At 45.6% G+C, this 57430-nt stretch carries 59 protein-coding genes and 1 pseudogene (1 of these 60 cut by a window edge); 55 read left to right on the top strand and 5 right to left on the bottom strand.

All coding sequences use genetic code 11. From position 1 onward, the window contains the following. The 9 genes from ACEYCN_RS03305 to ACEYCN_RS03345 all read left to right on the top strand — a co-directional run. Nucleotides 1–428, top strand: a 428-nt coding sequence (locus tag ACEYCN_RS03305) for an ASCH domain-containing protein (RefSeq protein WP_373712880.1), incomplete at its 5' end; no start/stop codon positions are given. A gap of 38 nt (nucleotides 429–466) precedes the next feature. Next, nucleotides 467–871: a hypothetical protein gene (locus ACEYCN_RS03310; protein ID WP_373712881.1), complete on the top strand. Its 405-nt coding sequence runs from the start codon at nucleotides 467–469 to the stop codon at nucleotides 869–871. Nucleotides 872–891: 20 nt separating this feature from the next. After that, a complete protein-coding gene (locus ACEYCN_RS03315; protein ID WP_373712882.1) occupies nucleotides 892–2154 on the top strand; it encodes a DUF308 domain-containing protein in 1263 nt (420 codons plus the stop codon). 91 nt (nucleotides 2155–2245) lie between these two features. After that, nucleotides 2246–3208: a Gfo/Idh/MocA family protein gene (locus ACEYCN_RS03320; RefSeq protein WP_373712883.1), complete on the top strand. Its 963-nt coding sequence runs from the start codon at nucleotides 2246–2248 to the stop codon at nucleotides 3206–3208. A 153-nt stretch (nucleotides 3209–3361) separates the two neighbouring features. Beyond that, complete coding sequence (gene glmU, locus ACEYCN_RS03325) at nucleotides 3362–4741, top strand: bifunctional UDP-N-acetylglucosamine diphosphorylase/glucosamine-1-phosphate N-acetyltransferase GlmU (protein WP_373712884.1); 1380 nt, start codon at nucleotides 3362–3364, stop codon at nucleotides 4739–4741. 121 nt (nucleotides 4742–4862) lie between these two features. After that, nucleotides 4863–5315, top strand: coding sequence for a LytTR family DNA-binding domain-containing protein (locus tag ACEYCN_RS03330; RefSeq protein WP_373712885.1), 453 nt, complete (start codon nucleotides 4863–4865; stop codon nucleotides 5313–5315). Beyond that, nucleotides 5305–5760 (top strand): hypothetical protein, encoded by a 456-nt coding sequence (locus ACEYCN_RS03335; protein ID WP_373712886.1) that lies wholly within the window; start codon nucleotides 5305–5307, stop codon nucleotides 5758–5760. The genes ACEYCN_RS03330 and ACEYCN_RS03335 overlap by 11 nt, the downstream gene beginning before the upstream one ends. Further along, nucleotides 5753–6586 carry an ABC transporter ATP-binding protein gene (locus tag ACEYCN_RS03340; protein WP_373712887.1) on the top strand — a complete coding sequence of 278 codons (834 nt, stop codon included), beginning with the start codon at nucleotides 5753–5755 and terminating at the stop codon, nucleotides 6584–6586. Before ACEYCN_RS03335 ends, ACEYCN_RS03340 begins: the two co-directional genes overlap by 8 nt. Continuing rightward, the gene (locus tag ACEYCN_RS03345; protein ID WP_373712888.1) at nucleotides 6583–7371 is read left to right on the top strand and encodes an ABC transporter permease subunit; all 789 of its coding nucleotides are present in this window, start codon (nucleotides 6583–6585) and stop codon (nucleotides 7369–7371) included. The genes ACEYCN_RS03340 and ACEYCN_RS03345 overlap by 4 nt, the downstream gene beginning before the upstream one ends. 42 nt (nucleotides 7372–7413) lie before the next feature. Here the strand turns inward: ACEYCN_RS03345 and ACEYCN_RS03350 are convergent, their stop codons facing one another. Then, nucleotides 7414–8250: a helix-turn-helix domain-containing protein gene (locus ACEYCN_RS03350; RefSeq protein WP_373712889.1), complete on the bottom strand. Its 837-nt coding sequence runs from the start codon at nucleotides 8248–8250 to the stop codon at nucleotides 7414–7416. A gap of 248 nt (nucleotides 8251–8498) precedes the next feature. Here ACEYCN_RS03350 and ACEYCN_RS03355 point away from each other — a divergent pair, with 248 nt between their 5' ends. The 4 genes from ACEYCN_RS03355 to ACEYCN_RS03370 are packed head-to-tail and all read left to right on the top strand — an operon-like array spanning nucleotide 8499 to nucleotide 13783. Beyond that, on the top strand, nucleotides 8499–9773 hold the full coding sequence (locus ACEYCN_RS03355) for a sugar ABC transporter substrate-binding protein (protein ID WP_373712890.1): 1275 nt from the start codon (nucleotides 8499–8501) through the stop codon (nucleotides 9771–9773). 58 nt (nucleotides 9774–9831) lie between these two features. After that, nucleotides 9832–10725 carry a carbohydrate ABC transporter permease gene (locus tag ACEYCN_RS03360; protein ID WP_373712891.1) on the top strand — a complete coding sequence of 298 codons (894 nt, stop codon included), beginning with the start codon at nucleotides 9832–9834 and terminating at the stop codon, nucleotides 10723–10725. A gap of 10 nt (nucleotides 10726–10735) precedes the next feature. After that, nucleotides 10736–11566, top strand: a complete 831-nt coding sequence (locus ACEYCN_RS03365; RefSeq protein ID WP_373712892.1) for a carbohydrate ABC transporter permease — start codon at nucleotides 10736–10738, stop codon at nucleotides 11564–11566. 9 nt (nucleotides 11567–11575) lie between these two features. Continuing rightward, complete coding sequence (locus ACEYCN_RS03370; protein WP_373712893.1) at nucleotides 11576–13783, top strand: alpha-galactosidase; 2208 nt, start codon at nucleotides 11576–11578, stop codon at nucleotides 13781–13783. A 51-nt stretch (nucleotides 13784–13834) separates the two neighbouring features. Here ACEYCN_RS03370 and ACEYCN_RS03375 read toward each other — a convergent pair whose 3' ends face one another. Next, nucleotides 13835–14212, bottom strand: coding sequence for a DUF3021 family protein (locus tag ACEYCN_RS03375; protein ID WP_373712894.1), 378 nt, complete (start codon nucleotides 14210–14212; stop codon nucleotides 13835–13837). Nucleotides 14213–14503: 291 nt separating this feature from the next. Here ACEYCN_RS03375 and ACEYCN_RS03380 point away from each other — a divergent pair, with 291 nt between their 5' ends. The 23 genes and pseudogenes from ACEYCN_RS03380 (at nucleotide 14504) to ileS (ending at nucleotide 37079) form a co-directional block, all read left to right on the top strand. Further along, the gene (locus ACEYCN_RS03380) at nucleotides 14504–15052 is read left to right on the top strand and encodes an NUDIX domain-containing protein (protein ID WP_373712895.1); all 549 of its coding nucleotides are present in this window, start codon (nucleotides 14504–14506) and stop codon (nucleotides 15050–15052) included. Nucleotides 15053–15061: 9 nt separating this feature from the next. Then, on the top strand, nucleotides 15062–15400 hold the full coding sequence (gene macP, locus ACEYCN_RS03385; RefSeq protein WP_373712896.1) for a cell wall synthase accessory phosphoprotein MacP: 339 nt from the start codon (nucleotides 15062–15064) through the stop codon (nucleotides 15398–15400). 8 nt (nucleotides 15401–15408) lie between these two features. Continuing rightward, nucleotides 15409–16098, top strand: a complete 690-nt coding sequence (locus ACEYCN_RS03390) for a 5'-methylthioadenosine/adenosylhomocysteine nucleosidase (RefSeq protein WP_373712897.1) — start codon at nucleotides 15409–15411, stop codon at nucleotides 16096–16098. A gap of 112 nt (nucleotides 16099–16210) precedes the next feature. Further along, nucleotides 16211–17491, top strand: a complete 1281-nt coding sequence (locus tag ACEYCN_RS03395; protein ID WP_373712898.1) for an O-acetylhomoserine aminocarboxypropyltransferase/cysteine synthase family protein — start codon at nucleotides 16211–16213, stop codon at nucleotides 17489–17491. 79 nt (nucleotides 17492–17570) lie between these two features. After that, nucleotides 17571–17792 carry a YqgQ family protein gene (locus ACEYCN_RS03400; protein WP_373712899.1) on the top strand — a complete coding sequence of 74 codons (222 nt, stop codon included), beginning with the start codon at nucleotides 17571–17573 and terminating at the stop codon, nucleotides 17790–17792. After that, on the top strand, nucleotides 17789–18172 hold the full coding sequence (locus ACEYCN_RS03405) for a rhodanese-like domain-containing protein (RefSeq protein WP_373712900.1): 384 nt from the start codon (nucleotides 17789–17791) through the stop codon (nucleotides 18170–18172). The genes ACEYCN_RS03400 and ACEYCN_RS03405 overlap by 4 nt, the downstream gene beginning before the upstream one ends. A gap of 97 nt (nucleotides 18173–18269) precedes the next feature. Then, nucleotides 18270–19508, top strand: a complete 1239-nt coding sequence (locus tag ACEYCN_RS03410; RefSeq protein ID WP_373712901.1) for a carbohydrate-binding domain-containing protein — start codon at nucleotides 18270–18272, stop codon at nucleotides 19506–19508. Between the two features lie 144 nt (nucleotides 19509–19652). Continuing rightward, complete coding sequence (gene asnA, locus ACEYCN_RS03415; protein ID WP_373712902.1) at nucleotides 19653–20645, top strand: aspartate--ammonia ligase; 993 nt, start codon at nucleotides 19653–19655, stop codon at nucleotides 20643–20645. Nucleotides 20646–20828: 183 nt separating this feature from the next. Next, nucleotides 20829–22670, top strand: coding sequence for a translational GTPase TypA (gene typA, locus ACEYCN_RS03420; RefSeq protein ID WP_373712903.1), 1842 nt, complete (start codon nucleotides 20829–20831; stop codon nucleotides 22668–22670). A gap of 21 nt (nucleotides 22671–22691) precedes the next feature. Then, nucleotides 22692–22949 carry a DUF3165 family protein gene (locus tag ACEYCN_RS03425; RefSeq protein ID WP_373712904.1) on the top strand — a complete coding sequence of 86 codons (258 nt, stop codon included), beginning with the start codon at nucleotides 22692–22694 and terminating at the stop codon, nucleotides 22947–22949. Between the two features lie 443 nt (nucleotides 22950–23392). Beyond that, the gene (locus ACEYCN_RS03430; RefSeq protein ID WP_373712905.1) at nucleotides 23393–24076 is read left to right on the top strand and encodes a hydrolase; all 684 of its coding nucleotides are present in this window, start codon (nucleotides 23393–23395) and stop codon (nucleotides 24074–24076) included. Nucleotides 24077–24231: 155 nt separating this feature from the next. Further along, nucleotides 24232–25590: a UDP-N-acetylmuramoyl-L-alanine--D-glutamate ligase gene (murD, locus tag ACEYCN_RS03435; protein ID WP_373712906.1), complete on the top strand. Its 1359-nt coding sequence runs from the start codon at nucleotides 24232–24234 to the stop codon at nucleotides 25588–25590. Next, nucleotides 25587–26663, top strand: a complete 1077-nt coding sequence (locus tag ACEYCN_RS03440; protein ID WP_373712907.1) for a UDP-N-acetylglucosamine--N-acetylmuramyl-(pentapeptide) pyrophosphoryl-undecaprenol N-acetylglucosamine transferase — start codon at nucleotides 25587–25589, stop codon at nucleotides 26661–26663. Before murD ends, ACEYCN_RS03440 begins: the two co-directional genes overlap by 4 nt. Continuing rightward, entirely contained in the window at nucleotides 26656–27789 is a 1134-nt protein-coding gene (locus tag ACEYCN_RS03445) for a cell division protein FtsQ/DivIB (protein WP_373712908.1), read from the top strand. Before ACEYCN_RS03440 ends, ACEYCN_RS03445 begins: the two co-directional genes overlap by 8 nt. A gap of 158 nt (nucleotides 27790–27947) precedes the next feature. Further along, nucleotides 27948–29324, top strand: coding sequence for a cell division protein FtsA (ftsA, locus tag ACEYCN_RS03450; protein ID WP_373712909.1), 1377 nt, complete (start codon nucleotides 27948–27950; stop codon nucleotides 29322–29324). Nucleotides 29325–29347: 23 nt separating this feature from the next. Next, a pseudogene (gene ftsZ / locus ACEYCN_RS03455) lies at nucleotides 29348–30305 on the top strand (cell division protein FtsZ); the annotation flags it as partial. A gap of 264 nt (nucleotides 30306–30569) precedes the next feature. Continuing rightward, nucleotides 30570–31241 (top strand): YggS family pyridoxal phosphate-dependent enzyme, encoded by a 672-nt coding sequence (locus ACEYCN_RS03460; RefSeq protein ID WP_373712910.1) that lies wholly within the window; start codon nucleotides 30570–30572, stop codon nucleotides 31239–31241. A 10-nt stretch (nucleotides 31242–31251) separates the two neighbouring features. After that, nucleotides 31252–31812, top strand: coding sequence for a cell division protein SepF (locus ACEYCN_RS03465; RefSeq protein WP_373712911.1), 561 nt, complete (start codon nucleotides 31252–31254; stop codon nucleotides 31810–31812). A gap of 5 nt (nucleotides 31813–31817) precedes the next feature. Then, the gene (locus ACEYCN_RS03470) at nucleotides 31818–32078 is read left to right on the top strand and encodes a YggT family protein (RefSeq protein ID WP_373712912.1); all 261 of its coding nucleotides are present in this window, start codon (nucleotides 31818–31820) and stop codon (nucleotides 32076–32078) included. A gap of 12 nt (nucleotides 32079–32090) precedes the next feature. Then, nucleotides 32091–32882: an RNA-binding protein gene (locus tag ACEYCN_RS03475; protein ID WP_373712913.1), complete on the top strand. Its 792-nt coding sequence runs from the start codon at nucleotides 32091–32093 to the stop codon at nucleotides 32880–32882. A gap of 8 nt (nucleotides 32883–32890) precedes the next feature. Then, complete coding sequence (locus ACEYCN_RS03480; protein ID WP_373712914.1) at nucleotides 32891–33592, top strand: DivIVA domain-containing protein; 702 nt, start codon at nucleotides 32891–32893, stop codon at nucleotides 33590–33592. Nucleotides 33593–33824: 232 nt separating this feature from the next. After that, nucleotides 33825–34268 carry a GNAT family N-acetyltransferase gene (locus ACEYCN_RS03485; RefSeq protein WP_373712915.1) on the top strand — a complete coding sequence of 148 codons (444 nt, stop codon included), beginning with the start codon at nucleotides 33825–33827 and terminating at the stop codon, nucleotides 34266–34268. Between the two features lie 12 nt (nucleotides 34269–34280). Continuing rightward, nucleotides 34281–37079, top strand: a complete 2799-nt coding sequence (gene ileS, locus ACEYCN_RS03490) for an isoleucine--tRNA ligase (RefSeq protein ID WP_373712916.1) — start codon at nucleotides 34281–34283, stop codon at nucleotides 37077–37079. Between the two features lie 105 nt (nucleotides 37080–37184). On the opposite strand, the gene ACEYCN_RS03495 is transcribed toward ileS, so the two are convergent. From ACEYCN_RS03495 to ACEYCN_RS03505, 3 genes are all read right to left on the bottom strand, one after another. Beyond that, nucleotides 37185–37487: a DUF1827 family protein gene (locus tag ACEYCN_RS03495; protein ID WP_373712917.1), complete on the bottom strand. Its 303-nt coding sequence runs from the start codon at nucleotides 37485–37487 to the stop codon at nucleotides 37185–37187. Between the two features lie 59 nt (nucleotides 37488–37546). Then, a complete protein-coding gene (locus ACEYCN_RS03500; RefSeq protein ID WP_373712918.1) occupies nucleotides 37547–37996 on the bottom strand; it encodes an NUDIX domain-containing protein in 450 nt (149 codons plus the stop codon). 100 nt (nucleotides 37997–38096) lie between these two features. Next, nucleotides 38097–40337: an AAA family ATPase gene (locus tag ACEYCN_RS03505; RefSeq protein ID WP_373712919.1), complete on the bottom strand. Its 2241-nt coding sequence runs from the start codon at nucleotides 40335–40337 to the stop codon at nucleotides 38097–38099. A gap of 215 nt (nucleotides 40338–40552) precedes the next feature. On the opposite strand from ACEYCN_RS03505, the gene ACEYCN_RS03510 reads away from it, so the two are divergent. The 19 genes from ACEYCN_RS03510 to ACEYCN_RS03600 all read left to right on the top strand — a co-directional run. Further along, nucleotides 40553–40783 (top strand): DUF1797 family protein, encoded by a 231-nt coding sequence (locus tag ACEYCN_RS03510; protein ID WP_373712920.1) that lies wholly within the window; start codon nucleotides 40553–40555, stop codon nucleotides 40781–40783. 115 nt (nucleotides 40784–40898) lie between these two features. Continuing rightward, nucleotides 40899–41588 (top strand): amino acid ABC transporter permease, encoded by a 690-nt coding sequence (locus tag ACEYCN_RS03515; RefSeq protein ID WP_373712921.1) that lies wholly within the window; start codon nucleotides 40899–40901, stop codon nucleotides 41586–41588. After that, nucleotides 41581–42315 (top strand): amino acid ABC transporter ATP-binding protein, encoded by a 735-nt coding sequence (locus tag ACEYCN_RS03520; protein WP_373712922.1) that lies wholly within the window; start codon nucleotides 41581–41583, stop codon nucleotides 42313–42315. Before ACEYCN_RS03515 ends, ACEYCN_RS03520 begins: the two co-directional genes overlap by 8 nt. Before the next feature lie 131 nt (nucleotides 42316–42446). Further along, the gene (locus ACEYCN_RS03525; protein ID WP_373712923.1) at nucleotides 42447–42923 is read left to right on the top strand and encodes a ferrous iron transport protein A; all 477 of its coding nucleotides are present in this window, start codon (nucleotides 42447–42449) and stop codon (nucleotides 42921–42923) included. A gap of 5 nt (nucleotides 42924–42928) precedes the next feature. Next, nucleotides 42929–45082 (top strand): ferrous iron transport protein B, encoded by a 2154-nt coding sequence (gene feoB / locus ACEYCN_RS03530; RefSeq protein WP_373712924.1) that lies wholly within the window; start codon nucleotides 42929–42931, stop codon nucleotides 45080–45082. Continuing rightward, entirely contained in the window at nucleotides 45082–45225 is a 144-nt protein-coding gene (locus ACEYCN_RS03535) for a FeoB-associated Cys-rich membrane protein (RefSeq protein ID WP_373712949.1), read from the top strand. Before feoB ends, ACEYCN_RS03535 begins: the two co-directional genes overlap by 1 nt. Nucleotides 45226–45323: 98 nt before the next feature. After that, nucleotides 45324–46184 (top strand): NAD(P)H-hydrate dehydratase, encoded by an 861-nt coding sequence (locus ACEYCN_RS03540; RefSeq protein WP_373712925.1) that lies wholly within the window; start codon nucleotides 45324–45326, stop codon nucleotides 46182–46184. Nucleotides 46185–46328: 144 nt separating this feature from the next. After that, a complete protein-coding gene (locus tag ACEYCN_RS03545) occupies nucleotides 46329–47177 on the top strand; it encodes a bifunctional methylenetetrahydrofolate dehydrogenase/methenyltetrahydrofolate cyclohydrolase (RefSeq protein ID WP_373712926.1) in 849 nt (282 codons plus the stop codon). Nucleotides 47178–47190: 13 nt separating this feature from the next. Next, nucleotides 47191–47964 carry an HAD hydrolase family protein gene (locus tag ACEYCN_RS03550; RefSeq protein WP_373712927.1) on the top strand — a complete coding sequence of 258 codons (774 nt, stop codon included), beginning with the start codon at nucleotides 47191–47193 and terminating at the stop codon, nucleotides 47962–47964. A gap of 194 nt (nucleotides 47965–48158) precedes the next feature. Then, a complete protein-coding gene (locus ACEYCN_RS03555) occupies nucleotides 48159–49046 on the top strand; it encodes a VOC family protein (protein ID WP_373712928.1) in 888 nt (295 codons plus the stop codon). A 172-nt stretch (nucleotides 49047–49218) separates the two neighbouring features. After that, nucleotides 49219–50616, top strand: coding sequence for a serine hydrolase domain-containing protein (locus ACEYCN_RS03560; protein WP_373712929.1), 1398 nt, complete (start codon nucleotides 49219–49221; stop codon nucleotides 50614–50616). 195 nt (nucleotides 50617–50811) lie between these two features. Then, nucleotides 50812–52155 carry an exodeoxyribonuclease VII large subunit gene (gene xseA / locus ACEYCN_RS03565; RefSeq protein WP_373712930.1) on the top strand — a complete coding sequence of 448 codons (1344 nt, stop codon included), beginning with the start codon at nucleotides 50812–50814 and terminating at the stop codon, nucleotides 52153–52155. Beyond that, a complete protein-coding gene (locus ACEYCN_RS03570) occupies nucleotides 52130–52348 on the top strand; it encodes an exodeoxyribonuclease VII small subunit (RefSeq protein WP_373712931.1) in 219 nt (72 codons plus the stop codon). The genes xseA and ACEYCN_RS03570 overlap by 26 nt, the downstream gene beginning before the upstream one ends. Beyond that, a complete protein-coding gene (locus ACEYCN_RS03575) occupies nucleotides 52348–53214 on the top strand; it encodes a polyprenyl synthetase family protein (RefSeq protein WP_373712932.1) in 867 nt (288 codons plus the stop codon). The genes ACEYCN_RS03570 and ACEYCN_RS03575 overlap by 1 nt, the downstream gene beginning before the upstream one ends. Next, nucleotides 53207–54028, top strand: coding sequence for a TlyA family RNA methyltransferase (locus tag ACEYCN_RS03580; protein ID WP_373712933.1), 822 nt, complete (start codon nucleotides 53207–53209; stop codon nucleotides 54026–54028). Before ACEYCN_RS03575 ends, ACEYCN_RS03580 begins: the two co-directional genes overlap by 8 nt. After that, entirely contained in the window at nucleotides 54021–54443 is a 423-nt protein-coding gene (locus tag ACEYCN_RS03585; RefSeq protein ID WP_373712934.1) for an arginine repressor, read from the top strand. Before ACEYCN_RS03580 ends, ACEYCN_RS03585 begins: the two co-directional genes overlap by 8 nt. A gap of 3 nt (nucleotides 54444–54446) precedes the next feature. Continuing rightward, nucleotides 54447–56105, top strand: coding sequence for a DNA repair protein RecN (gene recN / locus ACEYCN_RS03590; RefSeq protein WP_373712935.1), 1659 nt, complete (start codon nucleotides 54447–54449; stop codon nucleotides 56103–56105). Between the two features lie 33 nt (nucleotides 56106–56138). Further along, complete coding sequence (locus ACEYCN_RS03595) at nucleotides 56139–56789, top strand: HD domain-containing protein (protein ID WP_373712936.1); 651 nt, start codon at nucleotides 56139–56141, stop codon at nucleotides 56787–56789. An 87-nt stretch (nucleotides 56790–56876) separates the two neighbouring features. After that, nucleotides 56877–57430, top strand: partial view of a DegV family protein gene (locus ACEYCN_RS03600; RefSeq protein ID WP_373712937.1) — the 5' portion only. Its footprint extends 277 nt past the window's final position; the window shows 554 of its 831 coding nt (coding positions 1–554); its start codon is at nucleotides 56877–56879; the stop codon falls past the right edge of the window.

Below are 57430 nucleotides of genomic sequence, written 5' to 3' on the forward strand. Positions count from 1 at the left end.
AATACAAGGCAATCAACCCTGAAATTGGAGATGAGATTGATGCCTGGGCCTTTGGGGTGGCACCAGATTTGCTGGCAGAATTAGTGGTCCAGGGGGTCAAGACAGCAACGGCCTCGGCATATGATGAATATGTCTATTACGAGGAAGAACTGCCCAAGGTTGGTGATCTAGATGTGGTCCTGGATGGTCAGGGACAGGCGGTTGCCATTATTGAAACGACAAAAGTGACGGTGATTCCTTTCAGGGATGTGTCAGCGGACCACGCCTATAAGGAAGGGGAGGGAGACCGTTCTCTGACCTATTGGCGCCAGGTCCACGAGGAATTTTTCACCAAGTGGCTGGCTCAAATTGGTCTCACCTTTAGTCCTGAATCCAAGGTAGTACTGGAGGAGTTCCAAGTAGTTTACAAATCGGTAAAAGATTCCTAAAGTCAGAAAAAAATTTTAAAAAAAGTGAGGGAAATGAGATGCAGACGAAATCTAGCATATTACACTGGCTGATAATGGCCGCTTTGGGCATAGTTGGGGGACTGATTATTTGGCCTTTTGACCCTTTGAGGGTAGGAACTGGACTGAGTTTTTTAGTTAGTCTGCCCATTTTTGCTTACGTATATGGTGTTATTTGTCGCAACCAGGAGGACAGACAGAAGGCTCTCAAGCAGTATTCGGAATTTCTCCTAGTGGGAAATCTGATTGTCTTGGCGCTTCATGCTAGTGTTGGACTTCCTCTTCCTTCAAGGAGTGCAGGTTTCTGGATTGATCCGATTTGGACCTATGCTGCGAGTGAAATACTGGTTTGCTTATCCATCTATGTGGCAACTAGTCTTTTGTACGGAATGCTTTATTATTTTTTGAAGAAAGAAGAAAGATAGGACCATTAAGGGGGGAAAGCATGAATCTAAAAGTAAGGCAAAGTCAAGGTTATTTATGGGGTTCCATCTTGATTTTGGCGGGTTTTCTCTTTTTCTTTTTGGAAAGTCAGTTTGCCCTGATCGTTTTTGCGACACTGGCCGCCATTGCCCTTCTCAATCTCCTCTATCAGATTTGGATAAAATGGAAGAGGAAGGGGGGCAAATCTGCCTCCTGGCTCAATCTGTTCTTACATGGGCTCTTGGCCCTTTTTCTGGTAAATAACGCCATGTTGCCAACTCATCTATTGGCCCTCTTTATGACACTTGAATTTTTTGCCATGGGCTTGATTTTGCTATTGGATTTTGGGGTCAAATGGTTCAATCAATTGAGGCCATCACTGCTCATCCTTTTGGATGGTGTTGTTCATTTCGTAATTGGTTTGATTGCCCTTTTTAATTTGGATGCTACTCTGGATTTGATTTATCGCCTCTTTGGTCTGTCTCTGCTCTTGCGGGGCCTCTCCAGTCTCTGGGATGCTTGGCGGATAGACAAGGTTGAGATTGCCAATAAGGGACGCAGAAAGCGGCTAGGTCTGCCTATTTTCCTATCTGCCCTCATTCCTATTGGAACATTACGGGCAATCAATCGCCTGCTCAGTCCGGATAAGAGCCGGGCCATCCAGTTGGGAAACCCTTTGGAAAAAACAGGAAAATCAGATCTGGAAGTCTGGATTCATACGGCGAGACGGGGATTTGAAATGATGGGACATGTTGATATTTCCTACAAGGGTGTGACCTATGCTTATGGCCTATATAATCCGGAATCTAGTCGCCTCTTTGGTACAGTGGGAGATGGGGTCCTTATCCGACTTTCCAGTCAGGATTACTTGGATGCTCTGGCCCAAGATGATTGGCGGGCTGTGGTTGGCTATGGGATGGTCTTGACGGATCAACAGCAAGAGGCCATTGAAAGTCGTTTGTCCGAGATTATGAGCTATACCAAGCCTTTAGTTTTGCAGACTGAGAAGCAGCAGCAGAGTTATCTGGGCCAGCTCAATAATCACTATGGTGTAGAGAGTTTCACCTTTAGCAACTCTCAGTTCAAAACCTACTTTGTCATGACCACCAACTGTGTGCTCTTGGCTGATACCATTTTGGAAGTTATCGGTACGGATAACATTGCCAATCACGGTATCTTAACTCCGGGAGTTTATCAGGATTATTTTGAAAAAGAATACCTGAATCCCCAGTCAGCAGTTATCTCAAAATTTATCTTAGGCAAGCAGGAGGTAACGGAACAATAGATTGAGGGCCTTTGGCCCTTTTTCTTATGAAATTATTCTTTTTGGGTTAGATTTTGCTATAATGGACTCAGAGAAATCAGGAGGAATCCAAATGAAATTAGCCTTACTTGGAACGGGTATGATTGTGTCGGAAGTCTTGCCGGTCTTGCGAGATATGAATGGGATTGAGCTGGTGGCCATCCTATCCACACCGCGCTCGATTGAGAAAGCCAAGAGCCTGGCAGCAGAATATGGCCTGCCCCAGGCGACCAGCCACTATGAGGATATTCTGGCCAATCCTCAGGTGGACACTGTCTATGTTGGGACACCCAACCATACCCACTATGACTACGCCAAGCAGGCCCTTTTGGCTGGCAAACATGTAATTTGTGAAAAGCCCTTTACCTTGCTGGCAGAAGAGTTGGAAGACTTGGTCCGCATCGCAGAGGAGAAAAAGCTTTTCCTCCTGGAAGCCATCACCAACCAGTATTTGGGGAATTTCCACTTCATCAAAGAAAACCTGGACAAACTAGGGGATGTCAAGATTGTGTCCTGCAATTACTCCCAATACAGCTCACGTTATGATGCCTTCAAGCGTGGGGAAATTGCGCCAGCTTTTAACCCAGAGATGGGGGGAGGTGCCCTACGGGACCTCAATATCTACAATATCCATCTGGTGGTCGGCCTTTTTGGTCAGCCTCAGTCGGTGCAATACCTGGCCAATATGGAGCGGGGAATTGATACCTCGGGGATGCTGGTGATGGACTACGGGGCTTTCAAGTGCGTCTGTATCGGGGCTAAGGACTGTGCGGCGGAAATCAAGTCTACGATTCAAGGCGACAAGGGGTCTATGTCTGTTTTTGGCTCAACTGGTGCCATGCCAGCCATCAACCTCCAACTCAATGGTCAAGAGGGGCAAGATTTGGATTTGAATGGTCCTCATCACCGCATGCACGATGAATTTGTAGCATTTGAGGAGATGATAGCTGGTCAAGATTTTGCCAGAGCTCAAGCGGCCCTTGACCATAGCCGGACTGTCATGCAGGTCCTGGATCAGGCTGTGAAGTCAATGTAGTTGATAGACTATTGGCCTTTGACCGATGGAAGTCAGGAGTCTTTGTTTTCAAATGTTAAAAATGTATGACATTTGACTCATTTTAATCTTCAAACCAAAAATATGGTATAATGGAGTGGTATTATTTCACTCCATTTAAAAGGAAAAAGAATTATGTCAAATTATGCGATTATTTTAGCAGCGGGTAAAGGTACCCGTATGAAGTCAGATCTGCCGAAGGTCCTTCACAAGGTGGCGGGCATTTCCATGCTGGAACATGTCTTTCGTGCAGTTTCTGACATTGAGCCTGTCAAGATTGAAACCATTGTTGGCCACAAGGCAGAGATGGTGGAGAAAGTCTTGACTGGGAAATCCGACTTTGCCCTCCAGTCTGAGCAGCTGGGAACGGGGCATGCCGTTATGATGGCGGAGCCTGCCCTAGTTGGTTTGGATGGACACACTTTGGTGATTGCCGGGGACACACCTTTAATCACTGGAGAAAGTCTCAAAAATTTGGTCAATTTCCATGTTAGTCACAAAAACGTGGCAACTATTTTAACAGCCCAGGCTGACAATCCCTTTGGCTATGGCCGCATTATCCGCAATGCGGATGGTGAAGTTATCAAGATTGTGGAGCAAAAAGATGCCAATGATTTTGAAAAACAGGTCAAGGAAATCAATACAGGGACCTATCTCTTTGAAAACAAGCGACTTTTTGAAGCTCTGAAAGAGATTAACACGGACAATGCCCAAGGAGAATATTACCTAACAGATGTGATTTCTATCTTCCGTCAGGCAGGTGAGAAGGTTGGGGCCTATATTCTGCGTGATTTTGACGAAAGTCTGGGTGTCAATGATCGGATTGCCCTGGCCACAGCAGAAGCTGTTATGCGCAAGCGGATCAATGAAAAGCACATGGTCAATGGAGTAACCTTCACCAATCCAGAAGCTACCTATATCGATGTGGATGTCGAAATCGGGGCTGAAGCTGTCATTGAGGCCAATGTGGTCCTCAAGGGCCAGACTAGCGTCGGAGAGCGGACAGTGTTGACCAATGGGACCCGTGTGGTCAATAGTCAGATTGCGGCAGATGTGGTCATTTCCAACTCTGACATTGAAGATTCTACTATCGAATCAGGCGTAACGGTTGGGCCTTATGCCCATGTCCGTCCAGATTCTACTCTGAAAGCAGGAGTTCACATTGGAAACTTTGTTGAAGTCAAGTCCTCTACCATTGGAGAGGGGACTAAGGCTGGCCATCTGACCTATTTGGGCAATGCTCAGGTCGGCAAGGAAGTCAACTTTGGTGCTGGGACCATACTGGCCAATTATGACGGGAAGAACAAGTTCACCACCACCATCGGCGACAAGGCCTTTATCGGCAGCAATTCCACTATTATCGCTCCACTGACAATCGGTGATCGGGCTCTGACAGCAGCTGGTTCAGTCATCACCAAGGAAGTGGCGGCAGATGCCATCGCCATCGGTCGCGGTCGTCAGGAAAACAAGGAAGGCTATGCCAAGCATTGCCCTCACCATCCAGAGAAAAAATAAACTAGATTGAGAGTAGGCTTGCCTGCTCTTTTTCTGCATGTCAGCTCCATTTCGTGCATCTTATCTTCTATCAAGTATTTTTGGCTCATTATTCTGCTATAATAAGGCAAGGAGAAGAGCTGTGAAGTTACGTTTAGAAGAAATTTCCAAAGGGCAGGAAGAGGTCATTGTTCGCTATCGGCAGATGAATGCGACAGTTCAAGCCATTTGCGAGCTGGTCCAAGAAGACCCAAAAAAATTGCTGGTGGAGACAGATTTGGGCAGTCGGTATATCTTGGTAGATGACCTCCTCTATTTTGAAAGCATTGACGGTAAAACCTTTGCCTATACAGAGAATTCTGTCTATCAGGTCCACCATAGTCTCAAAGATTTGGTTCAGGCTTATCAGGATAGGGGATTTTTTCGAGCAGCCAAGGCCCTGGTTCTCAACCTTTATCGGATTGCCCAATTTAAAAGCCAATCCTTTGGACGGATCGAGGCGACCTTGGACAATGGGGAAAAAGTGATTATTTCGCGCAAATACGCTACCAAGCTCAGGCAATTACTGGAGGAAGGAGTGGCCGATGAGGACTAAGTGGGAAGAAGTTTTAAGCCAAGAAATTGCCATTAAATATAAATCAGGTATCTATAGTCTCTGCCATCTTTTATACTGTGCCCTCTACCTGATCAGTCAGCAGCGGGACCAGATTGGTTTGCTCCAGCTGGCAGAGATTGTGCTCCTGGCCTGGTTCATCAATCATCTTCAAGTTTATTTTTTGGATAATTTCGATGAAGCGGATCAGATTTCAGGTAAATGGTGGCTCTCTGCCATCCTCTGCTCTATCCTTTACATGCTTGCAGCAGGCTATTTGAGTTGGTTTGGGGGAGATAAATTAGCCACCATCGGTTTTGGCTTCTTCCAACTATTTTGCTACATAGGCGTTTATATCAATAATAAAATCAAGCGCCAGATCGATAGCAAACAGCTTAACAAACAGCTGCAAGACTTCAAACAAAGAAGGGGGAATCACCATGGGTGAAACAGTGGTAAACATCCAAGGACTGGAAAAATATTATGGGAAGCATTTGGCAGTCAGCAACCTGACCCTGTCTGTTCAGAAAGGGGAGATTTTTGGTTTTTTGGGAGCCAATGGGGCTGGCAAATCAACGGTCATTCGTTGTCTTTTGGGTCTTATCAAGAAAAGCAGGGGAGAAATGACTCTCTTTGCGGGGAAATATGATAGCCTGACTGAAAAACTAGCTCACATCGGCTACCTGCCCTCTGAATCGCAATTTTACCCAGATATGACCGTCAAGGAAATCATTGCTTTAGCAGCAAGGGCCAGGAAAAAAGATTGCAGGGCAGAAGCCGAGCGGATTTGTCAAATCTTAGAAGTTCCAGTCGAAAAGAAAATCAAGGATTTATCCCTGGGCAATCGCAAGAAGGTCAGCATTGTCTGCGCCCTCCAGCACCAGCCAGAACTCTTGATTTTGGATGAGCCGACATCTGGCTTAGACCCTCTCATGCAGGAGCGCTTTTTCAAGCTGATTAAAGAGGCTTGTGCAGCTGGGGCCACCTGCTTCTTGTCTTCCCACAATCTAGCAGAAGTCAAAAACTACTGTGACCGGGCAGCCATCATCAGAGAAGGTCAGCTCTTAACCATCGATACGATTGAAAATTTGACCCGCAGCCAAACCAAGCGGGTCACCATCTGGAAGGACGGTCAGGAAGAACACTTTAACTTTGAAGGGACCAGTTTGGAGCTGTTGGCCCATTTACAGGACTTGCAGCCTTCTGATTTCTTGGTAGAAGAGCCCTCGCTAGAAGAACTCTTCTTACACTATTATGAGGAGGTGGAAGCATGATACTTCTGTTGCACGAAATAAAAGAAAATCGTAAAAGCTTGCTCATCTGGTCTTTAACCGTAGGTTTGATTTGTTATGGCTGTATCTTACTGTATAAGAGTGTATCAGGACAGCTGGCAGAAGTAGCTGACCTCTATGCCAATATGGGAGAGATGACCAAGGCTCTGGGCATGGACAAGGTTAGTTTAGCGACTCTAGATGGCTATTATGCCACCCAAATCGCCCTCATGTTTGGCTTGGGGGCAGGCATGTTTGCGGCCATGTTGGGGGTTAACAGCCTGTCCAAGGAAGAAGAAGGGCATACCAGTGAATTTCTCTATACCTTGCCTTATCAACGCAAGACCATCTTCTTGTGGAAATTTCTCAGTGTCCTGGTCCTCATCCTATCATTCAATGCGATTGCTGTTGGACTTAGTTTGTTAGGAATCTGGCAGTTGGATATGACCTTTTCCTACCAGGCCATGTTCCATTATCACTTGCTTGCCCTCCTTATGCAGCTTGAATTAGCCAGCCTAGGCTTTCTGATCTCTGCTATCAGTTCTAAGAAACAGACAGGACTGGCTATGGGCTTGGTGTTATTGACTTACAGCCTGGATATGATGGTGCGTATTGTACCGGACTTGGACAAACTCAAGTACCTGACCCCTTATTACTATGCTAGTGGAGCGGATGTCTTTAGTCAGGTGGACTTGGATATACTTTTGCTCATCAAAGCGGGAGTTGTGATTCTTGCCTCACTTCTCTTCTCGGTGATGATCCTGGAGAAAAAAGATTTGAAGGCTTGATGGAATAAACAAAAAAGTATGGAGTTTTGGCTCCATACTTTTTTATCGGTGTTCTCGTCGCCATTTGGTGGGGGATTGTTGGTAGTGGCGTTTGAAGGCTGTTGAAAAATTAAACTGATTGGAATAACCGACAGACTCTGCGATTTCTTGCAGGGTTTTATTGGTATTTTTCAATAACTCACAGGCTTCGCTGAGGCGGTACTGGATGATGAATTGCTGGGGGGAGATATTAACTTGCTCCTTGAAGAGACGGCTGAAGTAGTGGCGGTTGAGATTGCACTGCTGGGCCAAGTCATCGACTGAAATAGGTTTTTCAAAATTTCGCTCAATGAAGTTCAGCGCTTCGCGGATATAAAACTCTTTTATTTCATCGTGTTTACTGGTGCGATGGTTCAGTGATTCATCAATTAAGGCGGAGATGAAAAGGTAGAGATGACCGATGATTTCAGCACTCTTTGACTGATAATTTTCGAGGATTGCCATCAATTCTTTGTAGACTGGGCTCAGTGCAGCAGGACTTTTTTGGGAAAAGATAGGTTGTTGGCGGGATAGACCAGCCTGTCTTAAAAAATGTTCGGTCTTTAAACCATCAAACTCAACCCAGATATAGGTCCAAGGGTCTTTCTCATCTGCCTCATAGCTGCAGATCATATTGGGAGAGATAAGGAAGCCTTGACCGGCAGTCAGCCGATGGACACGCTGTCCCTGTGTGTCATAAAAATGTCCTGAACCAGAAACGATATAGTGAAAGAGATAGTGCTGTTTGGATGTTGGTCCGAAAGAATGAAGAGGAAGACATTCTTCCATTCCAAATTGAATGGGATAAAAATCCATATAGGACCGGTTATTAAAAACATGAAACTCCATCTTATTTGCCATAAAATACAGGGATCTCCTTTGAATCTTCAGATAGTCAGTTATAATAAATGAATACGCTATCATTATACTATATTTATATGAATTTGTGACATTATATATGCAAAAAACCAAAAAAATCTCAAAATCATATAGAAAAGGTCAAATATTCCTATGTTTTTGAAAGCGTTTTTTTGGTATTCTAATAACAGAAATCATCAGAGTATCTCAAGTTGGTAGACTTGGGAAAATCAGAAAAAGGAGTTATATAGATGAAAAAAGTACGTTTCTATGCGGGAATTTTAGCGACAGCTGCCCTGCTAGCTGCTTGTTCCGGTTCAAATAGTAGCGGTTCTTCTTCAAGCTCAAAGGCTTCAGGAAAAACAGAAATTTCCTATGCCATCTGGGATTCTGGCCAGGAGCCGGGCATTCGACAGATTGCAGACAAGTTTGAAGAAAAAAATCCAGATATTAAAATCAACATCCAAGTGGTGGATTGGGATAACTATTGGACCATGTTAGAAGCTGGGGCGACAGGTGGTTCGTTGCCGGATACTTTCTGGATGCACTCCAATGAAATTTACCGTTATGGCTCCAATGAAATGCTGTTGCCTTTGGATGATTATTTGGCAAAGAGCAAAGAAGCTAAGCTGGAGAATTTCCCAGATGGTCTCAATGAAATCTACAATATCAAAGGTAAACAGTACGCCGTGCCAAAAGATTTTGATACCATCGGTCTCTGGTACAACAAGAAGATGTTTGATGAGGCAGGAATTCCTTATCCGGATGATACTTGGGATTGGAACAAACTAAAAGAAGTTGCGAAAAAATTAACCAAATCTGACGGCAGCCAGTATGGTTTTGGGGCAGGTCTCAGCAACCAAGAGGGCTACTACAACTTTATCTACCAAAATGGCGGCACTGTGATTACAGATGACATGAAGTCAGGCTATGACGATCCAAAAACCATCGAAGCCCTTGATTATTACTTCAGCTTCGTCAAAGAAAAACTCTCTCCGGCCCTGACAGTAGATAAGGAGCGGGCAGAAGCCTTCCAAAATGGTCAAGTTGCCATGAGCGTCTTTGGTTCTTGGAACCTGTCCGGATTTTCAGCCAATGATTATATTCGTGAAAATGCAGATGTAGCAGTTCTGCCAAAAGGACCAGATGGAACACGCGCAACGATTTTCAACGGTCTGGGAAATGCCATTGCCGCCAACACTAAGAATCCAGATGCTGCTTGGAAATGGGTAGAATACCTCAGCTCTAAAGAAGCCCAAGAAATGCAAGCCAGCTTAGGTGTTGCGATTTCCGCTTACAAGGGAACGGCAGATACTTGGGTGAATTCCAATAAGGATTTTGCGATTAAGAATTATGTAGACATGTTGGATTACGCTCAAATCCGTCCTTATTCTCAAACAACTTTGAAATGGGAAGACAAGGCCTATGAGCTCTTGAAACCAGCTTATTTGGGAGAAGAAGCTACAAAAGATGCAGCTCAAAAAACTGCTGACATGATGAATAAAGAGTTAGCTTCTGAGAAATAAAAGAAGGGTCTGGGGGAGAGTCAAACTTCTCCAGACCTTATTGTTTAAGGAGTCTGTTATGTTTAAAAAGAAAGGGAGTTTAAACGAAGCCCTTTGGGGCTGGGCCATGGTGGCACCGACCATCATCGGTTTGATAGTGCTCAATATTATCCCCATTTTTCAAACCCTCAAAATGAGTTTTCATAAGAGTGGGGATTTTGGGCGCAATGATATCTTCGTTGGTTTTGAAAATTATCAGCGGATGCTAGGAGATGCTCAGGTGTGGCAAGCCACTTGGAATACCTTTAAGTATACCCTATTAGTGGTACCAGCAACGGTTACTCTCGCCATTTTTCTAGCTGTTTTGCTCAATTCAAAAATCAGAGGAAAGCATCTGTATCGGACTATCTTCTTTCTGCCTATGGTGGCAGCTCCTGCTGCGGTGACCATGGTCTGGAAATGGCTCTATAATACTGATTTTGGACTGATCAACTTTGTTTTGGGAAAGATGGGAATTGGGCGGATCAACTGGATTGAAGACCCCAAAATTGCTATGTATTCTATTGCCCTGATTGGCATTTGGAGTACAGTTGGCTATAGTATGATTTTGATTCTAGCTGGTCTCCAAGAAATTCCTAAAGATTATTATGAGGCAGCTAAAATTGATGGAGCTAGTCCTGCAAAGCAATTCTTTCAGATTACCCTGCCCTTGGTGTCGCCGACCCTCTTCTTTGTGGTGGTGACCAGCATCATCCAGTCCATGCAGGTCTTTGATGTTATCTACATGATGGAAGACATTCGCAGTCCTGCCTACGATAAGACTGTCTCACTGGTTTATCTTTTCTATAACAATTCCTTTAAATACACAGACAAGGGCTACGGTTCGACCATTGTTATCCTGCTCTTGGTGATTATCCTCTTGATTACAGCTTTGCAGATGAAAGCCCAGAAGAAATGGGTATATTACCATTAAGGAGGTTATTATGAAAGAAAAAAGTACGAAACAATCCATCGGGGTCCATCTCTTTCTCATCGTTGTTGCACTGGGGATGATTATTCCTTTTGTCTGGATGGTTTTGACCTCCTTCAAGTCGGTCACAGAGTCCACGCAGATGAATCCCTTTCATTTTTTTCCAAGCCAATGGCACATCAGTAATTACACAGAAGCTATTCGCATCAATAATTTTCCTATTTTGTATTTCAATACCATCATGATGATGCTTTGGCGGATTTTTAGTTCAGTCATGTTTTCAGCGATGGCGGCCTATGCCTTTGCCCGCTTGGAATTTCCAGGCAGAAATGTTCTCTTTGGCCTCGTTCTCTTTCAGATGATGGTGCCGCCTCAGCTCTTTGTTATTCCGCAGTATTTGATGATTGATCAGCTGGGGATGCGCAATTCTATTTTTGCTCTGGTATTCCCAGGAATTGTCAGTGCTTTTGGGACCTTCTTGCTCCGACAGTTCTTTGTGGGGCTGCCTCGGGAGTTGGAAGAATCCGCCAAGCTGGATGGTTGCAATATCGGCCAGACCTTCTTTAAAATCATGCTGCCTTTGGCCAAGTCTGGACTGATAGCTCTGGCCATCTTTACTGCCCTCTTTGCCTTTAAGGACCTGCTCTGGCCTTTGATTATCAACTCTAATGCTGATAAAGCTACCCTATCTAGCGCCCTTTCTAAAATTCAAGGGGCTTATGCGGTCAATTATCCACAGCTAATGGCCGCTAGTGTTCTAGCTATTTGGCCCATGGTCGCACTGTACATCATCTTCCAGAAGCAATTTATCCAAGGGATTGCTACTTCTGGCGGAAAATTATAGGAGGAAATGATGCCAATCAACTACAAAGAAAAAACACAAGAATTTCACCTTTACAACGAAAGTCTCAGCTATATTTTTCATGTCTTGCCTAATGGGCATTTGGGCAATCTCTATTATGGAAAACGTTTGAACGAAAAGGTCTCTTATCTTCGTCTAAGAGAATATGGCTATCGGCCGCTGACTTCATTTGTTTATGAAGACGAGCCATCCTTTTCTCTCCAACATACGCGGCAGGAATACGCCTGCTATGGAACGACAGATTTTTCCTTGCCAGCTTTTGAAATCGAGCAAGCAGATGGGAGCTGTCTATCTCACTTTGTTTACCAAAGTCATAGGATTTTGGACGGCAAGCCAAGTATTGAAGGGTTGCCTCAGCTCTATGTCAATGAGGAAGATGAGGCTCAAACACTGGAAATCCTATTGGTGGACACCATTTCCCAGACAGAATTGATTCTGTCCTACACGATTTTTCAGAATCATCCAGTAGTCAGTCGCCATGCTCGTTTTGAGCAGAAAGGAGAGCAGGCCATCAAACTTCAACGGGCTCTTTCCATGACCTTGGATTTACCAGATAAGGATTATGACTGGATGCACCTAGATGGGGCTTGGGGAAGGGAGCGGCATCTGCAGGTCAGTCCGCTCCATCAGGGAAGCCAGTCCATTTATAGCCTAAAAGGATCTAGTAGCGCTGAACACAATCCCTTCATGGCCTTGAAACGGCCGACAGCAGATGAACACCAGGGGGAGGTTCTAGGATTTTCCTTGATTTACAGCGGGAATTTTCTGGGACAGGTCGATGTCAGCTCCTTTGGGCAGACCAGAGTCAGCCTGGGTATTCATCCAGACCGCTTCACTTGGCTCCTGGAAAAAGGGGAATCCTTCCAAACTCCAGAAGTGGTTCTAGTGTACAGCGATCAGGGCTTGAATGGGATGAGTCAGGCCTTCCATGATGTCTATCGAGAGCATCTGATGCGAGGCTTCTGGGGACAAAGGGAGCGCCCTGTTTTGCTTAATAACTGGGAGGCCATGTCCTTTGATTTTGATGAAGAGCAGATTTTGACTCTTGCCCGCAAGGCTGCCTCTGTCGGAGTAGAACTCTTTGTCATGGATGACGGCTGGTTTGGGGACCGCAACCATGAGCGGGCTGGTTTGGGAGATTGGTCTGTCAATCTGGACAAGCTTCCAAGTGGTCTGACAGGCATTATTGACCAGGTGCATGGTCTGGGCATGAAATTTGGTCTTTGGATTGAGCCAGAAATGGTCAATAAGGACAGCCAACTCTACCGAGCCCACCCTGACTGGATTCTCCATCATCCCAAGCACAGTCAATCCCATGGCCGTTACCAATACACGCTTGATTTTTCAAGAGAAGAAGTCTACCAAAACATTTATGACCAACTCTACAAACTCCTGTCCGAGCATGAGATTGACTACATTAAATGGGATATGAACCGCTATATGACTGAGGTTTATAGTCTGGGCCATCCGGTCGAGCGGCAGGGAGAAATTTTCCACCGTTACATGCTCAACCTCTATCGGCTTTATGAAAATCTGACTAGTAGCTTCCCTCATGTTCTCTTTGAATCCTGTTCAAGTGGTGGTGGTCGTTTTGACCCAGGTCTGCTCTACTATGCTCCTCAAACCTGGACCAGTGACAATACAGATGCCATCGAGCGCCTGAAAATTCAGTACGGAACCTCTATGGTTTATCCTTTGGTCAGCATGGGCTGCCATGTGTCAGAAAGTCCCAACCAGCAGGTCGGTCGGCCAACTCCCCTTTCCACCCGTGGCAATGTCGCCTTCTTTGGCAGTTTTGGTTATGAGTTGGATTTGTCTGATTGTAATGCAGATGAGCTAGAAGAGATAAAAGAGCAGATTGCCTTTTACAAGCAACACCGCTCAACCTTCCAATTCGGGACCTTTACCCGCCTCCTCAGTCCTTTTGAGGGGGAAGATGTTGCCTGGCAGGTAGCGTCAAAAGATGGCAGTCAGGTTATCGTCGGTTTTTACCGTCGCCTTGTGACCGCCAATCTTGGTCTAGCTCGCTTGCGCTTAAAAGGACTGGACGAACTGGCCCTTTATGAACTGGATGGAAAAACCTACTATGGCAGTGACTTGATGTATGCAGGACTTCCGATTCACAACGAGGTTCATGTTCAAAAAGACAAGGACTTTTCATCAAGGCTCTACATTCTCAAAAGAATTGAGGAGTCATAAACCTATAAAAAAACTTGGTTTCCTTTAAAAACCAAGTTTTTTGAATGTCCTTTATCCTTCCTTGCCCCTAAAGAAGACATAGCCGATAGTCCAGGCGATGGCACCTGACAGGACGAAGATTCCAGCTGCTAGTGCCAGATTGGCTAGATTAAAAGCGAACCAACCGCTGATAAAGAGAGTCGGAAAGACGACTAAGGCCATAAAGAAAGTGTGGACCAGGGTCCGTTTTCGTAAGGGCCAAGAGTTGATATCATAGATGTTCCAGGTTCCGGCAATGCCAGCGGCGATAAAGCCGACACAGAAGGTCTGCCAGGCTTGACTGGGCTGACCATTGAACTTCCAAATCGAGAGAGCACAGAGGCCAAAGGTCAACAAAACTCCAAAAACACGAAGCAGGGTCACTTTAATATAGGGTCTAAATTCAGCCATAGGGATTATCCACCTTCCTTTTTCAGTTATAGGAATATAGTCATTTGAATTATCTTTGATACATCGTCACTTTCGACTTGCCGTACTCTAGTACAGCCTGCGCCTCAGTTCCTTGTCTGAAAGCTAATTCATTCGACTATAGTATAGTTCTTTTTCTGGAAATAGACAATAGCCATAAAGAAGTGTTTTGGCTCTAAATGGGCCCTTTCAGTGGTCATACTCGCTTTTCTGGCCCGAATATAGTAAAATTTAGGGTAATAGAATCAAGAAGTACCAGCGGAGGTTGAACTTGTGAATTTTGAAGAAAAAACCATCAAGCGTCAAGAAATTTTTAAGGGTCATATTTTTACAGTGGCTGTAGATGATGTAGAATTGCCAAATGGCTTAGGCCAGGCCAAACGTGAGTTGATTTTTCACAAGGGAGCTGTCTGTATCTTGGCTATCACGCCAGAGGGTAAAATCATCTTGGTCAAGCAATACCGTAAGGCCATTGAGCGTGTCAGCATTGAAATACCAGCTGGCAAGTTGGAAGTGGGAGAGTCAGGGAGCGAGGAAGAAGCAGCCCTGCGGGAATTGGAAGAGGAGACGGGCTATACCAGCCCCAAACTAACCCTTTTACATGATTTTTACTCTGCCATCGGTTTTTGCAATGAGCGGCTTCGTCTCTACCTGGCAGACGAGCTGATTAAAGTGGAAAATCCCCGTCCTCAAGATGAGGATGAGGTCATCCAACTCATGGAAGTAACCTTGGAGGAGGCTATTTCCTTGATTGCCAGTGGGGATATCTGCGATGCCAAAACCATCATGGCCATTCAGCATTTACAGATTATCAGAAAGTAGGAAAACCAGATGGGCAAGCCCTTGTTAACAGACGAAGTTCTTGAAAGAGCCCGCCACCGCAAGGATCGGGAAAAAGAATTTGGTTACTATTCGCCAAAATCAGACAACTACGAAGAAGAATTCTACGATGACTATGACGAATATGACCAATACGAAGACGACTGGGATGAAGAATATCAAGGCTATCAAGAAGGACAGACTGTTCGGATTCCAGTTGAACAGTCCATTATCAAAAGTCGCCGGATTGAGACTGTCAAGCGAGAAAAATTCCGCTCTAAGGTCAATAAAGTCCTCTTTTGGGTGGTTCTCTTAGTCATCCTCTTTTTGCTAGCAGTCTTTTATTTATAGGAGAAATCATGAAGTTTGGAATTATTGCCGCCATGGAAGAAGAACTAAAAACCTTGCTTATGGCCTTACAAGATAAAGAAGAAGTGACTGTTTTAGGAAAAACCTACTACGCAGGTCACATCGGGCAACATGAGGTTGTTTTGGTCCAATCGGGGATTGGCAAGGTCATGTCCGCCATGTCCGTGGCTATTTTAGCAGAGACTTTTACAGTAGATTCTATCATCAACACCGGTTCGGCTGGTGCGGTAGCTCATGGTTTGGCGATTGGGGATGTGGTGATTGCAGACAGGCTGGTCTACCATGATGTGGATGTGACAGCCTTTGGCTATGCCTATGGACAGATGGCTGGGCAAGAGCTTTACTTTTTGGCTGACCCAGACCTGATGGCTAAACTGCAAGCTGTTCTGGCCCAAGAGGGACAGGAAAGCCATCTGGGTCTAATCGCGACAGGGGATAGTTTTATCGCAGACCCAGACAGGGTAGCGGCCATCAAGCACCATTTTCCAGAGGTCTTGGCGGTTGAGATGGAAGGGGCGGCCATTGCTCAAGCGGCCCAGGCAGCTGGCAAGCCATTTATGGTCATCCGGGCTATGAGTGATACAGCTCAAGGTGATGCCAACATCACCTTTGATGAATTTATTCTGGAGGCTGGCAAACGTTCAGCCCAGACCCTCCTTGCTCTTTTAGAAAGCTACTAGAAAGATATAGTTTGCTGCTATATCTTTTTCTTTTTTATAAGTATTGGTCAAAAAATCCAAAAAAGAGTAAAATAGATATGTTAGATACAAGTTGAAAGCCAAGGAGGTTCTTATGACACATCAATACAACTTTGAAACCCTGCAATTGCATGCTGGGCAAACACCGGATGCCGAAACCAAATCCCGAGCAGTTCCCATCTACCAAACCACATCCTTCGTTTTTGAGGATGTCCAGGAAGCGGAGGACCTCTTTGCTTTGAGAAAACCGGGTAATATCTACACCCGAATTGGAAATCCAACTGTTGCCGTCTTTGAGGAGCGTATGGCAGCCCTGGAGAAGGGTGTCGGTGCTTTGGCTACCGCTTCTGGTATGGCAGCTATTACCTATACCATCCTTGGTTTAGCCCATGCGGGGGATCATGTGGTCGCAGCGACCACCCTCTACGGAGGAACCTTCAATCTTTTGAAAGAAACCTTGCCTCGCTATGGTGTCACCACAACGTTTGTTGACATCGAAAATTTAGATGAGGTGGAAGCTGCCATTCAGGACAATACCAAGTTAGTCTTGATTGAAACATTGGGCAATCCCCTCATCAACATTCCTGATATTGAAAAAGTGGCGGAGCTGACCCATGCCCACCAAATCCCTCTGGTGGCGGACAATACCTTTGGTACCCCATATCTGATCAATGTCTTCGAACATGGGGTGGATATCTCTGTTCATTCTGCCACCAAGTTTATCGGCGGACATGGCACCACCATCGGTGGAGTAATCGTGGATAGTGGGAAATTTGACTGGGCTGCCTCTGGTAAATTTCCGCAATTTGTAGAAGAAGACCCTTCCTATCACAATATTTCCTATACCAGAGATATTGGAGCTGCAGCCTTTATCGTAGCCCTGCGTGTCCAACTCTTGCGGGATACCGGTGCAGCCATCTCACCTTTCAATGCCTTCTTGCTGCTGCAAGGTCTAGAGACCCTGTCACTGCGAGTAGATCGTCACATTGAGAACACCAAGAAAATTGTCGACTTCCTCGAAAGTCATCCTAAGGTGGAAAAGGTCAACTATCCTAGTTTGCCATCTAGCCCTTACTATGATTTGGCTCAGAAATATTTCCCTAAGGGGGCAGGTTCCATCTTTACCTTCCATGTCAAAGGAGATGCCTCGGATGCAGGTAAGTTTATCGACCAGCTGGAAATTTTCTCCAATCTGGCAAATGTAGCAGATGCAAAATCTCTGGTAGTTCATCCTTACACCACCACTCACTCCCAGCTATCAGATGTAGATTTGGCAGCTTGTGGCGTGACCCCTAACCAGGTTCGACTCTCTATCGGTCTGGAAAATGCAGATGATCTGATAGAGGACTTGCGTTTGGCTCTGGAAACTATTTAATGATATGTCAGCTCCATAGGGCTGACTTTTTGTCTGGACAAGTCTTGAAAAAACACGAAAATTCTGCTAAACTCTTTCTATGAAGACGCTCTATGATGTACAGCAACTGCTCAAACAGTATGGGATTTTTGTCTATATGGGCAATCGACTTTATGAAATCGAGGTTATGAAGCTAGAGTTGAGCCAGTTACATCAGATGGGTCTCATAGACCAGGAAGCCTTTATTGAAGCAGCTATGGTCTTGAGACGAGAGCATCGCTTAGAGTCAGATTATCAGAAGAAAATAGGAGATGAGAAATGAACACTTTATATATCTTGCTAGCAACAGTAGCGGTATTGGCAGCTTGGTTTGGTTTTAATTACTGGCGTTTGAAGCGGGCAGCGACCATTTTGGACAATGCAGAATTTGCAGAAAAGATTTTCACTGGTCAGTTGATTGACCTGCGCGACCCAAACGAATATCGCAGAAAGCACATCATGGGAGCACGCAATATTCCCTATGAGCAGTTCAAACAGAGTTTGGGTGCCATTCGCAAGGATAAGGCAGTTCTTCTCTATGAAAATGACCGTGGCCAGCGCGTGACATCGACAGCCCTTTTTTTGAAAAAACAGGGCTACAATGAAATCTACATCCTCAGCTATGGACTCAATGCCTGGGATGGTAAAGTCAAAAGCAACTAATGGTTTGGGGTAGAACCCCAACCTTTTTCATTAAGACTGGTCTTCTCTTTGTAAACTGTGATAGTCCAGGACATAGAAAACATCAAGGTGGAATAAAATGAATAAACGCTTGTATCTCTTGGCCGGATCGGTCTTGCTATTAACAACCCTTTCGGTAGGAACCGTAGCCTACTTACAAGGTGATTTTAAGGCCCTGACAGGACAGACCAGTACTCCAACTACCGAAACAGTTCGTATTGAACTCTCGGAAAATGGGGCCAAAGTTTCTTCTGATGCGGTCAACGTTTCAGAAGGTACTGTCACTATCACAAAAGCTGGCCAATATGAAATCACTGGTCAAGCTCCAACTGTAACTGTTCAAGTAGCAGATTCGGTATCAAACGATGTGACCTTGCGCCTCAATAATGCTAGCCTTGCTTCCTTGGACCTCCAATCAAGTGGCGCCAATATTGTGGAACTGGCGAAGGAATCAACCAATAGTCTGACAGGGGGAGAAGTCGGCATATCAGCGACCAATATCACTCTCACAGGTGAGGGAAGTTTGGCTATTTCGGAAGTAAACAGTTATGGGATTTTAGCGACAGATGATCTGGTCATCGACTCTGGCAATCTCAGCATTGATTCAGCTGGTTCGGGTCTTTATGCCTTTCATGAGACGAAGGCTAGTCAAGGCAATCTGACCATCAACGGAGGGAACCTGACTATCACGTCATCACAGCAGGAAGGGGCGGCGCTTTTTGCCGGAAACGAACTGACAATCAACAATGGAACAGTGACTGTTGACACAGCTTATGAAGCCTACGTTGGTAAAAAAATAGCTATTAATGGTGGTACAGCCAATCTTGCGACAGTAGCCAATGGTTTAGCTGCCAGAGATTCTTTTGCCCAAGAGGGTCAAAATTCAGAAGCTAGTATTGAAATCAAGGGTGGTACCAATACCATCACTGCTGGGACGAGTCCACTTTTGGCTAACGGCAATATCAATCTTGCTGGTGGTGTCAATACTTTCATGACTAGTATTCCTGAACAGCCTATCCTCAATTATACAGACACTGCAGAAATCTCTGGCGGAACCCTGATTGCGCTGGGGAGCGCTGAATTGACCAGTTCAAACCAAAATTTCCTTCTGGCTAACTTGATTGGGAATGCTGGTGATACGGTCACGATTACTGATGCAGCCGGTAATGAAGTAGCCAGCTATGTGTCTCCTGTATCCTTTACCAATGTGACCTATTCATCAGAAAATCTGACAGAAAATGATGTCTATTATCTGTCGACCACCAGTGGCAATTATGGACAAGCAACCGCAACCAAGGGAAGCCCAACAGCGCCCTAATAAATTGAGCAGGAATTTCCTGCTTTTCTTTTTATCGAAACCAAATATTAAAATATCAGAAAATTTAATTTTTTGCCCATTTTAGCTTTACATCTCCTAGAAAAAGCGTATAATGGTACTATCATTGTTTGAAGGGGGAGTATTATGAAAAAAAGTTTTATTCATCAACAAGAAGAAATTTCCTTTGTCAAAAACACCTTTACCCAGTATTTAAAAGACAAGTTGGAAGTGGTAGAAGTTCAAGGTCCCATTTTGAGCCGGGTCGGAGATGGGATGCAGGACAACCTATCAGGGATTGAACATCCGGTTTCTGTCAAGGTCAAGTTGATTCCTGAGCACACCTATGAGGTGGTTCATTCTTTGGCCAAATGGAAACGACACACCCTGGCTCGTTTTGGTTTCAATGAGGGTGAAGGACTCTTTGTCCATATGAAGGCCCTGCGCCCAGATGAAGACTCGCTTGATCCCATCCATTCTGTCTATGTGGACCAATGGGACTGGGAAAAGGTCATTCCAAATGGCCGCCGGGACTTAGGTTATTTGAAAGAAACAGTCGAGCAAATCTACAAGGCTATCCGCTTGACCGAATTGGCTGTCGAAGCCCGCTATGATATTGACTCTGTCCTGCCAAAACAGATTACCTTCATCCATACAGAGGAACTCGTCGAGCGCTATCCCGACCTGACTCCGAAAGAACGTGAAAATGCCATTGCCAAAGAATATGGAGCAGTCTTTCTGATTGGTATCGGTGGTGAGCTGGCGGATGGCAAGCCCCATGACGGACGAGCACCGGACTACGATGACTGGACCAGCCCATCTGAAAATGGCTACAAGGGTCTCAACGGCGATATCCTGGTTTGGAATGAGCAATTGGGTGAAGCCTTTGAACTCTCCTCCATGGGAATTCGTGTAGATGAGGATGCCCTTAAGCGCCAGTGTGCCATCACAGGGGATTTGGATCGTCTGGAGTACGAATGGCATAAGGCCTTGCTACATGGTCTATTCCCTCTCTCAATTGGGGGCGGCATCGGACAATCCCGTTTAGCCATGTTCTTGCTCCGCAAGAAACACATTGGCGAAGTACATTCCAGTGTTTGGCCAGCAGATGTCCTCGAAAGCTTTGATAATATCCTGTAAAAGACAGCTTCGGCTGTTTTTTGTTGGGAAAAAAGAAAAAAATTCTAAAATCAATCTAAGTTCACCACTTAATTTGTAACTTTCTGCCAATCCTCTGAAAACATTTACATTGTCTAAATTCTGCTCTTTTACCCCAAACTGTGTTATAATTCTTTAGTTAAACTAATTATTAAAGAGGAAAAAATGACAACATTAAGAAATGATATCCGTAACGTTGCGATTATTGCCCACGTTGACCACGGAAAAACAACCTTGGTGGATGAATTGCTCAAACAATCCCAAACTCTTGATGAGCGGACAGAATTATCTGAGCGGGCCATGGACTCAAACGATATCGAAAAAGAGCGCGGTATCACCATTTTAGCGAAAAATACAGCAGTTGCTTACAACGGAACCCGTATCAACATCATGGATACACCTGGACACGCAGACTTCGGTGGAGAAGTTGAGCGGATTATGAAAATGGTGGACGGGGTTGTCTTGGTAGTGGATTCATATGAAGGAACCATGCCCCAAACCCGTTTCGTACTGAAGAAGGCTTTGGAGCAAGACTTGACACCAATCGTGGTTATCAACAAGATTGATAAACCATCTGCTCGTCCAGCAGAAGTAGTGGATGAGGTTCTTGAGCTCTTTATCGAATTAGGGGCTGATGATAATCAGCTGGATTTCCCAGTCGTATATGCTTCAGCTATCAACGGAACATCCTCTTTGTCAGATAATCCAGCAGACCAGGAAGCGACGATGGCTCCAATCTTTGATACCATCATTGAACATATTCCTGCACCTGTTGATAATTCAGATGAGGCACTGCAGTTCCAAGTTTCCCTCTTGGACTACAATGACTTCGTGGGTCGTATCGGTATCGGACGTGTCTTCCGTGGCACCATCAAGGTTGGTGACCAGGTTACTCTTTCCAAATTGGATGGCACCACTAAAAATTTCCGTGTTACCAAACTATTTGGTTTCTTTGGCCTAGAGCGTAAAGAAATCAAGGAAGCAAAAGCCGGTGACTTAATTGCTGTTTCAGGTATGGAAGACATCTTCGTTGGAGAAACCATCACACCGACGGACTGTGTGGAGCCCCTCCCTGTTCTCCGTATCGATGAACCAACTCTTCAAATGACTTTTTTGGTCAACAATTCTCCGTTTGCTGGCCGCGAAGGAAAATGGATTACCTCCCGAAAGGTGGAAGAGCGCCTCTTAGCAGAGTTGCAAACAGACGTATCTCTTCGTGTTGAAGCGACGGATTCACCAGATAAGTGGACCGTTTCAGGTCGTGGCGAATTGCACCTCTCTATCTTGATTGAAACCATGCGTCGTGAAGGCTATGAACTGCAGGTATCTCGTCCAGAGGTCATCATCAAGGAAATCGACGGTGTCAAATGTGAACCGTTTGAGCGCGTTCAAATTGATACCCCAGAAGAATACCAAGGTGCCATTATTCAATCCCTATCAGAACGAAAAGGTGACATGCTCGACATGCAGATGGTTGGAAATGGACAAACTCGTCTGATTTTCCTTGTACCAGCTCGTGGTTTGATTGGTTATTCTACAGAGTTCCTATCTATGACTCGCGGTTACGGTATCATGAACCACACCTTTGATCAATACCTCCCTGTTATTCCAGGTGAAATTGGTGGTCGCCACCGTGGTGCCCTCGTTTCCATCGACCAAGGTAAGGCCACCACTTACTCCATCATGCGGATTGAAGAGCGTGGCACCATCTTTGTTAACCCAGGAACAGAAGTCTATGAAGGTATGATTATTGGTGAAAATGCTCGTGAGAATGACCTCGGTGTCAACATCACAACGGCTAAACAAATGACCAATGTCCGCTCTGCAACCAAGGACCAAACTGCTGTTATCAAGACGCCACGCATCTTGACACTCGAAGAGTCTCTGGAGTTTTTGGATGATGATGAGTACATGGAAGTAACACCTGTCTCTATCCGACTCCGCAAGCAAATCCTGAATAAGGCTGAGCGTGATAAAGCCAATAAAAAGAAAAAAATTGCTGAATAATAAATAAAGGGAGAATCGGCTATGTTTTACCTGATTATTGCCATTATGCTGCTCTTGTTTTATATTTTTGCTGCACCGCGCAATGTTAAGGGAACCATGAACCTGGTCGCTTCGGTCTTCCTCTTGGTAGGCTTGGTCATTGTCCTCATTCTTGGAATTTTGAAGGTAGTCCAGTCTCCGCCAGAAATTTGGCTATGTATTGGCATGATTGTCGTAGGCTTCTGGGCTATGTGGGACATATATCACATGCCACGGTCGGCATATACCAGAAAAAAATAAGATGATAGAGAGCGGGATAGAAATTCGATTTCGTCAACAAGTCTTTATTTCCAGTTGTTGACCTAAAATGGTCTATCCCCAGACCTTGAATGATGTGAGCTGACTACCGTCAGCTGCTATCTCCCACTTCAAAAGGTCTCCCAGACCTTTTGAACTCCCACCTCCGCATAGCTCAAACTGTCTGGGAGACAGTTTGAGGTTGGAGATAAAGCGAACTCCGTTCGCATCAATCGTATAGGGCTGTAAAAGCTGATTTATCAGCGCATTTTGACACAAACTCCGTTTGTTTCATTTCCGACCTCTAACAATCTCCCAGATTGTTAGAGCCCACTCAACCACTGCGCTATTAGTATTAAAACGAAATAGAGTTTGGAACTACTTTTGTCCCAAACTCTTCTTTTGTGTTACAATGATGGTAGAAAAATAAAGGAATGGACTTGCCTATGCTAGAGAAAAAACATATTCCGTCAGTCATGTCAGACCTTCGTTATGAGATCGTAGAGGTACCGGCCAATATCAAGCAATGCTCAGGAATCCAAATTTATGGCCGACGTATCAAATCGGTCATCTTTACTACGGATGTTTCCATCATTGCTAATAACAATGCCGATGCAGTCCTAGCAGTTTATCCCTTTACCCCCAATCCAGCTATTCTCAAAAGTATTATGCAAGTTGCCTCAGTGCCTGTTTTTGCAGGAGTGGGAGGCGGTTTGACCAAGGGTGATCGATCAGGCAATATGAGCCTTTTTGCTGAGTCGGAGGGAGCCTTTGCGGTTGTGGTTAATGGACCAACGGATGTGCCAACAATTCAGACCATCAATAAAATGATTGATGTGCCCATCATCTATACAGTTGTCTCAGACAAGGCAGATATCGCTTCCCGCATCGAGGCAGGAGTGGATATCCTCAATGTCAGCGGAGGTAGCCAAACGGCTTCCATCGTGACCAAAATTCGGGAAAGCTATCCTCATTTTCCCATTATGGCGACAGGTGGTCCGAGTCTAGAAAGCGTAGAAGCCACCATCGCAGCTGGAGCCAATGCAATCACATTCACACCGCCGAGCAATGCAGAACTCTTTAAATTCAAAATGGAGGAGTATCGCCTGACCGAAGAAAGAGGTCATTAATTAGTCTACAAGGTAAGAAAGAATAGGGAATTGCACCACTTGATACCCATTTAGAGAGAGTTTTTCAGCTCTTTCTTTTTTATTTAGTTTACTCTGGCTTGAAAAAGGAGCCAAATCAAGGTAAAATAGATGAGTTAGAAAGATTGGACAAAGAGATGAAATACATTACAGACTTTAAAGATAAAAAGGTTTTAGTACTTGGCTTAGCCAAGTCTGGAGAATCAGCAGCCCGCCTCCTAGATAAACTGGGAGCTATTGTGACTGTCAATGATGGCAAGCCATTTGATGAAAACCCGACTGCCCAAAGTCTTTTGGAAGATGGTATCCGTGTCATCTGTGGTAGCCATCCTCTGGACTTATTGGATGAAGATTTTGCCCTTTTGGTGAAGAACCCAGGCATTCGATACGACAATCCCATGGTAGAGAAAGCCCTCCAAAAGGGCATGCCGGTTTGGACTGAAGTTGAATTGGCTTATTTGATTTCAGATGCCCCAATTATTGGAATCACAGGTTCCAATGGCAAGACGACGACCACCACCATGATTGCAGAAGTCTTGAATGCAGGCAGAAGGCCTGCCAAGCTCTGTGGTAACATCGGCTACCCAGCCTCCAGCGTAGCCCAAGAGGCTACAAAAGAGGACGTCCTTGTCATGGAACTCTCCTCCTTCCAGCTCATGGGTATTAAGGACTTTAGACCGCATATTGCTGTTTTGACCAACCTGATGCCTACACATATTGATTACCATGGATCAGTAGAGGCTTATATTGAGGCCAAGTGGAATATCCAAAACCAGATGACTGCTGAGGATTTTGTAGTCCTCAACTTTAACCAAGCAGAAGCTCGTGAACTTGCCAATCGCACTCAGGCGACTGTGGTGCCTTTTTCGACCACTGAAAGAGTAGAGGGTGCTTATCTGGATGGAGAGGTTCTTTACTTCAAGGATGAGGAAATCATGAAAGTTAGTGATATCGGAGTCCCTGGCAGCCACAATGTGGAAAATGCTTTAGCGACTATCGCTGTGGCTAAATTATCTGGTGTTGACAACCAAGCCATTAAAGAAGCTCTTTCGCACTTTGGTGGAGTTAAACATCGTCTTCAATATGTAGGGGAAATTAATCAGATTTCCTTCTATAACGATAGTAAATCTACTAATATATTAGCTACTCAAAAAGCCCTCTCTGGTTTTGACAATCGTCAGGTCATCTTGATTGCTGGTGGCCTTGATAGGGGCAATGAGTTTGATGAATTGGTTCCTGATATTGAAGGTTTGAAAAAGATGGTCATCTTAGGGCAATCAGCAGACCGTGTTAAACGAGCTGCGGACAAGGCAGGGGTATCATATGTGGATGCAATCGATATCGCCGATGCAACTCGTAAAGCCTTCGCACTGGCTACAGCAGGGGATATAGTCCTTCTTAGCCCAGCTAATGCTAGTTGGGATATGTATGCCAATTTTGAAGTACGGGGCGATCTTTTCCTAGCAACCGTAGATGAATTAAAGGAAAAAGCATGAAAAAAATAGTCTTTACAGGAGGAGGGACCGTGGGGCATGTGACGCTCAATCTCCTTCTGATTCCCCGTTTTATCGAGGATGGCTGGGAAGTACATTATATTGGTGATGAGCATGGTATTGAGCACGAACAAATCACTAATTCGGGGTTGGATATCAGTTTCCATTCCATAGCGACTGGAAAACTCCGCAGATATTTTTCTTGGCAAAACCTTTTGGATACTTTCAAGGTTGCTTTTGGTATCGTTCAGTCCCTTGTTATTATTTTTAAAATGAAGCCACAAGCCCTCTTTTCTAAGGGAGGTTTTGTTTCTGTGCCTGCTGTTATTGCCGCTAAGTTGCTGGGGGTTCCTGTCTTTATCCACGAGTCAGATTTATCTATGGGACTGGCAAACAAGATTGCATATAGGTTTGCAAACATCATGTACACTACCTTTGAGCAGGACTCCAGTTTGACGAAGGTTAAGCATGTGGGGGCGGTGACAAAGGTGGATACAAAGACCAATGTAATACCCATTCAGCTCCCAGACATCATGTCTCATTTTGATAACAAGTTGAAGACCCTTTTGTTTGTTGGTGGTTCTGGCGGTGCCAAAGTTTTTAATGATTTTATCAGCCAACATGAAGAGGCACTGACCAAACGATTCAACATCATCAATTTGACAGGGGATTCCTCTCTCAATAAACTGAGCAAAAATATTTACCGTGTAGATTATGTGACAAATTTGTACCAACCGTTGCTAGAAGCATCAGATTTGGTGGTGACACGCGGTGGCTCCAATACTCTCTTTGAATTGCTAGCCTTACAAAAACTGCACCTCATTATTCCATTGGGCAAACAAGCCAGTCGAGGAGATCAGCTTGAAAATGCCCGTTATTTTGAGGGAAAAGGCTATGCCAAGCAGTTGGAGGAAAGCCAACTCAGTTTGGACAATCTCTTAAAGGCAATTCAAGATGTATTTGCACAAGAAGTTGTGTATAAGGATAAGATGTCCCATACGCAGGAAATCCAATCAGTGGAGAGTTTTTATACTCTTCTAAGGGCAGATGTAGATGGAAAGGAGCGTCATGACTGAAAAAGATATACATGAAGCGACAGACTCAGAAACGAGTCCATCTTCTGCACCAGAAGAAATGGTTCCAGCTGACAAGAACTCTTCTGAAGAGGATTCTGAAAGTAGGGAGCCTGTGGCAGAGACTCTTGAAGAAAAAGCAGCCCCTGAGTCTGAAAGTGAAGAAAACCTAGAAGAAGAAACACAAGAAAAGCAGGAGGAAGAAGCTAACGAGCCCAGTGAGTTTTTGCAAAAATGGCAAGAACGACATGAGGCTTATTTGGCGAGCCAAAAAGAGGGAGAGAAATCCCAATCAGAACAGGATCAAACGAAGAAAAAGTCAAGCCAGAAAAAACCAACCCTTTTCAAGAAAAAAGAGCAACTGGAGATAGATCCACTAATCTTATCCCAGGAGAAAAGTCCAAGTGACTCAGACAATGACAATCGCAAAGTGAAAATCCCTCAGGAACTAATCTGGAAAGCGACTCCCATTATCGCCCTTGCCCTTTCTATTGCGATTATCTGTCTGTATTTTATCACCCCATTCGGGAAGTTGAAACAACTCATCATCAAAGGCAACGATCATGTAGAGTCCACAAAAATTGTAAAGGCTAGCCTGATTCGGCAAGAAGATTATGTTTTGTCCACTCTAATCAATCGTTCGGGTCATGAAAACAATATCAAACAGTCGAGTCCCTGGGTCAAGGATGTAGCCATCGGTTTTAGCTTTCCTAATACCTTTACGATTTCCATTCAAGAATACAATCAAATTGGCTTTGTCAAACAAGGTGAAAAATACTTTTCCGTGCTCTCGAGCGGTGCAGTATCTGAAACGGAAACATCACAGGACCAACTTCCCCCTGTTTATACAACCATCCACCTGACAGACCGCGAACTGATTAAAAAACTAGTGTTGCAGTTGGCAAATGTGAATCCATCCATCTTGGCAGATATTCAAGATATCCAGTTGACTCCTAGCAAGGTAACCAATGATCTCTTGACCCTAACCATGTTCAGTGGACACAAGGTTTTAGTGCCTCTTTCGGATATTGATTACAAGTTACCATACTACGAAAAAATTGCACCTCAACTACAGGTAGCCAGTATTGTTGATATGGAAGTCGGAATTTTTAGCTATGCCAGTCCATAACTGGGAAAAATATCTAAAAAAAGTTTAAAAATTATGGAAAAAAAGCGGTTATTCTCCCCATTTTAAAAGATTGTGTGTTATAATGGAGGATGAATAATTCTATTTTTCCTAAATAGGAGAATCATATAAAAACTCGGAAGTAAGAGAGGACTGATAGAATGGCTAGAAATGGCTTTTTTACGGGATTAGATATTGGAACCAGCACTATTAAGGTCTTGGTCGCAGAATATATTGATGGACAGATGAATGTCATTGGTGTCAGTAATGTCAAAAGTGCTGGTGTCAAGGACGGTATTATTGTAAATATTGACGTAGCAGCAAATGCAATCAAAACGGCTCTTGCACAGGCAGAAGAAAAGGCAGGAATTCGGATTGATAAGGTCAATGTTGGCTTGCCAGCTAACCTACTTCAAATTGAGCCAACTCAAGGTATGATTCCAGTGACCACCAATTCACAGGAAATCACCGATGTGGATGTAGAGAATGTTGTAAAATCAGCTCTGACAAAGAGCATGACACCAGAGCGTGAAGTGATTTCCTTTGTTCCAGAAGAATTTGTAGTGGATGGCTTCCAAGGAATCAAGGACCCACGTGGTATGATGGGGATTCGCTTGGAAATGCGCGGTTTGCTTTACACTGGTCCACGGACAATCTTGCACAACCTTCGTAAGACAGTTGAACGTGCAGGTGTTCAGGTGGAGAACATTGTGATTTCTCCGCTGGCCCTGACACGCTCAATCCTCAATGAAGGGGAAAAAGAGTTTGGTGCGACCGTTATTGATCTCGGTGGTGGTCAAACAACAGTTGCCGTGATGCGCGGACAAGAGTTGCAGTACACCAATATCTACCAAGAAGGTGGCGACTACATTACCAAAGATATTTCTAAAGTCTTGACAACATCTCAAAGCATAGCGGAAAACTTGAAGTTCAACTATGGCATTGCTTATCCGCAACAAGCGACTGAAAAAGAGAAATTCACAGTTGAAGTGATTGGAGAGAGTAATCCAGTTGAAGTGACAGAGCGTTACTTATCTGAGGTCATTGCGGCCCGCCTTCGTCAAATTTTCACTCGTGTGAAACAAGATTTGGAGCGTACTCGTGCCCTTGAGTTGCCAGGTGGAGTTGTCCTCGTTGGTGGTGGCGCCATTTTACCAGGTATTACAGAATTGGCGCAAGAAATCTTGGGCGTCAATACTAAATTATATATTCCAAACCAAATCGGTATTCGCAACCCATCCTTCGCCCATGTGATTGCTCTTGTTGAGTATGTTGGTGGTTTGGATGATGTTGAAAAAATCTCCCAAGCAGCGGTCAACGGAGAAGCAGATCTTCGTCAAAAACCAATTGACATTCCAGTAGCTTCCAAACGACCAAGTGCTTCACCAATTGTTCCAAAACCAGTAGCTGCTGAGCCATACTCTGAAGAGGAAGTTCAAGCCGATGCTCCTGCCTACGCGAACAATTCAGAAGCGGAAGAACCAAAATCTAACATTGGAGATCGTCTCCGCGGGTTCTTCGGAAGCATGTTTGAGTAAATTAAGAAAAGGTGATTAAAAGTATGACATTTTCATTCGAAACAGCAGCGACACAAGGTGCTGTCATTAAGGTTATTGGTGTCGGTGGCGGTGGCGGTAACGCTATTAACCGCATGATTGAAGAAGGTGTAGCAGGTGTTGAATTTATCGCTGCAAACACTGATGTCCAAGCTCTTAGCAGCTCAAAAGCTGAAACAGTTATTCAACTGGGTCCTAAGTTGACTCGTGGTCTGGGTGCTGGTGGTAATCCTGAAGTTGGTCGCAAGGCTGCTGAGGAGAGCGAAGAAGCTTTGACAAATGTCCTTACAGGTGCTGATATGGTCTTCATTACAGCTGGTATGGGTGGTGGTTCTGGTACTGGTGCCGCACCTGTTATCGCTCGTATTGCAAAAGGACTCGGCGCTCTGACTGTCGCTGTTGTCACTCGTCCATTTGGTTTCGAAGGAAACAAACGAGGCAACTTTGCGATTGAAGGAATTGATGGCCTTCGCGAACAAGTTGATACTCTCTTGATTATTTCAAACAATAACTTGCTTGAAATCGTTGATAAGAAGACTCCGTTGATTGAAGCTTTGAGTGAGGCAGACAATGTCCTCCGCCAAGGTGTTCAAGGGATTACAGATCTGATTACAAACCCAGGTCTCATTAACTTGGACTTTGCGGATGTGAAATCTGTCATGGAGAACAAAGGGAATGCTCTCATGGGTATCGGTATCGGTACTGGTGAGGAACGTGTTCTTGAAGCAGCCCGCAAGGCGATTTACTCACCTCTCCTTGAAACAACAATTGATGGTGCAGAGGATGTCATCGTCAACGTAACCGGTGGCTATGACATGACCTTGACAGAAGCTGAAGAAGCATCTGAAATTGTTCACCAAGCAGCTGGTCAGGGTGTTAACATCTGGTTGGGTACTTCAATTGATGAGACCATGAAAGATGAAATTCGCGTAACAGTTGTTGCAACAGGTGTCCGTCAAGATGGTGTTGAAAGTTCTCCACGTAAACGTGAAGTTTCAAATGCCCTAACTCGTCCAACACGCTTTGATGGGCCAACTCCAGTAGCAGGTAATGCTCCTCAAGCAGAAGCTCCAAAATCATCTGCATTTGGTGAGTGGGATCTCCGTCGTGAAAATATTCTTCGCACCCATGATGCAGAAGCACAATCAGCAGTATCTGTTGAAAAATTCACTATCGAAGATGATGAAGATGAATTAGATACTCCGCCATTCTTTAGAAATCGTTAAAATGAACTTTCAAAAGAATAAAGATGAGGTCTTTCAAGCTGTTGCCAATGCAACAGAAGAAGCCCATCGACCACAAAATTCAGTAAAGATAATAGCTGTCACAAAGTATGTTGACAGCTCTATTGCTAAAGACCTCCTAAAAACAGGAATTGAACATATCGGTGAAAATCGAGTAGATAAATTTCTAGAGAAATACGAGGCCTTGGCGAATCTAAAACTGACCTGGCATCTTATCGGGAGCCTTCAGAGACGCAAGGTCAAGGATATCATCAACTATCTGGATTATTTCCATGCCCTTGATTCTGTCAAATTGGCTGCTGAGATTCAAAAAAGAGCCAATAAGCCCATCAAATGTTTTCTTCAGGTGAATGTTTCCAAAGAAGAGAGCAAGCATGGATTTATGGTAGAGGACATTCATCAAGCAATCGAAACTATCAAAAATTACGATAAAATTGAATTGGTTGGTCTCATGACCATGGCCCCTTTTGGAGCTGATGCGGACCAACTCAAGGATATTTTTTCAAAAACACATGCTTTACAAAAGGAATTGCAACAGCTTGGAATTGCCAACATGCCTTTCACAGAATTGAGTATGGGAATGAGCGGTGATTTTAAAGAAGCTATCGCAAATGGTTCGACTTTTGTCCGTATTGGAACAGCATTTTTTAAGTGAGGAACATAAAGTGGCACTGAAAGACACATTTAAAAGTTTATTTAGTTACTTCGAAATTGACGATTCAGCTGATGGAGAAGAGAGAGGAGGAGCCTACCGCATGGAAAATGATACCCCAAAAATGCGCGTTGCCCCAGCTCCTACTCCAGCAGAACGCAATGATGTAGTTGAAATGAGAAGAACTCCCAGTCGTTCGCAGGCACCCGTTGAGCAGACCAATCTTCAACGTTTGAATGAGCGCCAGCAAGAACTGCAGTCGGAGTCGGAAGCAAAGAAAACAACCATTGACATCAAGTTTCCTAAGAGATATGAAGAGGCTCCTGAAATCGTCAATCTTCTCTTGGGAAATGCCAGTGTCTTGATTGACTTCCAGTATATGTCTGAAACCCAGGCTCGCCGTTGTCTAGATTACTTGGACGGCGCCCGCTCTGTATTGGCTGGAAACTTGAAGAAGGTTTCCAATACCATGTGGCTTCTGACCCCAGTTAATGTGACAGTTAAGATTGAAGAGTTGCGTTCAGCTAGTTCTGCTCCATCAGAGTCGCATTTTGACTATGATATGAGACGGTAATTAGTATGCAGATGATCATTATTATCCTCTTGAGAGCTATTGAGATTTATTCTTATGTCCTACTGGCCTATGTTGTTCTCACTTGGATTCCAAGCCTTTATGACACGGCCTTAGGTAGACTGATTGTTTCCTTGGTTCGGCCTGTCATCACCCCTTTTCGAAAACTTAACCTTCAATTCTTCGGCCTAGATTGGACAGTGTTTGTCATTTGGATAATTTTAAATGTCATTTCTAGGATTCTTGTCCGACTACTATTCTTCCTCTAAAGGAATGATAAGATGAAGAGAACAGAAGGAATTTTTCAACATTTTGCTCCTGATGAGAGGGGTTTTGTTGAAAAAATGATGGATATTTGCCAACAGGTTGAAGAGACCTATTCTTATCATTTGACTTCCTTTCTCAATCCCAGAGAGGAGGAGATTCTCCAATCTCTTGCAGGATATTTTCATTTAAAGCTATTTTCGAGTCGACAAATTATAGCAACAGAATTCATCAGAGTCATTGTTGCACCAGACTACTACCTTTTGAATGAAGAGGATTTTGACATCATGGCTCTTGAAATTTGCTATCCAAGGAAATTTCATCAGTTGAGCCATGCGCAAGTTTTGGGGACACTGTTGAACCAACTGGGAATCAGAAGGGAATTCATAGGAGACATTCTGGTAGGTGATGAGCAGCTTTTTGTGATATTGGATAGAAAATTTGGAGACTTAGCCAAAAGTACGGTCTCTAAAATATCTCGTGTTCCTGTCACTTGGAAGGATTATACCTTATCTCAGCTTCCCATAGGGGCCAATCAAGATTATAAGAGCTATCAAGTGCTCGTGTCTAGTCTGCGGTTGGATAAGTTGATAGCTATCGGATTTAAACTTTCACGCTCTCATGCCCTTAAGCTCATAGAATCGGGACAAGTAAAGGTCAACTACAAAGAGGTCAAGCAAGCTGGCAAAACCTTGGATATAGGCCATTTAATCAGCGTGAGGGGTTTTGGAAGATTGAAATTGAAAGAATTTTTAGGTTTCTCTAAGCAAGGCAAGTTAAAATTAGAGATCGAAATTATAAAGAAGTAGGAGACATTATGGCACTTACAGCATTAGAATTAAAAGACAAGACCTTTAGCACTAAATTTAGAGGCTATAACGCAGAGGAAGTGGATGATTTCTTGGATATCGTCACTCGTGATTATGAGGACTTGGTTCACAAAAATCATGCTCAGGAAACAGAGATTAAATCCCTCAAGGATCGTCTCTCTGTCTTTGACGAAATGAAGGAATCCCTGAGCCAGTCTGTTATCTTAGCCCAAGATACGGCTGAAAAGGTTAAACATGCCTCTGAAGACCAGGCCCACAACATCTTGAAACAGGCTGAGTACGATGCACAAAATCTTCTCAATGAAGCGAAGGAAAAGGCCAATGCCATTCTTCGGTCTGCAACTGACAATGCTAAGAGTATTGTTGTGGAGACAGAGGAGTTGAAAAATAAGACTCGACTCTTCCATCAACGTCTAAAATCAACGGTGGAAAGCCAATTGTCTCTAATCAATTCTTCCGAATGGGAAGATATTCTTCGTCCAACTGCTACTTATCTGCAGACTTCTGATGAAGCCTTCCGTGAGGTCTTGGAAAAAGTCTTAGAGGAAGCTCCTGCTGAGACATCGGAAGAAGATTTAGAAATCACCCGCCAGTTGACTCCGGAAGAGTTGGAAGAATTGCAGCGGCACACTTCCCAGATGGACTCTTCTTCCCATCACGAAGGTGATGAATATCAAGAAACAGAATAAAAACCCAAGAGCAAAAAATGCTTTAGATATGATATTTTTAGCGAGTAGGTGACGGTGGAAGACCTGCAATTCCTCAATCTTTGGCTATCGTTTTGCTGGTTTTTTCCTGAAATATAGTAGGGGAAAACGTATGGCTCTCGTTACGAGCCGCAGAGGGACAGGGGAAACTCTGTCTAAATTAAGGTGGTACCACGAACTTTCGTCCTTTCTGGCGGAAGTTTTTTTATGTATTATGATTAAATTAAAAATGGTTGATGAGACAACTTTTGATCAAGTCATCGAGCTGTCTCTTGCAGAACAAGATAAGCGCCGCGTCGCTTCTAATGTTTATTCTCTAGCCCAGGCCTGGCTCCTGCGGGAGAAACATCAAGTCTTCCCCCATGCCATTATCAGTGGGGAGACAGTGGTTGGTTTTCTTCTTTTGACCAAGGATAGGGACAAGAAGGAGTATTATGTCTGGCGTTTGATGATTGATCAGAATTATCAAAATCGGGGCTATGGCAAGGAAGCGATGAGATTGGTGATTCAAATAGCGCAAGCTGACCCAGAATGTCACCGCCTACGAGTGGCTTATGTCATGGGCAATCATCGGATGCGCGGTATCTTGGACAGTTTAGAATTTAAGAGTAGTGGGCCATCAGGAAATGAAATCGTGATGACCTTAGATGTAAAATAGTTAGGAGAAAAAATGAAACTCAAAGAAACCCTCAATTTAGGAAAAACAGCCTTTCCAATGCGTGCTGGCCTTCCAAACAAGGAACCTCAGTGGCAGAAGGAATGGGATGAAGCAGACCTCTATGCTAGACGTCAGGAACTAAATGCTGGCAAGCCTGCCTTCCATCTCCATGATGGCCCTCCCTATGCCAATGGAAATATCCATGTAGGCCACGCCCTCAACAAGATTTCTAAGGACATCATTGTCCGTTCGAAGTCTATGTCAGGTTTCCGTGCCCCATATGTCCCAGGTTGGGATACCCATGGTCTGCCTATTGAACAGGTTTTGGCCAAACAAGGGGTCAAGCGCAAGGAATTGGACCGGGCTACCTATCTGAAGATGTGCCGGGATTATGCCCTTTCTCAGGTGGATAAGCAGCGTGAGGATTTCAAGCGTCTAGGCGTTTCAGGTGACTGGGAAAATCCTTATGTGACCCTCTATCCTGAGTTTGAAGCAGCTCAAATCCGTGTCTTTGGAGCCATGGCAGACAAGGGCTATATCTACCGTGGTGCCAAGCCAGTTTACTGGTCCTGGTCTTCTGAATCAGCCCTCGCTGAGGCTGAAATCGAATACCATGATATTGACTCCACTTCTCTCTACTATGCCAACAAGGTTAAGGATGGCAAGGGAGTCCTAGACACAGACAGCTATATCGTCGTCTGGACCACAACCCCCTTCACCATCACTGCTTCTCGTGGTTTGACCGTTGGTGCGGAGATGGATTATGTGGCGGTACAGGTTCCTGGCTCTGACCGCAAATACATTTTTGCTGAAGCCCTACTGGATACCCTAGCTCCTAAGTTTGGTTGGGAAAGTTTTGAGATTGTTGCCAAGTATAAAGGGGCTGATTTGGAGCATATTGTGACCGAGCACCCTTGGGATAGCCATGTGGATGAGTTGGTCATCCTGGGTGACCATGTCACGACTGAATCTGGTACAGGGATTGTCCATACAGCCCCAGGTTTTGGTGAGGATGACTACAATGTCGGTATCCAGTACAATCTGGAAGTAGCAGTGACAGTGGACAGTCGCGGTTTCATGAATGAGGCAGCTGGTCCTGATTTTGAAGGACAATTCTATGACAAGGTCCTGCCAACTGTTCTTGAAAAATTGGGTGACTTGTTGTTGGCCAAGGAAGTCATCAATCACTCCTACCCATTTGACTGGCGGACCAAGAAGCCAATCATCTGGCGGGCTGTTCCCCAATGGTTTGCCTCCGTTTCCAAATTCCGTCAGGAAATCCTGGATGAGATTGACAATACCAAGTTCTACCCATCATGGGGCCATACCCGCCTCTACAATATGATTCGAGATCGTGGTGACTGGGTTATCTCCCGTCAGCGTATCTGGGGTGTTCCTCTGCCAATCTTCTATGCAGAGGATGGCACAGCCATTATGACTAAGGAAGTGACGGACCATGTGGCCAATCTCTTTGAAAAAGAAGGTTCCATCATCTGGTGGGAACGTGATGCCAAAGACCTTTTGCCAGCAGGTTTCAGCCATCCAGGTTCGCCAAATGGCCTCTTTGAAAAAGAAACGGACATCATGGATGTTTGGTTTGACTCAGGTTCTTCTTGGAATGGGGTCATGAATGCCCGTGAGAATTTGGCCTATCCAGCTGATTTGTACCTGGAAGGATCAGACCAGTACCGCGGATGGTTTAACTCATCGCTGATTACTTCTGTTGCAGTCAATGGCCATGCCCCTTACAAGGCTGTTCTGTCTCAAGGCTTTGTCTTGGATGGCAAGGGTGAAAAAATGTCCAAATCCAAGGGCAATATCATTTCGCCAAATGATGTGGCCAAGCAATACGGTGCTGAAATCCTGCGCCTTTGGGTTGCTTCAGTGGATACTGATAACGATGTCCGGGTTTCAATGGATATCCTGGGACAGGTATCTGAAACCTACCGCAAAATCCGCAATACCCTGCGTTTCTTGATTGCCAATACATCTGATTTCAACCCTGAAGTCCATGCAGTGGCATACGCAGACCTGCGTCCAGTAGACAAGTATATGACCATCAAGTTCAATAGTTTGGTCAAAACCATCCGGGATGCCTATGACAACTATGATTTCTTAGGTATCTATAAGGCCGTTGTCAACTTTATCACTGTTGATTTGTCAGCCTTTTATCTGGACTTTGCCAAGGATGTGGTGTATATCGAGGCTGAAAATGCCCTGGCCCGCCGTCAGATGCAGACAGTCTTCTACGATATCCTGGTCAAGATTACCAAACTCTTGACACCAATTATCCCCCACACTGCTGAGGAAATCTGGTCCTATCTCGAATGTGAGGCGGAAGATTTTGTCCAACTTGCTGACCTACCTGAGGCTAAAGTTTTCCCTGACCAAGATGCGATTCTGGAGCAGTGGGAGGAGTTTATGGCCCTTCGTACCAAGGCTCAAAAAGCCCTGGAAGAAGCCCGCAATGAGAAAATCATTGGGAAGTCTTTGGAGGCTCACTTGACCATCTACGTATCTGAGCCTGTTTCAGCTCTCCTGGCTAGTCTTGACAGTGACCTTGCCCAGCTCTTGATTGTGTCTCAACTGACCATCACAGAAGAAGCTGCTCCTGCCCATGCCCTTGTCTTGGATGGAGTTGCCTTTGTAGTGGAACATGCTAGTGGTCAGGTTTGTGAGCGTTGCCGCCGCATTGATGAGACCGTCAAAGACCGTCCATACCATGCCTTTGTCTGCGACCACTGTGCAGATATCCTTGAAGCAAACTTTGCAGCAGCTGTTGCTGAAGGCTTCGAAAGCAATGCAAAATAAGGGGCTTTGAATTTCAAAAACAGTAACCGACCTGGAAACCAGGTCGGTTTTTTAAAGATAAATTGCAAAAAAAGAGCAAGCCACGGCTTACTCTTACTTATTACTTTATTGCTCTATTGGAATTGACATTTCAATCAAGCGTTCGGTGTGGATGGTTTGGATTTTTTCAGGATTGATAGAATTTGTATCTATTTTGCGTTTGAGGAAAAAATCTCGGATACCTTCAATCTCTCTTGGTAAAACAGCTCTGTATTTGTTGGTAATCAACAGTTCATAGTGAAGTGGAGCCTGGGTGAAAATCACATCGGTATTTCCAGCTGAATAAGTCTCCACTAAAATAGCATCGGTATTCTCTAATTGGCTTTGGACGAGATTTAGGTGGCTGTTGGTCGTATTGATTAATTTCATGCTAGACCTCCTCTTATTTGGATTTATTATAGCACGCTTATGTTGATTTTTCTAGCTTTTTACACATTTTTTCTATTTTTCCATTGCTCAATGCCCCATTTGTGACTGCCTCGTTTGAGTTTTTCAATAGCGTGATCAACAGGGAACCAGGCAAGGTTGTTGAAATCTTCCAAGGGTTGTCCAATTTCTGTGTAGCTGGTGACTTCGTAAAGATAGGCAGGATTGTAGTAGTGGGTATCTCGGTGGCGGGAATAGAAATATTCATCTGCCTGTCCATAGTACTGACCAATGGTGGCTGTAAAACCTAATTCTTCAAGGAGTTCTCGCTCTAGGGCTGCCAGATGATTTTCACCTGCCTCAATTTCACCACCTGGTAAAAACCAGGCTCCATTGGGAGCTTGGACGAGGATGATTTCTGTTTGTTCAGGATTAGGAATGACAGCATAGACTCCGTATCGGGCCTGATAGTCTTCTCCCTCAACCTTTTCTCCGAAAACTGGAATTGTCATAAGCACGACCTTCTTTATTGATTAGTCCTATTATACTAAAAATAATATGAAAATTCTACCCCATAAATCTTAAAACTAGCTTAAAAGTCAGTTTTAGGATTTAATGTGATGTTTCGCCCTTTTCCTTGTGCGCGGATTTGACGATAATTCGACCGTTTGAGGTCATAACTGCTCGGAGCTCTTTGTCGCTCGGATGTTCCAAATAATAATCGGTGATGGCATCTTCGATTTGATCTTGGATAATACGACGTAGTGGGCGAGCACCCATCTTTGGATCGTAGCCTAGGTCCACCAATTTTTCCTTGACCTTGTCAGTCACATGGATGTGGATGCCGTTGCTGGAGAGTCGTGCATTGACATCGTCCAACATGAGGTCCACAATCTTGAGGAGATGACTCTTATCTAAAGCCTTAAATTCGATAATACCGTCAAAACGGTTCATAAATTCAGGGCTGAAGAAGTCGCCAAGTTGGCCAAGGACTGACTGGGTCCGTCCTTCCATGGCTGCTCCAAAGCCAACAGAGGCTTCAGTTTTGCCGGTGCCAGCGTTGGAAGTCATGATGATGATGGCATCTTTGAAGCTGACAGTACGGCCTTGTCCATCTGTTAGGCGGCCATCATCCAGGACCTGCAAGAACATGTGCATGACATCAGGATGGGCTTTTTCAACCTCATCTAGGAGGATGAGGGAGTATGGATTGCGGCGGACTTTTTCAGTTAACTGTCCAGCCTCTTCATAGCCGACGTAGCCTGGAGGGGCGCCGACTAGCTTGGCCACGCTGTGTTTTTCCATGTACTCGGACATATCAAAGCGAATCATGCTATCGGCTGAGCCAAAGAGCTCGATGGCTAATTGTTTGGAGAGTTCGGTCTTACCGACCCCAGTTGGTCCGACAAAGAGGAAGCTGCCGATAGGGCGATTTGGGGCACCCAGTCCGACACGGTTACGGCGGATGGCCTTGGCAATCTTATCTACGGCCTCGTCTTGACCAATGACATGGGCCTTGAGGTCATCAGCCAGGTTGATGAGCTGAGACTGCTCTTTTTCTTTGAGCTCGCCTACAGGAATATTGGTTTTTTGCTCGATGATGGCCTCGATTTCTTTCTCAGTGATGAGGGGAATATCTTCTTCATTGAGACTGGTCTTTTGCATTTCCTTATACTTGGCAATCTGATCACGGTAGTAGGCTGCTTTTTCGTAGTCTTCATCACGGGTAGCCTGAGCCTTGCGGTTTTCAGCATCTACCAATCGTTGATCAAGCTCTTTTGGATCGATGAAGTTGAGGGTTAAATTCATCTTAGAGCCGGATTCATCCAACAGGTCAATGGCCTTGTCTGGTAGGAATCGGTCTTGGATGTAGCGATTAGAGAGGACGGCAGCAGCTTCGATGGCTGCATCTGTATAGCGGACATGGTGGTAGTCTTGGTACTTGTTCTGAATGCCTTTGAGGATGGTAATGGTTTCTTCCACTGAAGGCTCATCCACTCGGACAGGCTGCATGCGCCGTTCAAGTGCTGCATCTTTCTCAATGATGCGGTATTCGTTGAGAGTGGTAGCGCCAACCATCTGGAGTTCACCTCTGGCCAGGGCTGGCTTGAGGATATTTCCAGCATCCATATTGCCATCGCCAGCTGCGCCAGCACCAACGATTTCATGGATTTCATCGATAAAGAGGATGACTTCCTTGCGGTTGCGGATTTCCTCCATCAGTTTTTGCATGCGTTCTTCAAATTGACCGCGAATACCTGTTCCTTGTACTAGGCTGACAACATCCAGGCGGATGACTTCTTTACCTTGGAGTTTTTGAGGAACCGTTCCGTCGACAATCTTTTGCGCCAGACCTTCTACAACGGCTGTTTTACCAACCCCAGGTTCCCCAATCAGGACAGGGTTGTTTTTGGTCCGTCGGTTGAGGATTTCGATGACTCGAGTGATTTCTTCATCGCGGCCGATGACAGGGTCAATGTTGCCTTGGCGGGCAATTTCTGTGATATTGATACCAAATTCTTCTAGCAAACCGTTGGCTTGTTGAGGCTGTTGTGGCGGCTGTTGGAAGCCTCCTCCGCCATTGCGCCCAGCCTGGGTAGGTGGTGTTTGATCGGGCTGGCGTCCAGCAGGTGTTTTGCCAGGATAGCCCCCAATGTTATTGAAAAATTCGCTGAAAGGGTCCATGTCATTGGGATTTCCCAAATCGCCTAGGCCCTTCAAAATGGCGTTATTAGGATCAGTTTTCATGATTTGATAGCAGTTGTGGCAGAGATCCACTTGCTGTTGTTTTCCATTGAGATTTGTATAGAGATGAATGGTTGCATCGTTGATTTTACAGTTTTGACAAAGCATGGCAATACCTCTTTCTATAAAGTACCTTTCAATGGTCAGAAAAGGTCAGATATATGTTCATTATACCAATATTCCGGAAAAATGCAAGAATCTGACCCGATTTGGAGGGATTTTTTGTAAAAATATACTGATGAATCTGGAAACCTAGCTTTTATGGAAGACATATTAGGTAAAATATGGTAAAATAAACCTATAAAACGAATAGGAGAAGGAACATGGAATCACATTTGGTGAGAATAATCAACCGTTTGGAAGCTATGGCAACTGACGGCGGTACTCTTAAACGTAATTTCGAACGTGATGGTGTTGTGGTAGCAGAAGTTGCATACAATCATGATGAAGAAAACGGTTCTGTATTTACTTTGCGTGATGTCGCTGCTCGGGAAACCTACACTTTTGACAGTATTGACCTGATTGCGATGGAAATCTACGAATTGTTGTACTAGGATGAAAGAGACACATTAGTGTCTTTTTTGTTTTGTATAAAACTTCCATTGTTCTTGTATGATTATTCAAATTGTGGTACAATATCACTTTAAATGATAAAAACGGAGTAAACAAATGAATTTTTCTTTCTTGCCCAAGTATTGGCCTTACTTTAATTACGGGGCTGTCGTAACCCTCATAGTGGCCCTTTGTGTGGTGATTCTTGGCAGTATTCTGGGTGTCTTGATTGCTTTTGCACAGCGCAGTAAGTTTCGCCCCTTGGTCTGGTTGGCTAAAATTTATGTCTGGATTTTCCGGGGTACGCCGATGGTGGTGCAAATCATGATCGCCTTTGCCATGATGCACATTGTAGCACCGACTTTCCGAATCGGGATTTTGACAGTGGACATGACTCGTTTGATTCCGGGAATTATTATTATCGGGATGAACTCGGGCGCTTATGTCAGCGAGACCGTCCGAGCTGGGATCAATGCGGTTCCAAAAGGGCAGCTGGAAGCAGCCTATTCTCTAGGGATTCGGCCGAGAGAAGCCATGCGCTATGTCGTTATGCCACAAGCTATCAAGAATATTTTACCGGCCCTGGGGAATGAGTTTGTGACGATTGTCAAGGATAGCTCTCTCTTGTCTACAATCGGTGTGATGGAGCTGTGGAATGGGGCGACAACTGTTTCCTCTACTACCTACATTACTTTGGAGCCTCTCTTATTTGCGGCTGCCTACTATCTCTTGATGACCAGTGTCTTGACACTTGCCATTCAAGCCTATGAGAAAAAATTGAACAAGGGAGGAAAGACGGGTGTCTGAGGCGATTATTTCCATTAAGAATTTACACAAGTATTTTGGGGACAATGAGGTTTTAAAGGGTATTGACCTAGAAATTGAGCAGGGAGAAGTTGTGGTGATTATCGGTCCGTCAGGGTCTGGTAAATCCACCTTCCTGCGGACCATGAACCTTCTGGAGGAACCAACCATGGGTGTGGTGACCTTTGAAGGAGTGGACATTACTGATAAGAAAAATGACATCTTCAAGATGCGGGAAAAGATGGGCATGGTCTTCCAGCAATTCAATCTCTTCCCCAATATGTCTGTTTTAGACAATATTACCCTATCTCCCATCAAAACCAAGGGCCAATCAAAGGCTGAAGCTGAAGACAAGGCGCGGGATTTGTTGGTCAAGGTAGGCCTGCCTGATAAGGCAGATGCCTATCCTCAGAGCTTATCAGGTGGACAGCAGCAGCGGATTGCCATTGCCCGTGGCTTGGCAATGGACCCAGATGTTCTCCTCTTTGATGAGCCAACTTCGGCTCTGGATCCTGAGATGGTTGGGGAAGTTCTAGCCGTTATGCAGGATTTGGCCAAGTCTGGTATGACCATGGTCATTGTAACCCACGAAATGGGCTTTGCCCGTGAGGTAGCAGACCGGGTCATCTTCATGGATGGCGGTGTCATTGTGGAGCAGGGTTCACCTGAACAAGTTTTTGAAGCAACCAAAGAAGACCGGACCAAGGATTTCTTGAGTAAGGTTCTATAAGGGAAAAGATGGACTTTGGTCCGTCTTTTTTTATGTCCACATTTTCGGATAGGATTGGACCTGGTGGAGGGGATATGCTATACTAGAATTGTCTGAAAACAAGAGAAACATTAAAAAGAAAGGCTGCTATCATGAGATTGTTGGATGCTCCCTTGGAGTCGATCTATCAGATCCTTAGCATTGATTTGCCGGAGGAAAGCCAGAGGCATTTATCCAATCTGGGCTTGAAACCTGGAGTCAACTTAAAATTTATTTCAAAAACAGCAACTGGCGGGATTGTGATGGTAAAATCCACGCGTTTAGCCTTTGACCGCTCCATCTTGCAGCAAATCGATGTAATCGAGGCAGGTGGCCAGGAAACCTCCATCCCATTATCAAGCTTGAAGGTGGGAGAGTTTGCCTATGTAGAGGGGATTTATGCGGCTAAGGAAGCCAAGCGACGCCTGATGGATATGGGTTTGACCCGCCATACCAAGATCTACCTGCGCAAGGTGGCCCCACTCGGTGACCCTATTGAAATTAGTTTAAGGGGATATGAGCTGACCTTGAGGAAATCCGAAGCTCAGATGATTAGTGTCATCCCTGCAGAAAAAGAGGGAGAGGAATAGAGGACATGGAGACAGAAATTGCTTTAATTGGAAATCCAAATAGTGGAAAAACCACCCTTTTTAATCTCTTGACAGGTACCAGCCAGCGGGTGGGGAACTGGCCAGGGGTGACGGTTGAGAGAAAGAGTGGCAAGGTTCGCAAACTGGCTCAGGTTAATGTGCAGGATTTGCCAGGGATTTATTCTATGTCACCATACAGTCCAGAGGAGAAGGTGGCTAGGGACTATCTCTTGAGCCACCATGCGGATAGTATTTTGAATGTGGTTGATGCGACAAATTTGGAGCGAAATCTCTATCTGACCACCCAGTTGATTGAAACAGGAATTCCGGTTACCTTGGCCTTGAACATGACGGATGTTTTGGCCAGTCAGGGGAAAAGCATTCAGGTGGATAAGTTATCCTATTGGCTGGGAGTGCCTGTTCTGTCCATTTCTGCCCTAAAAAATCAGGGGGTAGATGAGGCGGTGAAAAAGGCTGCAAAGAGGACACGCAGAAGTGTGGAGGAGCCTAGCTTTCCCCAGTACGATGATCGCTTTGAGGCAGCTATTGCACAGATTATCGAGGTCCTGGGAAATTCCGTCCCTCAAACCGCAGCACGATTTTATGCCATCAAGTTATTTGAGAGGGACAGCCTGATCAAAGAGGAGCTGGATTTATCTCCCTTCCAGAGGTCTGAAGTGGAAGACATTATCCAGATCACAGAGGAGATTTTTACGGAGGATTCCGAGTCCATCGTTATCAACCAGCGCTATGCCTTTATCGAAAAAGTCGTCAAAATGGCCCAATCGGAGGATGCTGGTTTCAAGTTTAATCTGTCTGATCGGATTGATATGGTGGTGACCAACCGCTTTTTGGCCCTACCGATTTTTGCCTTGGTCATGTACCTGGTCTACTTCCTGTCTATTCAGACAGTGGGAACCGTCTGGACGGACTGGGTCAATGATGTCCTCTTTGGGGAATGGATTCCTAGCTGGGTGGAGACGGCCCTGGATTATCTCCAGGTAGCGGATTGGATGAAGTCTTTGATTCTGGATGGGATTGTAGCGGGTCTTGGGGCTGTCCTGGGCTTTCTGCCCCAGATCTTTGTGCTCTTCATTTGCCTGGGAATTTTGGAAGATACGGGCTATATGAGCCGCATTGCCTTTGTCATGGACAGGATTTTCAGGCGCTTTGGCCTGTCTGGAAAGTCTTTTATTCCCATGCTGATTGCGACGGGTTGCGGGGTTCCAGCCATTATGGCCAGCCGCACCATTGAAAATGAAAGAGACCGAAAGATTACCATTATGACGGCGACCTTCATGCCTTGTTCGGCCAAGCTGGAAATCATTGCCCTGATTGCAGGGGTTTTCTTCCCTGGGAACCCCTTGGTTGCCCCGTCGGCCTATTTTCTGGGGCTGGCAGCGATTATCCTCTCAGGGATTGCCCTGAAAAAGACCCGCTTTCTGGGTGGTGCTGCCAGTCCTTTTATCATGGAGCTTCCTGCCTACCATTGGCCTAAGATGCTGACAGTGGTCCATTATGCTACTGGAAAGGCTCTGAGTTTCCTCAAACGGGCTGGAACAGTCATCTTTAGCTTAATGGTTATCATCTGGTTCCTCTCTTCTTATGACTTGCAGCTCAGGGCAGTGGAGACTGAGGCCAGTATCTTGGCTACTTTGGGGCAGTCAATGGCCTGGATTTTTGCTCCTCTTGGCTTTGGAAATTGGAAGGCGACGGTGGCTGCGGTGACTGGATTAGCAGCCAAGGAAACCGTTGTGGCTACCTTTGGAATCCTTTACCATGATTCTAGCAGTGAAGGGTTAGGAAGTCTCTTACAGGCGGATTATTCCCTGCTGTCAGCCTATTCTTTCTTGGCCTTTAATCTGCTTTGTGCCCCCTGTTTTGCGGCCATCGGCGCTATCAAAAGAGAAATGAATGACCTCAAATGGACCTTGGGAGCCATTGGGTTCCAGACAGGTCTGGCCTATGTGGTTTGTTTCTTAATCTATCAGTTTGGGCTGGTCCTTTTCTATGGAAAGGCTGTGACAGTTTGGACCTTGGCAGCGAGTTTGCTACTTGGACTTCTGCTCTACTTTGTCTTGCGAAAACCGAGGACTGTGGAAGATGAAGTGATTGGCTTAGACAATTTGCCCATCTTGAAAGAAGGAGGGAGACTATGATTGCGACTATCATCTTAGCTCTAGGCATTGCTGCCGCTGTCTTTTTTGGACTCAAATCCTTTGTCAAAGGAAAGGGTTCCTGTGGAGACTGTGCTTGTTCCTGTCCCATCAAGGATGAAATGAAAAAGCCTGGACAGGAGTAAAAACTAGAAAGAAGCCCTTCAAACCTGGTTTGGAGGGTTTTATGCGCTCTCCAGAAGTGCTATAATAGAAACAGAAGAAGTGGAAAAGGGGAGAAAGAATGCGGATAGATGGTAGACTTGCAAAAATGGTGATTAGACCACGGCCCAGAGTATCTCACAAGGGAAGCTTTGGTAAAGTTCTCTTGATTGGCGGCTCTTATCCTTATAATGGGGCCATTATCCTCTCCGCTTTGGCCAGTGTCCATGCTGGTGCAGGACTGGTAACGGTCGCTACAGAGAAGGATAATATTTCAGCCCTTCACAGCCAGCTGCCAGAAGCCATGGCCTTTGATGTCTATGATTTTAGTCTCTTGAAACAGCAAATCGAGCTGGCGGATGTCCTCTTAATTGGGCCAGGCTTAGGGGAGTCGGTCCTGGCTGGAAAGATTCTGGATTTGGTCCTGACAGGAGTCCAGGTCCATCAGAGCTTAATCATCGATGGTTCGGCCCTGAACCTCCTAGCCCAGGAAAATTCTGTTCACTGGCAGACCCAGCGACTCGTCTTGACCCCTCATCAGAAGGAATGGGAGCGTTTATCAGGCCTGCCTATTTCAGAGCAGAATGAGGACAATACCCAAGAGGCTTTGCGTTGCTTTCCTGACCAAACTGTTCTCGTTGCCAAATCCCATGCAAGCAAGATATATCAGGGTCATCAGATTGGCTACCTGGATGTTGGGGGACCCTATCAGGCCACAGGCGGCATGGGAGACACTTTGGCTGGTATGATTGCAGCCTTCGTGGCCCAGTTTCCAACTGACTTCTTTGCCAGTGTAGCCGCAGCCACCTATCTCCACTCAGCTATTGCAGATGAACTGGCCCAGGAAGCCTACGTCGTCCTGCCCTCAGCCATCTCAAAAGCTATACCCAAATGGATGAAAAAACTGTCTGAAGCGCCTGAAATGGATGAGGTTTTCTTGTAAAGAATTTTGCTTATTTTTCTATATTTTCACGAAAAATTCCAGAAAATTTTCTTCGATTCCGTACATTCTCTTTTCTTCTGATTAGATTGTTGGGAATTTACCCCGATTTTTAGTATAATAAAGAAAAAGATGAAGGAGTATGTTATGGCATTGATTGATGGGAAGGTACTTGCGGCCAAGATGCAGGGGAAGTTGGCTGAAAAGACCGCTCAGTTGAAAGAAGAAAAAGGAATCGTTCCTGGTTTGGTGGTGATTCTAGTGGGAGAAGATCCTGCTAGTCAGGTCTATGTCCGCAATAAGGAGAGGTCTGCTCTGGCAGCCGGTTTCAAGAGTCAGGTTGTCCGTTTAGCAGAAACCACAACGGAAGAAGAGCTTTTGGCCTTGATTGAGAAATACAATCAGGATGCAGACTGGCACGGGATTTTAGTCCAGCTGCCACTTCCAGCCCATATCGATGAAGAAAAGGTGCTCTTTGCCATTTCACCGGAAAAGGATGTGGATGGCTTCCATCCGACCAATATGGGGAAACTCTGGTCTGGTCATGCGGTCATGGTTCCGTCCACGCCAGCTGGGATTATGGAAATGTTCAAAGAGTACCAGGTGGATTTGACTGGTAAAAATGCGGTGGTCATTGGGCGTTCCAATATTGTTGGCAAACCCATGGCTCAACTGCTCATGGATGCTCATGCGACAGTGACCATCGCCCATTCCCGGACCAAAAATCTGGCTGAATTGGCCCGCCAAGCGGATATCTTGGTGGTGGCCATCGGTCGAGGTCATTTTGTCACCAAGGATTTTGTCAAGGAAGGTGCAGTTGTCATTGATGTCGGCATGAACCGGGATGAAAATGGCAAGTTGATTGGTGATGTGAAATTTGATGAAGTTGTCCCTGTGGCCAGCTTGATTACGCCCGTTCCAGGCGGTGTGGGACCAATGACCATTACCATGCTGATGGAACAGACCTATGAGGCGGCCCTGCGAAGTTCTCGGTAGAGGAGGAATTCCTATGAAATTTGTTTTTGATTTGGATGGGACCCTGTGTTTTGACCGCAGGACCATTGATGATGAAATCATGCAGGTCTTACTCAGTGCCCCTAAATATGGTCATGATCTTGCCTTTGCCACAACTCGTTCCTATCGTGATTGCCTTGGAACCTTGGGCCCAGAACTCAGCCAGAAACTAGTGGTTGGTCTCAATGGAGGCTTGGTTTATGAAAATGGGCAGCTGATTTTTGAGCGCTCGATTGATGAGCGGGCCTATCAGATTCTGGTGGACTGGTGTCAAACCTATAATTTACCCTTCATAGTCGATGATCATTTTGATTATTCTGGCCAAATTCTTGAAAAAATGCCCTTTATTTCCAGAGTTGATCCGTTGCAAAAAGCTAAATACTTATCACTTGAAGATATCAAAAATCCGATTAAAATGGTGATTTATATGGGCAACCATGAAAATTTGGTCGAGGAAACTCTGGCCCAATTTGCCAATGAAAAGAGCCTAGAAGTCTTCTATGATGAAGGGGAGAAATGTATCTATCTCAATCCAGCAAAAACTCATAAAGCCAGTACTTTGGTCGAACATGTGGGCAATGATGTGGTCGTCTTTGGCAATGACCGCAATGATATTGAACTCTTCAAGGAATCTCTTTATGCAGTTCAGGTTGGAGATGTTTCAGTCTTGACAGAATTTGCGGACGAACAAGTCAAGCTGATTGGTGACTACAAATCAGCTATTGCTGCCAAGATTCTCGAAGTCTTTGCCCTTTTTAGAGGAAGATAGAAAAATCAGCCCTAGGACCGATGCAGGTTCCTGCTTTTCAAGTTATACTATACTCAATCCTAAATATTTTTCATAATCTCCACAAAAACAGCAGTCAATCATGGCTGCTGTTTTTGTTGTTTGGAAGTTGATGAAATGAAGATTTTTATCAGAATATGCTATACTTGAAAAAAGGATCTTATGAAGGAGTACCTATGCAAACAATCATCCCCCATCTTTGGTTTGACACGCAGGCCTTGGAGGCTGCCCAACTCTACACCAGCCTAATTCCTGACAGTCGGATTGACTGGACCCACCAATTGACAGATACGCCTTCTGGTGATGCTGTTTTGATTCAATTTCAACTAGCCAATCTGACTCTGGCTGCTATCAGCGCGGGCCCTTACTTCAAACTCAACGAATCGGCCTCGTTAATGGTTCATTTTCGGGATAAGGCCGAATTAGACCGTGTCTTTCAGCTTCTCTCTGAAGGTGGCCGCATCCTCATGCCACTGGGAGAGTATCCCTTCAATCCCTATTATGTTTGGTTTGAAGACCGCTTTGGTCTCTCCTGGCAATTTCTCCTAGTACCCCAGCTAGACAAGTCAGTTCATTTGGACATTTGCCTTCTCTTCTCAGAAGAGCAGGTTGGCTTGGCCAAACCCTTCTTAGATGAAGCCCTAACCATCTTCCCAGAAAGCCAGCAAGGCCAGCTCAGTTATTATCAGGAAGGGGAGAAGCAGGTGCCAGCAGCCCAGCTCAATTACGGGGAACTGCTCCTTGGTGATCAGAAACTGGTGGTCATGGATCATGGCTATGGTGGAGTGGCCTACATCAACGAAGCCTTCTCACTTATGGTCTATACGGACAGTCAGGAAGAAACATCAAGACTCTATGATCTTCTTTCCCATGAGCCAAAGGCCGAGCAATGTGGCTGGGTCAAGGACCAATTTGGGCTTTCCTGGCAGATTGTTCCCCGTCCGCTCATGACGGCCTATGAGGAGCTATCCAAGGATCAAATGAAGGAAGTGAATGATGCCATCCTCAGCATGAAACGCCTGAATTATGATGAGATCGTCTCCTTAATCAAAAAAACCTCCTAAATCAGTCCTAGGACCGATGAAAAGGGAGAAATTTCGGGTTATACTGTATTCAATCCTAAATATTTTTCATAATCTCCACAAAAGCAGCAGTCAGCAATGGCTGCTGTTTTTGGTTTAAACCAGTTTTTTTCTTATCAAAGTGCTATACTGAAAGAAAAAAGGAGATGATAGGATGAAAAAACAGTTCAAAAAAATATTCAGCTCTTTTCTGGTGGTCTGTCTGGCTAGTTTTCTATTGATTAGCAGCACCGTCTTTGCTGCAGAAGACATAGACTATCGGGCTATTAGTCAACAAATAGCTCAGGATGTGGAGGCTTACCGGATTCCTGCTATGGCGGTGATAGTGGTGGACAAGAATCAAGTAGTATTTCAAGAAACCTATGGAGAAAATGTCAGTCCTGATAGTCCTTTTATCATCGGTTCGATGAGCAAGTCCTTCACCGCACTTGCCATCATGCAACTGGTAGAAAAAGGAAAAATTGACTTGACTGCTCCGATTTCAACCTATATCGATGCTTCCAAATGGTTTGTAAAGGATGGTCAAGATGAGAAAGTGACTGTGCGTGACCTTCTCCATCATACTAGTGGCCTTGGGACCTATCAGACCTTTGGTCACTTGGAAATAACAGACTCTTATGGACAGCACCTCTATGCCAATGCCAATTATGGTTTGCTGGGGTTAATCATTGAAGCAGTGAGTGGAGAATCTTATGAGTCCTATGTGACAAAACATATTTTTCAGCCACTGAAGATGAGCCAATCTTCAGCCTCCCTGCAAGCCAGTATCGAAAAAGGCTTAATAGCAGGTTACCGCAATTACTTTGGCTTGCCCATTTCAGGTCCAGCGGATTATCCAGGTCCCATCGACAGAGGGAGCTGGGGAAGTGTTCCTGCGGGTTACCTCTCAGCCAGCATATCGGATATGGGTAGATATCTGCAGATGTATCTGAGAGATGGAGACGCCATAATCAGCAAAGAGAGTGTCCAGCAGATGTTTTATGATACGGTGCCAGTTGATGATGAGGGTCTTCGATATGGTCTGGGCTGGGGCTATACCGAAAAAAGATTGGACCAGCCCCTTCTTGTGCATGCAGGTTTGGTGGAGAATTATACTTCCAAAATGTTTATCCTCCCTGAAAAAGAGATTGGCGTGGTAGTGTTGGTCAATATGAACGACTACTTGGTGACCAATAATGTACTGGATACAATCGTCGATCCCTTGCTTGGTGAGCCTCGAAAAGATCTGCCAAATCACTATCTCCTTCTCCATCTGGCCATTGATGCCCTATATCTGCTATTGACCATCATCAGTATTTATTCTTTCATCACCATTGGAAAATGGAAGCAAAAAGAGAAAGGGATGAAAACCTATATTCTGGATATTCTGCGCCATTTTCTTCTTCCAGTAGGTCTGCTCTGTCTCCCGCTCTTGGTTGGCAGTCCGCCTCGGATCATCTGGCTCTTTGTCAAAGATTTATTTGTTGTTCTCTATTTCAATGCCTGCGTCCTCATACTCATTGGAGTGTATAAATTATTTCTTATCTGGAAGAATAGACAAAATCAGTCCTAGGACCGATGAATAGGGAGAAGTTTTAGGTTATACTATACTCAATCCTAAATATTTTTCATAATCTCCACAAAAGCGGCAGTCAGCAATGGCTGCTGTTTTTGTGTGGAAAAGTTTGATGCTTCCTAGCTTTCCGCTACCCTTTTTTATGCAAAAAATGGTATAATTGTATAGATATACAGCGAAGAAAAGGGTTTTATGACAGAATATTTATCGGTCTCCCAGTTGACCAAGTATTTAAAGTTAAAATTTGACCGAGATCCTTATCTGGAGCGGGTTTACCTGACAGGTGAGGTGTCCAACTTCAGGCGGCGGCCGACCCATCAATACTTTTCCCTCAAGGATGAAAAGGCGGTCATCCAGGCTACCATCTGGGGCGGTGTTTACAAAAATCTAGGTTTTGAGCTGGAGGAAGGCATGAAAATCAATGTCATCGGCCGAGTCCAGCTCTATGAGCCCAGCGGTTCCTATTCCATCGTCATTGAAAAAGCTCAGCCAGATGGGGTCGGGGCATTGGCCATTCGCTTCGAGCAGTTGAAAAAGGCCCTGGCCCAGGAAGGCCTTTTTAACCCGGAGTGGAAACAGGTCCTGCCTCAGTTTGTCCAAAAAATCGGAGTCATCACCAGTCCAAGTGGAGCGGTTATCAAGGATATTATCACCACCGTTTCCCGGCGGTTTCCCGGTGTTGAAATTGTCCTCTATCCCACCAAGGTACAGGGAGATGGAGCGGCCCAGGAGGTGGCAGCCAATATCCAGGCTGCGAATCAGCGGGATGACTTGGATGTTCTCATTGTCGGTCGTGGCGGTGGCTCCATTGAAGACCTCTGGGCCTTCAATGAGGAAATCGTGGTGCGGGCCATCTTTGAATCTCGGATTCCCATCATTTCCAGTGTGGGCCATGAAACGGACACTACCTTGGCTGATTTTGTGGCGGATAGGCGGGCTGCAACCCCGACAGCAGCGGCGGAGCTCGCAACACCAGTGACCAAGGCGGATATCCTGGCCTGGATTGGGGAGCGGGAAAACAGGGCCTATCAGGCAGCCCTCAGAGCTATCAAGCAGAGGCAGGAGCGTTTGGAAAAGTCTAGCAAATCGGTCATCTTTCGGCAGCCTGAGCGGCTCTATGATGGCTATCTGCAAAAATTGGATGGACTAATGACTCATTTGCAGTCAGCTATGCGCCAAACATACAGGGAGAATCTGAACGCAGAGAGAATCCTAAGCCAGCGCCTGCGGTCCTTGGACCTGCAGGGGCGTTTGACCAGCCTGAAAGAGAAAATCCAGCAGCAGGAGCGCCTCTTAAGGAGCAACATGGCCAATAGCTATGACCAGAAGGTGGCCAAGGCAGACAAGCTAATGGAGGCCTTGACCATGCTGGATACCAGCCGAATCGTGGCGCGTGGTTATGCCATGGTGGAGCAAGGGGGGCATGTCGTTGACAGTGTGTCCAAAATTGATGAGAAGGAAGCCATGACCATCCGGATGCGGGACGGTCAAGTTCATGTGGAGGTAAAAGATGTCCAAAGAGACGAAAACATTTGAAGAAAATTTAGCGGAATTGGAAGCAGTGGTGACCAAGTTGGAGCAGGGGGATGTGGCCCTAGAAGAGGCTCTGTCTGAGTTCCAAAAGGGGATGAAGTTATCAAAGAGCTTGCAGAAAACCTTGAAGGAAGCAGAAGAAACCCTGGTTAAGGTCATGCAGGCTGATGGGACAGAAACAGAGATGGATGCCTGATGGACAAGTTACAGGGAATTGATGCGGCTATCCGCCGCTTTTACGGGCAAGAGGCCGTTTCTGAGGAGCTGATCGAAGCCATCCTTTATTCGGTAGATGCGGGAGGGAAACGGATTCGCCCTCTCATCCTCCTAGAACTCTTAGAAGGCTTTGGTCTGGACTTGACGGAGGCCCATTTTGATGTGGCAGCAGCCTTGGAGATGATTCATACGGGCAGTCTCATTCATGATGACTTGCCGGCCATGGATGATGATGATTACCGTAGGGGGCGCTTGACCAGCCACAAGAAATTTGATGAGGCCACGGCCATCTTGGCTGGGGATAGTCTCTTCTTAGACCCCTTTGGCCTCTTGGCAGAGGCAGACTTACCAGCTCCTGTCCTTGTGAACCTAATCCAGGCCTTATCGGCTGCTTCTGGCACCTTTGGCATGGTTGGTGGCCAGGTCTTGGACATGAAGGGAGAGGGGCAGGACTTGAACTTGGACCAACTTTCGGCTATTCACGCCAATAAAACAGGCCGGCTCTTGGCCTTTCCCTTTGAAGCAGCGGGCATCATTGCTCAGCAAAGCTTGGAAGTTCGCCATCAGCTCTTTGAGGCCGGCAGCCTGGTCGGTCATGCCTTTCAGGTGCGTGATGACATCTTGGATCTGACAGCCAGCTTTGAAGAGATTGGTAAGACACCTAAGAAGGACATTCTGTCTGAGAAGTCAACCTATCCAAGTCTGCTCGGTCTGGAAAAATCTTATGAGATTCTAAAGGAATCCCTCGATCAAGCCCAAGCTATCTTCAAAGATTTGCAGCAGCAAGTTGGTTTTGACCCTGAAAAGATCCTGGAAATGCTAGAAAGGTTGCGACTGAATGTCTAAGGAAAGAGTGGATGTTTTGGCCTACAAACAGGGCCTCTTTGAGACCCGTGAGCAGGCCAAGCGAGGTGTCATGGCTGGCTTGGTGGTTTCGGTTCTTAATGGTGAGCGCTTTGACAAGCCAGGTGAAAAAATCGATGAGGCTACTGAACTCAAACTCAAGGGAGAAAAACTCAAGTATGTCAGCCGGGGCGGTCTGAAGCTGGAGAAGGCCTTGCAGGTCTTTGCTATCTCGGTGGAGGGTTTGACCACCATTGACATCGGGGCCTCGACCGGTGGCTTTACGGATGTCATGCTGCAAAATGGTGCAGCCCTGGTTTACGCTGTTGATGTAGGGACCAATCAGCTGGTCTGGAAATTGCGCCAGGATGAGCGGGTCCGCTCCATGGAACAGTACAATTTCCGCTATGCTGAGAAGGATGACTTTACAGAAGGTCTGCCTAGCTTTGCCTCCATCGATGTCAGTTTTATTTCTCTGCGGCTCATCCTGCCAGCCCTCAACAAGGTTCTGGCTGACGGTGGGCAGGTCGCGGCCTTGATTAAGCCCCAATTTGAAGCCGGCCGAGAGGCTATCGGAAAAAATGGCATCGTCCGAGACAGGGGTGTTCATGAAAAAGTTTTGAAAGATGTTGTTTCTTTTGCCATGGAATACGGATTTACAGTTAGGGGACTGGATTTTTCTCCTATCCAGGGTGGCCATGGCAATATCGAATTTTTAGCTTATTTAGAAAAATCACAAGCGCCACAAAATCTCCTAAAAGATTCGCTGGGGGAAGTCGTGGCCAGAGCACATGGAGAATTTACAAAAGATGAATAAAAAAGAACGCTTGAATCTGATTAAGGACTTGGTGGTTCGCTATCCCATCGACACCCAAGAAGAAATGGTAGAAAAATTGAGCGAAGTTGGTGTCCACGCGACCCAGGCTACCGTCTCCCGCGATATCAAGGAGTTGGGGATTGTCAAGGTGCCAGTGGGCAAGGGCTACATTTATGGCCTGCCAAAGACAGGCAGCTCCAAGGTCCAAAATAAAAATGTCCTCAGCATTGACTCAATGGATAAGATGCTCCATCTCAATCTGGTACCGGGCAGCACAGCTGTGGTCAAACGCCAGATTTTGGAGCGCTTCAAGGACCATATTTTCAGCATTATCACGGATGACGACAGCATCCTCATCATCGTCAAGGAAGAGATGGCTCTTCCGCAAATTGAGCAAACAATAAGGGTTTGGTAAAGCATGTTACTAGAAATTTCCATTAAAAATTTCGCCATTATCCAGGAGGTTTCCCTGACCTTTGACAAGGGCATGACTGTCCTAACCGGGGAAACGGGTGCCGGGAAGTCCATCATCATTGATGCCATGAATCTCATGCTAGGTAGCCGGGCCACGACAGATGTCATCCGCCATGGCAGCCCCAAGGCTGAGATTGAAGGCCTCTTTTCGCTGGAAAAAAATGCGGAATTGGAAGACATCTTGACCCAGCAAGGGATTGCGGTGTCAGATGAGCTAATTATTCGCCGGGAAATCCTGGCCAATGGCCGCTCAGTCAGCCGTGTCAATGGTCAACTGGTCAATCTGTCCGTTCTAAAGGAAATGGCTCCCTATCTGGTAGACATCCATGGTCAGCATGATCAAGAAGAATTGATGCGGTCCAGCCACCATATCGGCCTTCTGGATAGCTTTGGTCAGGCGGATTTTCAGGAGCTGAAAGCTAGCTACCAGCAGGTTTTTGAAGCCTATCGGACCCTGCGCAAACAGGTCTTGGACAAGCAAAAAAATGAACTGGAGCACAAGGCCAGAATCGAGATGCTGGAATACCAGATTGCAGAGATAGAGGCAGCAGACTTGCAGGCAGGTGAGGATGTAGCTCTCTTGCAGGAGAGAGACCGCCTGCTCAACCACAAGCAGATTGCGGATACCTTGACCAATGCCTATGCGATGCTGGAAAACGAGGATTTCTCCAGCCTCTCCAACCTTCGTTCGGCCATGAACGACATGCAGTCGGTGGAAGAATACGATAAGGATTACAAGGAAATCTCCCAGCAACTGACCGAATCCTACTATGTCATCGAGGACATCAGCAAGCGTTTGGCGGATATCTTGGAGGACTTGGACTTTGATGGCAACCGCCTCCTGCAGGTGGAAAACCGTCTGGACTTGATCTATTCCATAAGCAGAAAATACGGCGGCCAAGTCGATGATGTCTTGGAATATTTTGCCAAAATCAGCCAAGAATACCAGCTGCTGACAGGCTCCAACCTGACAGGTCAAGACCTAGAAGGCCAGCTCAAGGTTTTGGAGGCAGACCTGATTGCAAAAGCAGGGGAGCTCAGCCAGGCCAGACGGGAATTGGCTCAAGTCCTGGAAAACCAGATTCATCAAGAGTTGCAGGACCTCTATATGGAAAAGGCTCGCTTCCGTGTGGACTTTTCCAAGGGCAAATTTGGCCGTCAAGGCAATGAGCAGATAGAATTTTACATTTCAACCAACCCAGGTGAGGACTTCAAGCCCCTGGTTAAAGTGGCTTCTGGTGGGGAATTATCCCGGCTCATGCTGGCCATCAAATCAGCCTTTGCCCGCAAAGAAGGCAAGACCAGCATTGTCTTTGACGAGGTGGATACGGGCGTGTCGGGCCGGGTGGCCCAGGCCATCGCCCAGAAAATTTACAAGATTGGCCAGTTTGGCCAGGTCTTGGCTATTTCTCACCTGCCACAGGTTATTGCCATTGCGGACCATCAGTTCTATATTGAGAAAATTTCTGATGAAGCGTCCACGGTTTCCCAGGTCCGTCTTTTGACCTTTGAGGAAAGGGTGGAAGAAATCGCCAAGATGCTGGCGGGTGATGTGGTGACAGAAGCAGCCAGAACCCAGGCCAGACAATTAGTTTCAAAGTAAGCGCCAGCTTACTTTTTTTGAAAGAGGAAAGAGATGAAAGAGGAAAAAATCCTGCAAGAAGTAGCCACTTATGTGGAGCGAAAGTTATCAGGTGAGGGAAGTGGGCATGACTGGTGGCATATCGTCCGAGTCCGAAAGCTGGCAGAAAAGCTGGCCCTAGCTGAAGGGGGAGACTCCTTTATCTGTCAGTTGGCCGCCCTGGTCCATGATTTGGTGGATGATAAGTTGGTGGCTGATGAAGGGCTGGCCTTGGCAGAGGTCAGGGACCTATTGACCAGAGTGGGAGTCGCTGCAAACCAGACTGATCAGGTGCTGACCATTATTCAGTCTATTTCCTACAAGGGAGGAAATCAGAACCATCTGGTCTTAAGCTTGGAGGGGCAAATCGTCCAAGATGCCGATCGGCTGGATGCCATGGGGGCCATTGGTGTGGCTAGAACCATGGCCTATTCGGGTCATCATCAGCGGATTATTCATGACCCAGAGGTGGCGGTCCGTCAGAACATGACCCTGGATCAATATCGGTCTCATCAGGGCACCGCTATTACCCATTTCTACGAAAAGTTGCTTCTCTTAAAGGACTTGATGAATACCAAAACAGCCCAGGAGCTGGCCAAGGGGAGGCATGCATTTTTAGAAGCCTATCTGGACCAGTTCTTTGCAGAATGGGATGGTCAGCGCTAGGTCGCCTCTATAAAGTAAATGAAAAATGCCCCTATTTTGGCATTTTTTTGATATAATAAGAGCAGAAATTGTAAAGTAGGAAGTTATATGACAGTGAAGATTGTAACAGACTCCAGCAATACCATGGAGCAGGACCTGGCTCAGGAACTGGGTATCACTATTGTTCCTCTGACCAGTATGGTCGATGGGGTGGTCTATTCTGATTTGGACCTGAAAGAGGGTCAGTTTTTGGAATTGATGCGAACCAGCAAGACCTTGCCCAAAACCAGTCAGCCTCCAGTCGGTCTTTTTGCGGAAGTTTTCTCTGATTTAGCTAGTGATGGCAGTCAGATTATTGCCATCCATCTTTCCCATGCCTTATCTGGAACGGTGGAAGCCGCCCGGCAGGGTGCAACCCTATCAGGCGCAGACGTGACAGTTGTGGATTCTGGCTACACAGACCAGGCTATCAAGTTCCAGGTTGTTGAGGCGGCTCGTTTAGCCAAGGCGGGAGCCAGTAAGGAGGAAATCCTTGTGGCAATCGAAAAGGTCAAGGAAAAGACAGAACTTTATATTGGCGTATCAACCTTGGAAAATCTGGTGAAGGGCGGACGCATTGGCCGTGTAACAGGCTTGCTGAGCTCTCTTCTCAATATCCGTGT

The organism is Streptococcus sp. (assembly GCF_041802885.1).
Classification (GTDB): domain Bacteria; phylum Bacillota; class Bacilli; order Lactobacillales; family Streptococcaceae; genus Streptococcus.

Coding starts and splice junctions, on each gene's coding strand:
- ACEYCN_RS03310 (WP_373712881.1), top strand. CDS start 467: ATGCAGACGAAATCTAGCATATTACACTGGCTGATAATGGCCGCTTTG.
- ACEYCN_RS03315 (WP_373712882.1), top strand. CDS start 892: ATGAATCTAAAAGTAAGGCAAAGTCAAGGTTATTTATGGGGTTCCATC.
- ACEYCN_RS03320 (WP_373712883.1), top strand. CDS start 2,246: ATGAAATTAGCCTTACTTGGAACGGGTATGATTGTGTCGGAAGTCTTG.
- glmU (WP_373712884.1), top strand. CDS start 3,362: ATGTCAAATTATGCGATTATTTTAGCAGCGGGTAAAGGTACCCGTATG.
- ACEYCN_RS03335 (WP_373712886.1), top strand. CDS start 5,305: ATGAGGACTAAGTGGGAAGAAGTTTTAAGCCAAGAAATTGCCATTAAA.
- ACEYCN_RS03340 (WP_373712887.1), top strand. CDS start 5,753: ATGGGTGAAACAGTGGTAAACATCCAAGGACTGGAAAAATATTATGGG.
- ACEYCN_RS03345 (WP_373712888.1), top strand. CDS start 6,583: ATGATACTTCTGTTGCACGAAATAAAAGAAAATCGTAAAAGCTTGCTC.
- ACEYCN_RS03350 (WP_373712889.1), bottom strand. CDS start 8,250: ATGGCAAATAAGATGGAGTTTCATGTTTTTAATAACCGGTCCTATATG.
- ACEYCN_RS03355 (WP_373712890.1), top strand. CDS start 8,499: ATGAAAAAAGTACGTTTCTATGCGGGAATTTTAGCGACAGCTGCCCTG.
- ACEYCN_RS03360 (WP_373712891.1), top strand. CDS start 9,832: ATGTTTAAAAAGAAAGGGAGTTTAAACGAAGCCCTTTGGGGCTGGGCC.
- ACEYCN_RS03365 (WP_373712892.1), top strand. CDS start 10,736: ATGAAAGAAAAAAGTACGAAACAATCCATCGGGGTCCATCTCTTTCTC.
- ACEYCN_RS03370 (WP_373712893.1), top strand. CDS start 11,576: ATGCCAATCAACTACAAAGAAAAAACACAAGAATTTCACCTTTACAAC.
- ACEYCN_RS03375 (WP_373712894.1), bottom strand. CDS start 14,212: ATGGCTGAATTTAGACCCTATATTAAAGTGACCCTGCTTCGTGTTTTT.
- macP (WP_373712896.1), top strand. CDS start 15,062: ATGGGCAAGCCCTTGTTAACAGACGAAGTTCTTGAAAGAGCCCGCCAC.
- ACEYCN_RS03390 (WP_373712897.1), top strand. CDS start 15,409: ATGAAGTTTGGAATTATTGCCGCCATGGAAGAAGAACTAAAAACCTTG.
- ACEYCN_RS03395 (WP_373712898.1), top strand. CDS start 16,211: ATGACACATCAATACAACTTTGAAACCCTGCAATTGCATGCTGGGCAA.
- ACEYCN_RS03400 (WP_373712899.1), top strand. CDS start 17,571: ATGAAGACGCTCTATGATGTACAGCAACTGCTCAAACAGTATGGGATT.
- ACEYCN_RS03405 (WP_373712900.1), top strand. CDS start 17,789: ATGAACACTTTATATATCTTGCTAGCAACAGTAGCGGTATTGGCAGCT.
- ACEYCN_RS03410 (WP_373712901.1), top strand. CDS start 18,270: ATGAATAAACGCTTGTATCTCTTGGCCGGATCGGTCTTGCTATTAACA.
- asnA (WP_373712902.1), top strand. CDS start 19,653: ATGAAAAAAAGTTTTATTCATCAACAAGAAGAAATTTCCTTTGTCAAA.
- typA (WP_373712903.1), top strand. CDS start 20,829: ATGACAACATTAAGAAATGATATCCGTAACGTTGCGATTATTGCCCAC.
- ACEYCN_RS03425 (WP_373712904.1), top strand. CDS start 22,692: ATGTTTTACCTGATTATTGCCATTATGCTGCTCTTGTTTTATATTTTT.
- ACEYCN_RS03430 (WP_373712905.1), top strand. CDS start 23,393: ATGCTAGAGAAAAAACATATTCCGTCAGTCATGTCAGACCTTCGTTAT.
- murD (WP_373712906.1), top strand. CDS start 24,232: ATGAAATACATTACAGACTTTAAAGATAAAAAGGTTTTAGTACTTGGC.
- ACEYCN_RS03440 (WP_373712907.1), top strand. CDS start 25,587: ATGAAAAAAATAGTCTTTACAGGAGGAGGGACCGTGGGGCATGTGACG.
- ACEYCN_RS03445 (WP_373712908.1), top strand. CDS start 26,656: ATGACTGAAAAAGATATACATGAAGCGACAGACTCAGAAACGAGTCCA.
- ftsA (WP_373712909.1), top strand. CDS start 27,948: ATGGCTAGAAATGGCTTTTTTACGGGATTAGATATTGGAACCAGCACT.
- ACEYCN_RS03460 (WP_373712910.1), top strand. CDS start 30,570: ATGAACTTTCAAAAGAATAAAGATGAGGTCTTTCAAGCTGTTGCCAAT.
- ACEYCN_RS03470 (WP_373712912.1), top strand. CDS start 31,818: ATGCAGATGATCATTATTATCCTCTTGAGAGCTATTGAGATTTATTCT.
- ACEYCN_RS03475 (WP_373712913.1), top strand. CDS start 32,091: ATGAAGAGAACAGAAGGAATTTTTCAACATTTTGCTCCTGATGAGAGG.
- ACEYCN_RS03480 (WP_373712914.1), top strand. CDS start 32,891: ATGGCACTTACAGCATTAGAATTAAAAGACAAGACCTTTAGCACTAAA.
- ACEYCN_RS03485 (WP_373712915.1), top strand. CDS start 33,825: ATGATTAAATTAAAAATGGTTGATGAGACAACTTTTGATCAAGTCATC.
- ileS (WP_373712916.1), top strand. CDS start 34,281: ATGAAACTCAAAGAAACCCTCAATTTAGGAAAAACAGCCTTTCCAATG.
- ACEYCN_RS03495 (WP_373712917.1), bottom strand. CDS start 37,487: ATGAAATTAATCAATACGACCAACAGCCACCTAAATCTCGTCCAAAGC.
- ACEYCN_RS03500 (WP_373712918.1), bottom strand. CDS start 37,996: ATGACAATTCCAGTTTTCGGAGAAAAGGTTGAGGGAGAAGACTATCAG.
- ACEYCN_RS03505 (WP_373712919.1), bottom strand. CDS start 40,337: ATGCTTTGTCAAAACTGTAAAATCAACGATGCAACCATTCATCTCTAT.
- ACEYCN_RS03510 (WP_373712920.1), top strand. CDS start 40,553: ATGGAATCACATTTGGTGAGAATAATCAACCGTTTGGAAGCTATGGCA.
- ACEYCN_RS03515 (WP_373712921.1), top strand. CDS start 40,899: ATGAATTTTTCTTTCTTGCCCAAGTATTGGCCTTACTTTAATTACGGG.
- ACEYCN_RS03525 (WP_373712923.1), top strand. CDS start 42,447: ATGAGATTGTTGGATGCTCCCTTGGAGTCGATCTATCAGATCCTTAGC.
- feoB (WP_373712924.1), top strand. CDS start 42,929: ATGGAGACAGAAATTGCTTTAATTGGAAATCCAAATAGTGGAAAAACC.
- ACEYCN_RS03540 (WP_373712925.1), top strand. CDS start 45,324: ATGCGGATAGATGGTAGACTTGCAAAAATGGTGATTAGACCACGGCCC.
- ACEYCN_RS03545 (WP_373712926.1), top strand. CDS start 46,329: ATGGCATTGATTGATGGGAAGGTACTTGCGGCCAAGATGCAGGGGAAG.
- ACEYCN_RS03550 (WP_373712927.1), top strand. CDS start 47,191: ATGAAATTTGTTTTTGATTTGGATGGGACCCTGTGTTTTGACCGCAGG.
- ACEYCN_RS03555 (WP_373712928.1), top strand. CDS start 48,159: ATGCAAACAATCATCCCCCATCTTTGGTTTGACACGCAGGCCTTGGAG.
- ACEYCN_RS03560 (WP_373712929.1), top strand. CDS start 49,219: ATGAAAAAACAGTTCAAAAAAATATTCAGCTCTTTTCTGGTGGTCTGT.
- xseA (WP_373712930.1), top strand. CDS start 50,812: ATGACAGAATATTTATCGGTCTCCCAGTTGACCAAGTATTTAAAGTTA.
- ACEYCN_RS03570 (WP_373712931.1), top strand. CDS start 52,130: ATGTCCAAAGAGACGAAAACATTTGAAGAAAATTTAGCGGAATTGGAA.
- ACEYCN_RS03575 (WP_373712932.1), top strand. CDS start 52,348: ATGGACAAGTTACAGGGAATTGATGCGGCTATCCGCCGCTTTTACGGG.
- ACEYCN_RS03580 (WP_373712933.1), top strand. CDS start 53,207: ATGTCTAAGGAAAGAGTGGATGTTTTGGCCTACAAACAGGGCCTCTTT.
- ACEYCN_RS03585 (WP_373712934.1), top strand. CDS start 54,021: ATGAATAAAAAAGAACGCTTGAATCTGATTAAGGACTTGGTGGTTCGC.
- recN (WP_373712935.1), top strand. CDS start 54,447: ATGTTACTAGAAATTTCCATTAAAAATTTCGCCATTATCCAGGAGGTT.
- ACEYCN_RS03595 (WP_373712936.1), top strand. CDS start 56,139: ATGAAAGAGGAAAAAATCCTGCAAGAAGTAGCCACTTATGTGGAGCGA.